Source organism: Microcystis viridis FACHB-1342, from assembly GCF_014698335.1.
Classification (GTDB): domain Bacteria; phylum Cyanobacteriota; class Cyanobacteriia; order Cyanobacteriales; family Microcystaceae; genus Microcystis; species Microcystis ichthyoblabe_A.
In genome coordinates this window covers 1-57,671 of sequence record NZ_JACJSV010000010.1, presented here as the reverse complement: position 1 = coordinate 57,671, position 57,671 = coordinate 1, and the positions used below count along the sequence as shown (strand labels likewise).

The following is a 57,671-nucleotide window of genomic DNA, read 5'->3' as shown; positions in this document are numbered from 1 at the left end:
GCCCATAAAAAATGGACTTTTAATCGAAAATAGTGGTCTTTATTGAATTTTTTTTGCAATCAAAATTCCCAGATAATTCATTACCATTTTTCCTGATCAACCTATCAACTAAGCAAATGTCAAGCATCAATAACAATCACTCTAGTCCTCAATCTTTTATCTAATAAAGTAACAGTTAATATGGTTCTAAAGCTTATAGATGGCAAGAAATAATACTTTCTCTTGACTTTACTATTTATAATTGCCATGAAATTTTTTATGATTAGAAATAGTGAAATTCTAGGGCATCTAAAAGATTATTTAGGCTAGATCCTAATGGCAAATTAAAAATAGCAAGAAATCGACAATCATCCTAGCTCTTCGGGTATCCATATTAAAGGTAAAATACTTGTATAAAACGTACAAGTATTTTACCTTTAATAAGGTATTTATGCAGACAAAGAACTCGTATTTTGGCTCTTCTCGACTTTGTGTGATAATTTTTGCTTATGGAATCGTGAAATGTTGACGGAGAAAGACTTTTACGACTATTTTGCCGAAGAAACTATCAGTATAGGCTTCGTTTCCACACAGAAACCGGAAGAGCCGTATTTTTTAGAACTCACTCCTCTAAGAGAATTGATGCTTTCCAGAACCTTCTGGTTCAGTCTCAGCATCGTATTCTCCATTTTGTACAGTATCTTATTCTTACAAATCGCTTTCGGTAGCGAGTACAGCATTCAGGATGACGCACGCTGTAGTGTCGTTGAATTCCAGGAAAGAATAGGGCTGACTGGCTAGGATAAAATTAGGGTTTCGGCTTATCCCGAACTTAGGTTAGTATGGAGAAGGATTAAATACATTATCAGGACATCAACTGCCTCAATATGGTTTTACAGGAGTAGATAAAAAATGAACAACTTATCAAAAAGAAACATCATAAAAATTAGTTTAATAACATTTTTATGGCTGGCGGTGATTAACACTGGTCTCATCATGCGTGCAGATACTTTAGTCCGCTTAAGTATAACCCATACTATCTGGACGGGAGAGCCTGAAGTTCAACTAGATACTAACCATAAGCCTCTCACTCGTATGGACAATAAAATTGGAATTATAGGTAGAGATGGTAAACGTTATTATACCTATGAAGTAGGTCAATCTTTATTAATGTTACCGGGGGATTGGCTAGGAACTACGATACATCAACTTATTCCCAGAATTCCCGAAGAGTTGAGCCGAAGATTTGTTGTTAACTGGTTAATTTTTCTCCCCATTAACATAGCAGTGGTGATTTCAGCTTACTATTTGTTGATTAAGCTAGAATTTAGCGAAAAAATAGCTACAATTTCTAGCCTGACTTGGTTGCTCACTACCACGGTTTTAAATTATGCTCAAAATAATCAACAAAATAATCAAGTTTTATTATTTGTTATTTTGGCTTATATTGCTATCTTTAATTATCTAAAAAATAACAAGATTATCAATATTTATTTAAGTGGAGTTGCTTTGGGCTGTGCTTTTTTAGTTAGAACCACCAGTATTATTCATATAGCAACTACTCTATTATTTTTGTTTGGTATTTTACTATATAAAAGAAAAAGTTGGCTGACTATATTACAGTCTCTTGCTATTTCGATATTAGGTGCTATTCCTGTTATGTTAATCAACCAATATTTTAACTTCCAAAGATTTGGAAAATTTTGGACGTTGAGGGTAATAGATATTGATACTATAAATACCGATCCTTTTTTGGAGGGTTTACCAAAACTGCCAGATAATTATCCAATGATTAATCACCCTTCGGTCGGAATATTAGGAGTATTATTTTCTCCAGCTAAAAGCATTTTCATATACGATCCACTGCTTCTACCTTGTTTAATGTTGACAGTTTATGTATGGAAAACATTATCTCCCTATCTTCGTGGCTATATATTGACAGCTTTATTGAATCTTATTCTCTTTACCTTAGCTACTAGCCGTTTTGATTTTTGGCATGGAGACTCTGCATGGGGAGCGCGCTACCAAGTCACTTCTATTCATCTATTATTGATTCCCCTAATCGCTCTCTTAATTCAGTATTTGTTATCCAATTTTCATTGGAGACGTTGGTTAATTATTACGGCCCTTATTATTGCTTTTATTATTCAAATAGCCTCCGTTAGTTTATCTTCTAATACAGAAGTCAGTAATCTAGGTATGATTTTCTTTGCTCCTCCCAAAACCCATCAAGAATTTCGACTAGGTAGTCGTTTTCGTAACATTACTTGTTTACTCACCTCCTCTTGGTGTATAGAGAGCTCAAATTCTCCTAAAGCTACACCATTAATTCAAAGAGTCGATTTATTTCCCTTTTTCTTTACTGATAAACGCAATTTAATTTTAGTTCCTTGGCTAGTTTTAGTAATTTTTACCCTAGTTATGACATGGCAATTCTACAAAACCGCCTAATTTGATAGCTTTTTACCATCCTCCGATGCTGCCGCTTCTAGGCTGGCAATTGCGGTTTCTGCCGTCAAAATGTCAGGAATATCAGTTAAACTGGCAGTTTGATAAACCTGTTCATTTCTAGTAAATAAATTGCTCATATCTTGAGAATAATTAGAAGCGATCGATAATAAAGCTCCAGCAAAAATATAGATAGGTAAAGGCAAAATAAACCCCTTGGCCCACTGATAAAATTCCACCAACAAAAATAACAAAACACAACCCACAACCCAAACTTTCATCGCACTTTTTTCCCCTATTTTTACGAGAAAAGGTGAGCAAGAAGCCCACCTTTTATTTAACTAATTCCAGTAAGAATTTATTCAATCACGGGAGCGATTAACTCACGTCTTTCACTGGAAATTACTTTCACCTTATACCAATTCTCCAAAGTCTGACTACAGAAGTTTAATCGGGAGCATCCCACTTTTGCAATAAGCAATTGTACTTAGATGCGAAATACTTATATGGCAAGCCTTTTCGGGAGTTCATAGATTTTCAACGGTTCTCTAAATTGTGTGATTGGAACCAGAATCGTTACTACAAAAGCCTTCTTACCCTTCTGAGCATTTATACTCATTACATAATTGGGATGCTCCCAGTTTAATCCCCCTAAATCCCCCTTAAAAAGGGGAACTTAAAGGGGGATTTAAATTCGATGTGTAGTTTTCATTTAGAGAAATGGTATTACCTTCCTCATCGATATCGACCATGGCCGTATCCCCATCAGAAACCCGTCCGGAGAGAATTTCCTCAGCCAGAACATCTTCCAACAGACGCATAATCGCACGACGTAAGGGACAAGCAAGGTATTAAGTTTCCATCACTACTACCCAATCACTAGGAAAAGTAGAGTGCTGATCAAGGTTGTGATCAAGAGGAGTCCCCAAATTTTCCAGAGCAATCCTTGCGCTTTGTTGGATTTAAGGGGCCAGAAATACACCCTACTGGCGAGAGCGGACTTACTGTACTTTTCCTCAGTTAAGCAACTTTGGGATCGAGAAAGACCAATGAAGCAACTAACACTGTCGATACGTTCAGCTAAACGAAACCTCAAAAAACTTTTTGGTTCTGCAAAGATGACCACACCACTATTTACACTAGGGTCAAAGACAAGAGAAGTAAATTGAACCAAAATGGAAAGAACAACCAAACCGCTAATTAACCATCGTTTGAGCCGATTAACTGATAACATCTCTAAGATTAGCAAAGCTATTAATGGGAGAAGCAGTAGTTGAACAGAGGTAACGTGATAACGAGCAGCCCAAGAACCATCTCCATGCCAGAAATCCATTGTACTGGTTAATATAATATGAAAGACAAGTGCGAAAATTGAGGAAATAAAATATATTCTTATATAAGGTGTTAATTTGTTAAATAAAATAATCCCCAATACTAAACATGGTAAAAGAAAGGGGTCGTAAATAAATATACTTTTAGCTGGTGAGAAGAGAACGCCGAGAATACCAACGTAGGGAGGGTGTATGAAAGGATAATTAGGGGGCAATTCTGGCAACCCTGAAAAGATTGCTCCATTGCGTATTTGCTCAATGCTCAAGGATGCTGCCGTTGTCCAAAAATCCCCAAAGCGTAAGTAATTAAATAATCTACTCACAAAAAAGAAGGGAAATAAGCCGACGTTCCAGAGTATGACTGTTTTAAAGATTTGATTCAGCTTGAAATTTTTATAAATTAGACAGCTAATTAGAAAACCAAAAACCGTGAGAGCATAAATGATAGTTGTCGAGCGAATTATAATAGCCGCTCCGATTGCCAATCCACTCAAAAAAACATAAGGTACTTTGTTAGTTTTAATATAAGCCAAAGCACAAGCATAACCTAAAATCACACAAAGTAGGACTGGATTATTTTGTTGAAAAGTTTGTGCATAGTGGAGAACGGTAGTACCTAGCAACCAAATCAAGCTGGCAGATGCCGCAATTTTCTCCTGAAAATCAAATAGTCTAAGTAACCAATAACAGGAGATAACAACTAATACATTTAGAGGGATAACTACAAGAAAACTAACCGCAAATTCTCTTAATAAATAAGGCTTAATACTAGGAAAAACTTTAGAAAGTTGGGTGCCAATCCAATCTGCGGGCAACATTAATAAGGATTGTCCTATATCATAAGCTTCATATCGTTTTCCATCTACTCCTAAAACACCAACATGGTCTAATCGAGAGGAAGGACGATAATTTGGGGGTAAAGAAACTTCTTCAGTTCCCGTCCACAGGGCATGGGCCATTCTTAGCCTAGCATCGGTATCTGGAGGTAAGTTGGCAGGATTGATTATTGTTATCCAGAGTAGGGCAATAAGAGCTAATTTTATGACTGTTTTCATGACCATCTATTTTTAGAAGCTGTTTGAAAAGTTATAGGGCGTTGCTGATTTTAAGTATCAATTTCCCTCTAGGCAATTTTTAAAACCTAGCACTAAGGTAACTTGTAGATAGGAGGAACAATTTAGTATTCATGTCTTGATTCAGCGATCCCGCTTTTTACTATCCTCTAATGCTGCCGCTTCTAGGCTGGTAATTGCGGTTTCTGCCGTCAAAATGTCAGGAATATCAGTTAAACTGGCAGTTTGATAAACCTGTTCATTTCTAGCAAATAAATTGCTCATATCTTGAGAATAATTAGAAGCGATCGATAATAAAGCTCCAGCAAAAATATAGAGAGGTAAAGGCAAAATAAACCCCTTGGCCCACTGATAAAATTCCACCAACAAAAATAAGAAAACACAACCCACAAACCAAACTTTCATCGCACTTTTTTCCCCTATTTTTACGAGAAAAGGTGAGCAAAAAGCCCACCTTTTATTTAACTAATTCCAGTAAGAATTTATTCAATCACGGGAGCGATTAACTCACGTCTTTCCCCCGAAATTACTTTCACCTTACCTTCCTCATCGATATCGACCATGGCCGTATCCCCACCAGAAACCCGTCCGGAGAGAATTTCCTCAGCCAGAACATCTTCCAACAGACGCATAATCGCACGACGTAAGGGACGAGCGCCGTAGGCTGGATTATAACCCTCCTCGATCAAGCGTTCTTTAAACTTATCGGTGACAGACAAAGTAATATTTTGTTCTGTCAGACGTTTAAACACATCCTTGAGCAGGATTTCGGCGATTTCCTTGACCTCTTCCTTATTCAGTTGACGGAAGACAATAATCTCATCGAGACGGTTGAGGAATTCCGGACGGAAATATTGTTTTAATTCCTCATTAACCAGCGATCGAATGCGATTATACTGGGCTTCGGCTTGATTATCGGCAAACTCGAAACCTAAACCACCGCCACCCTTCTCGATCACCTTAGAACCGATGTTCGAGGTCATAATCAACAGGGTATTTTTAAAGTCCACCGTGCGACCTTTGGCATCGGTCAAACGTCCATCTTCAAGGATTTGCAGAAGCATATTGAAGACATCGGGGTGAGCTTTTTCGATTTCGTCGAATAGCACCACCGTATAAGGACGACGACGCACCGCTTCCGTTAATTGTCCCCCTTCGTTGTAACCAACATAACCCGGAGGTGAACCGATTAACTTAGAAACCGTGTGCCGTTCCATGTATTCCGACATATCGAGACGGATCATCGCATCTTCGGAACCAAAGAAATAAGCGGCCAGAGCTTTAGTTAACTCGGTTTTACCTACCCCCGTTGGACCGGAGAAGATAAAGGAAGCAATGGGACGGTTGGGATTTTTCAGACCGACGCGAGCGCGACGAATGGCGCGGGACACCGCTTTAACCGCGTCCTCTTGACCGATGAGACGCTGATGTAGGGTATCTTCCATGTGCAGCAGTTTCTCGGATTCGGTTTCGGTCAGTTTATTGACGGGAACCCCAGTCCAAGAAGCGACGATGTGGGCGATTTCCTCGGCATCCACAAAGGGTTCATCGTTGCCATCTTCGCCTTTTTTGGTGGAAGCGAGATTCCGGATCTGGGTTTTGATTTCCATTTCCCGATCGCGCAATTCTCCCGCTTTCTCGAAGTCTTGACCGCGCACTGCGTCATCTTTTTGTTTGAGAATTTGCCGCAGTTCTTTATCTAATTCCTTGGCTGCTGGGGGCAATTGGGAATTAATCAAGCGCACTCTCGAACCAGCTTCATCGATTAAATCGATCGCCTTGTCCGGTAAAAAGCGATCGCTAATGTAGCGATCGGACAATTTCGCCGCCGCTTCCAGGGCCTCATCTAAGATTTTTAGTTTGTGGTGCTGTTCGTAGCGTTCCCGGAGACCGTAGAGAATTTCGATCGTTTCTTCTACGGAGGGTTCACCGACCATAACCGGTTGAAAACGTCTTTCTAGAGCCGCATCCCGTTCGATATGTTTGCGGTACTCATCCAAGGTCGTCGCCCCGATACATTGCAGTTCTCCCCGGGCCAAAGCTGGTTTGAGAATATTGGCCGCATCGATCGCCCCTTCGGCTGCCCCGGCACCGATGAGAGTATGAACTTCATCGATAACAAGGACGACGTTACCCGCTTGGCGAATTTCGTCCATGATTTTTTTGAGGCGTTCCTCAAATTCGCCGCGATACTTGGTTCCCGCCACTAACAAGCCGATATCGAGGGTGACAACCCGTTTTTCTTCGAGAATGTCGGGAATATCCTTGTTAGCAATGCGTTGGGCCAATCCTTCTGCGATCGCTGTTTTACCTACCCCCGGTTCCCCGATTAGGACTGGGTTATTTTTGGTACGACGACCGAGAATTTGGATGACGCGCTCGATTTCCTTTTGCCGGCCGACCACGGGATCGAGTTTACCCTCGCTGGCCATTTGGGTGAGATTGGAACCGAATTCGTCAAGAGTGGGGGTTTTAGTGCGACCTTGGGAAGATGAACCTGCGGCCACTTCGGCGGTTTCCCCTAACATTCTGATCACCTGGGTGCGAACTTTCGATAGATCCACGCCGAGATTTTCCAGAACCCTAGCGGCCACACCTTCCCCTTCGCGAATTAGTCCTAAAAGGAGGTGTTCTGTGCCAATATAGTTATGGCCCAGTTGACGGGCTTCTTCGAGGGAGAGTTCTAAAACTCGTTTGGCTCTGGGGGTGAAGGGAATTTCCACGGCTACGAATCCGGAACCGCGACCGATGATTTTCTCCACCTCCACGCGCGCATCTTTGAGATTGACACCCATGGACTTGAGGACTTTGGCGGCAACTCCCGTTCCCTCTCCAATTAGTCCTAGTAAAATCTGCTCTGTTCCCACGAAGTTATGGCCGAGGCGGCGGGCTTCTTCTTGGGCGAGCATGATTACTTTAATGGCTTTTTCCGTAAATCTTTCAAACATAGCCTATCCATCACCTACACAAGCGACCCTAGATATGCTGATTTTAGCACGGCTTTTTAGTTTAGCTGTCTCTCAGTGATCAGTTATTGGGGAGCGGCTATTAGTTATAGTGGTTGTAGCTCTGAAGATTTTTTCTGGGGTCAATGGCTCTTAGCTGACTTGCGGAGATGCCCGGAATCTCCCGGATTATGGTTTTAGCCCCCCGGAAACCTGCCGATAAGTTGTTCACCGTTGCATAATCCCCTAGGCTCGTGGTCGTCCCCATCCCTCGATCGCTTGACTATTGATCGCCCATTTTCAGACCAAAACTCGAAGTATAAGCAGATTAAATATTACTACCTATTGACAAATTAGTATATATGTTGTATGAGGACGGGTGATATACAGAAAGTTGACCCATATCTTTGCTCTGGAGAGTGTTATGCAGAAAGTTTTCGTATAATATGTAGTTAGACCTAATATCAACCAGCGAAATCTTAATGCTAGGCTTGGTAATACCATAGAGAAGCTATTCATGAAGTTTAGACTTTTAACGTTTGTTTCTTTAATTCTTTTGACTGGATGTGGTAACTCTACCCCTGACGTTGTAGAGCAGTCATCTCCTTCAGTTCCCATATCTTCTAGCCAAGCATTACCAGCTATTAAAATCAGCGACATTGCAGGAAATACACCTGATGTAGTTGCGAAAGTTCTTGGTTCACCGACCTCAACAGAAACAGTAAATCCAAGTCGTACCCCTTGCCCATGTGAAAAACGGATTTATAAAAATGGCGAAATTGAAATCGTATTTATGGAGGGGAAAGCCGATTGGATAACTGTCAATCTTCCTCCTTCCCAAGTTGATACTTCCGGTTCCTATTCGTCAGTTCAGCAGTTTGATAACCCTACTTATACCTATATCAAAGTCAAAACAAACTGATGAATTTAAATGTAGTGTTTTCTTTTTTATGAATAGTAAGGTAAGTTTATGCGAAGAAATATAGACTTGATTCGCTTAATACTCCTCGATCTTGAAAAAGAGATAGAGGTTGATTTGTCGTCTTATTCAGGTAATGAGGTCAATTATCACAAAGCCTTATTAATTGAAGCAGGTTTATTACACGGAAATGTCCATTATCCAAGCACTCATAAAACAGATATTCCAGATTTAGTGATTATTAATCGTATTACATGGGAAGGGCATGAATTCTTAGATAAAGCACGGAGTGATACTGTATGGAATAAAGCAAAATCATTGGTAAAAGAGAAAGGGCTATCATTATCTATGGATATCGTTAAGATTTCATTAGGAGAAGCCGTGAAAATTTTGTTTCATTCATTTGTCTAACAAGCGCTTGCACGCGGAACGGCGGCATACGCTACTATTTGTGTAGGAATCTTGTAGGGTGCGTTCCCTAATGCAAGTCCTACCGCTCCAGCGATCGATTTTGGGGAACGCACCATGCTCATTGATTGAAACTGTGAGTCTAAGTGCGATGCCGCTCTTGTGGACCCAGTTGGGGAATGTTAGCGAAGATTGCCAATGTTTAGGTTAAAATAGAAGGGCAAAAGTTGCAACGGGGTCAGGACAATGACAGTTAATCAACTCCGCTACAGCAAAGAAGAATTCGCCCGACGTGGTAATGAGATTTATCAATCTCAGGTGCGCCCCCAAGTCGAGGAAGGCAATCATGGGAAGATTGTAGCCATAGATATCGAAACAGGTGATTTTGAGCTTGCCAATGACACAATAACTGCTTCTAATCGATTGCTTGAACGAAACCCTGATGCTCAAATCTGGCGTGTCCGAATTGGACATAAAGGCGTTCACCGCTTTGGCGTAGGTCGTCTGCTTTAACTTTATGATGAACGGAATTGTTGATCAAAACTGCGAGGCAACGCTTCGGTTAGTCGTAAGCAATGAGAGTAAACAGAGGCAGGTAATTGATGCTGTTATTGATACAGGGTTCACAGGCTTTTTGACCTTACCTCTGACAGTAATCAGTTATCATTAAGAAAACGCCGGATCGTTAACCTAACAGAATTAACCCCACAATCCCACCCGAAAAGCTTGAAAAACAGGGAACCGGTTATGCCAACCACCTACAATTGCGATTTAATTCTCTGGGCCCGGGATACGGCTCAACTTTTGCGGGAACAACGCTGGGATGCCATTGACTGGGAGCATTTAATCGAGGAAATCGAGGATTTGGGGAAAAGTGAACGCAGTGCGATTGGTTCTCAAATGGAGCGAATTTTGCTTCATCTGCTCAAGTGGCAATATCAACCCCAACGGCACTCCGATAGTTGGCTGGATTCCATCAATGATGGGCGATCGCAAATTCGTCGCAAATTAGAGGATAGTCCCAGTTTACGCGGTTATCCCGCGCAAATTTTGGATAAGGAATACACCAGAGCGCGTCGAGAAGCCGCCAGACAAACAGGTTTAGTCCTCAGCATTTTTCCCGAGTTTTGTCCCTATACTATCGCGCAGGTGATCGAAGATTGGTGGCCCCAGTGATAGCCCGGATTGAAGGTTAAATAATCCTAAATCTGGTTATTAAAGACTGATTATTTATTCTCCCTTTTTGCCTTTTGCATGAGCAGAAAACGGGTTTCTCCGAGAAACCCGTTTTCTGTGCGTTACTCAACGGATTTAGTATTATGTGACAGTTGAGGGTGCGGAATGTGGGATTGATCGCCCATTTTCAGACCAAAACTCGAAGTATAAGCAGATTAAATATTACTACCTATTGACAAATGAGTATATATGTTGTAAGACCGGGTGACATACAGAAAGTTGACCCATATCTTTGCTCTGGAGAGTGTTATCCAAAAAGTTGACCTATAATGTGTAGTTAGGCAGAATTTTGGAGGTAATCCAACGATGATTATGTTCATCAAGGTTTCACAGTTAATGGCGATTAGTTTATTGTTGTTAGTAGGCTGTTCCGAGAAATCGAACAACACAAACGACTCTAACTTGCCTGGTAGTTCTTCTACTCCTGCTCAGATCCCATCTGATAAAAATAAATCAAAAAATTTGGCACCGATTCCAGAGATGGTGCAAAATGTTGTTAATGCAGTACACCAAAAAATTCAGAATGGAGAAATTGATCTTGCTAAAGAGAATAACCTAAATATACGGGAAATTAACATTAGAACAACAGGTGGTGGCTCTCCTTTTGGAGATATGATTTATGTAGAAAATGTTGACACTAAGGCTCTGATTACTATTCGATGGATACAATCAGCTAATGGATATGAGTTAGTCGGTTACGCTTTTCCTAGTCACGACATAAAATTTAATTGCCCAGGCCCCTGCCCCATGTATTATCCTCAATAAATGACCGAAGGATATTTTAAGGAGTGAATTTAAAAATGCGACCAGTGCGATCGCAATCTGGTAGGGTGAGTTCCCTAAGACAACTTCTGGCGCTCCAGCGATCGATTTTGGGGAACGCACCATGCACATTGATTGAAACTGTGAGTCTTAAATGCGATGCCGCTCTTGTGGGCTTAGTTGAGAAATGTTAGCGAAGATTGCCAATGTTTAGGTTAAAATAGAGGGGCAAAAGTTGCAACGGGGTCAGGACAATGACAGTTAATCAACTCCGCTACAGCAAAGAAGAATTCGCCCGACGTGGTAATGAGATTTATCAATCTCAGGTGCGCCCCCAAGTCGAGGAAGGCAATCATGGGAAGATTGTAGCCATAGATATTGAAACAGGGGCTTTTGAAGTAGCAAAAGACAGCCTCACAGCTTCCGGTCAACTTTTAGCCCGATTGACCGATGCTCAAATTTGGTTCGTAAGAATCGGACATCGAGCAGTTCATCGAGTCGGTTTGATTGGGGCAAATTTATTTCAATGATTAATCAACTCTACGCTTGTTTTTGCACAATCTTCTCACTCAATTCTAGGAAGGTGGGACAATATTGGATTAATTACTAATAACTTAATATCTTATAGAGTTTTTCAAAAAGCTTGAGTTGGGTCAATGATCAGGAAACATAACTATTTTCTAACCAAACGATTAGGAAACAGTTATGTTATGATTTTCAGAGTAAGCCGGAGATGATAAGACACCATGAAAAATCGCATCTTTACTGTTATTTTGTACAAAGAAGATAATATGTACATTGCTGAATGTCCAGAAGTTGGTACAGTAGATCAAGGAGAAACAATTGAGCAGGCGATTGCTGGATTGAAAGAAGCCACACGGCTTTACCTAGAGGAATTTACCTTACCAGAAACATCCCCTAGATTTGTGACCAGTATTGAAGTTAGTTATGCCTAAGCTGCCACGAATCTCTAGTGGGGAGGCAATTAGATGTCTTGAACGCTTAGGCTTCGAGCAAGTTCGTCAAACAGGTAGCCATGTTGTGATGAAGAAAGAAACCGAAGAGGGCAAAATTGGTTGTGTTGTCCCTGTACATCAGGAATTGAAGGTTGGTACATTAAGTGGAATTCTGAAACAAGCCCAAGTCACAGTTGAAGAGTTCATTGAACATCTGTAAAGTCTGACAAATCACTGCACTCGAAGTGATACCAAAAATATTTAGTCCCCCCAGAGAACCCCCTTAGTCCACATAGCACACTTTTCTTTTTTTGTCAAATTTTATGTTAAGAAATATGTAACTAATGGATAGGGGGACTGTCAAAGATTAACCGTCTTCGTATTCGGGGATTCTCTCTTTTTTCTTCTCGGTGATATTGATGCGGGGGGGATTGTAATCTGGTTCCACGTCATCATCCCACATATCATCCTCGGCCTTATCTTCGTAATCGTCGTACTGAGGACGAGAAAAGCTTTCTGCGCGTTCTGAGCGAGCTTCTCCCCAGTTATCTTCCTCTTCCTCGTATTCTTCCTCATAATAACGAGCCTCGGCCCGTTTTTGCGGTGGAGGAGTGGCACGCAGGGGTTCTTTTTCCCATTCATCCTCACTCCAGCGTTCTTCAACGGGTTTAGCGGCCTCCACGGGGGTGCGGAGGGGAATACCCGTACCTAACTGATTTTCTGGACGAGCAGCGGGGGTATAGTAAGCTTCTTCCTCTTCTCTTTCCCAGGGGGGACGACCAATACCCAAACGTTCCAAAACCCCCACACTAACTTGGGTAAGACGTTCCTCGGCCCCTTCAAAGACGATTAAGCGATTCGGACCGCTGCTAACCACTTCTTCGATAGAAATTTCGTAGGTACTGATCAATTGTTCGGGGATCAGAGGCAATCCCAGGGAAGCAATGATAATGGAATGTAATTGACCACTGAGGGGATCAAATTGATAATCGCGGACTTTGCCTAAAGGTTCGCCGGTTTCTGTGATCACTTCACTACCGATTAAGGGAGTATAAGCATCGATATCGACGGATTCCAAGACGTTATCATCTTCCACGAGAACCACGTCTCCTGTCTGACTGATGCTCGATAAATACATATATTGAGGCATTCCCGACAAGGAGAGGATATTGTCGCGGAGTCCCAGGGCAAATACTTCTCGTTGATCGATATCTACAAGGATATCTTTAACAACGCCGAGTTTTTTGCCTGTATTGCGAGTGATAACCTGTGTATTTAAAAATTCTGAACGTAAGCGACTATTCTCTGTGATCATTTTTTCCTATGGGTAGGCGTTAGGACGTGGGAATACGAATTATTGTAGGCTTAATATATAGGGCGAAATTGAGTGTTAATTTACCGATATTAGCTTAGATCTTAAAGTTCCCTGAGATTAACACTTTTTTTGGCCTTGTTTGGGCGATAGTTTCGGGTGATAGATAGGGTTAAACCCATTTTAGCTAATTCTTTACATTTTTTTAGTAACAACAAAACAGGAGCTAGAGAGAAACTCCCTTGGCTCCTGCTGTCTAGATTTTGATTACATAGTTAAGGACTGCACCTCAGTTTCGATCAGTTTAGCTAAGTCTTGCAGGAAGGAGGCCGCATCGGCCCCGTAGATGACTCGGTGGTCACTGGTGAGATTAACCGTCATCTGTTTTTGCACTCCGAATAAACCATCTTTATTGACGACGATTTGGGGATGGGAAGCACCCACGGCCAGGATTGCGCCTTGGTTGGGGGGTAAGATAGCGGTAAAGCGATCGACTCCGAACATTCCCAGATTAGAAATGGTAAAAGTACCACTATTATATTCTTCTGGTTGCAGTTGTTTACTGCGGGCGCGTTCGACTAAATCTTTCCAACTGCGGGAGAGGGAATAGATATCCATCTGGTTAGCAGAGCGCAAAACCGGCGTAATTAAGCCCCCATCGGGCATAGCTACGGCTACAGCCACGTTAATCGCCCCGTGGTATTGGATTCCTGCGTCGCTATAGCTGGCATTAACGATCGGATGTTTAGCGAGGGTGTTGGCTACCGCTTTTGCTAACAGGGCCGTCATGGTGACACCCTTGGATTTTAGCTGTTGATAGAGTTGATCCAGTGGGTCGGTGGTGATAGTGTAGCCCACTTGGAAGGTGGGAACCTGTAGGCTAACCGACATATTCTGAGCGACAGCTTTTTGCAGAGTGGTGAGGGGAACAGTCCGACCGACTGGGGAGCTGGTTGGAATCGGGGCTTTAGGAGCCGCTACAGGGACGCTGACGGGTTGCGGGGGAGTAATGACGGGAGCGGGGGCGGTGCTGACTTTTCCTGTCGCTTTTTCTACGTCTTCGGCGGTAATTCGTCCGTGGGGGCCGCTACCCACTAGGGTTTTCAGATCTACCTTTAATTCTTTAGCCAGTTTTTTGGCTCTGGGAGAGGCGACTAAACGGCCATTATCTTTAACGGCGGCGACGGGGATCGAAACGGGAGGCGGAGCGATTTCTGGGGTCTCTAGGGGCTTGCTAGGGGCGACTGCGGCGGTTTTTCCCTGAGCTTTGGCCAGTTCAATTTCCTCTTCAGTTTCAGCAATATAGGCGATCGCTTCCCCCACGGGCGCTTCTTGGCCAGCTTCGACTAAAATTACAGCGAGATAGCCATCATAAAACGATTCCACGTCCATGTCGGCTTTGTCGGATTCGACCACTAACACCGTTTCCCCTTTGCTGACTTTTTCCCCGGGGGACTTCACCCAAGAAACTATTTTTCCTTCGGTCATGGTGGAACTGAGCGCGGGCATGAAGATATCTCGAATCATGGTGGAGTGCTTCTATCTCTAATGTTTTGAGCCATAGCGCATTTTACCACAGTTGATGGGGTTGGGGGTGTGGGGAAGTGGGGAAGTGGGGAGTGGGAAGTGGGGAGTGGGGAGTGGGGAGTGGGGTGTGGGGAGAATAAATAAAATAATCTACTGAATCCTGACTCCTGACTTCTAACTTCTGACTTCTAACTTCTGACTCCTGCCTCCTGACTCCTGACTCCTGAATCCCGAATACTGATAACTGGTGACAGAGGGAAAAAGAGAAGGGAAAACAGCCCCTTCTCCGTCGTATCTAGACAAAAATTGTTCTAGTTGCCAATATGGACCGGTTGTGCTTGCAGAGATTCAACTAAACCGCGCACGGCTGCCACCATGGCCACTTCATTATCCAATTGATTGATCGCCGAACCAACACCGATACCGGCCGCTCCAGCAGCGATCGCCATGGGCGCAGTAACAATGGATAAACCGGAAGCGCAGAGGACGGGAACCTTAACCGCATGGGAAATAGCGTGGGCTGCCGCTAAAGTCGGGGCAGCTTTTTCAATCAGTCCCAAAATACCGGCGTGACGGGGTTGACTGCTAGTGCCGCCTTCGGTTTGAATGATATCGGCACCCTGACTAACTAGAGCTTCTGCTAGTCTCACCTGTTCATCGAGGGGCAGCAGATGGGGAACTGTCACAGACAGGGTAATTTCGGGCAGTAAGTCGCGAGTTTGACGGGTTAGGGCTAAAACTTCCGCCGCCTCAAAAATGCGTCCTTGGGCATAAAAACTATCGAAATTACCGATCTCAATTAAATCTGCTCCTGCATCCACTGCCATCATCAACAATTCTGGCTCGACGGCCGATACACACACGGGTAAATTTGTCAATGCTTTTACCGCCCGAATTAGGTCAGCATTAGCGGCAATATCGACAAAAGTTGCTCCTCCTGCTGTAGCGGCTTTAACTACTGAGAGAACCTGCGAGCGATCGAAATTATTTAACCCACTAATCACTTTCAGGGCATGACGACGGGCGAAGGCTTGCTGTAAGGCAAAATTGATCATTAATCTACACCTATCTGGAATTCTCAAAAAACATTTTCCCACCTTCTCGCCGATCAGAGGGTGGGATCTGAGAATTCTTAGGGAAATTTTCTTTAATTTAGGTGTTGATTCTCTTGGTTTTTGCGCTTGAGGTTTTGCAGTTGTTGTAGCAGTACCTCGATTTCCGCTTCTAAATGCAGGTATTTAACCTGTTGGTCAGCTTGGTAGGTGGTGCGAATCTGTTTCATGGCGGAGGCTTCCTTAGTTAGTACAGTTGTCATAGCGGTATCTATAGAGTGCTAATTATGTTCAATTGTTTCAATTTGTGTATTGTACCTTAACAATGTCTTAAAGAAAACCTTTTTATGGTAGTTTCTCAACTGGCACAGGATCAAAGAGGGGAAAAATTCTTGCAACCAAGGGGATCGGAGTGCGATATACTCAGTCGCGAACGATATTGGCAAGCATGACCATGGTAGCGGTAGCAATTTTAGCAGCGGGTAAGGGAACCCGAATGAAGTCCAGCCTTCCAAAAGTTTTACATCCCCTCGGCAGTCGCTCGCTAGTGGAACGGGTGCTTAATGTCAGCGAATCCTTACATCCCCGGCGAAAACTGGTAATTATCGGTTATCAAGGGCAACAGGTGCGAAATACTCTACAGCATCTTGCGGATATCGAATTTGTTGAACAAAAGGAACAGTTAGGCACTGGCCATGCTATTCAGCAGTTAATCCCCCATTTAGAGGACTTTCAGGAGGATTTGTTGGTCTTAAATGGCGATGTTCCCCTGTTGCGTCCCGAAACCTTGCAAAATCTTCTCCAGATTCATAAAAACCATGGTAACGCTGCCACCCTCTTAACTGCTAACCTTCCTAACCCGAAAGGTTACGGTCGAGTTTTTTGTGATGGCAATAATCTCGTTAAGCAGATTGTCGAAGAAAGAGACTGTACCGATGCCCAACGACAAAACCACCGGATTAATGGAGGTATATACTGCTTTAATTGGTCAAAATTAGCTGCTATACTCCCTAATTTAACGCCCAATAACGATCAAGGTGAGTATTATCTCACAGATGTGGTCAATTTTCTCGCTCCCGTCATGGCTGTGGATGTGGAGGACTGTTTAGAAATTAGTGGCATTAATGATCGCAAACAATTGGCCGCCGCCTATGATATCCTGCAAACTAGAGTCAAAGATGATTGGATGGCCGCTGGAGTCACCATAATTGACCCCGATAGTGTCACCATTGAGGATACTGTCACCCTCAGTCCCGATGTGATTATCGAACCCCAAACCCATCTGCGCGGTGAGACGATAATCGCTTCCGGTTGTCGTATAGGTCCGGGGAGTTTAATCGAAAATAGTCGGATAGGCAGCGATGTAACGGTCTTATTTTCGGTTATTTCTGATAGTCAGGTGGATTCTGGTTGTCGCATCGGTCCCTATGCTCATTTGCGCGGAGAAGCGAAAATTGGTGCTAATTGTCGAGTCGGTAATTTTGTTGAAATTAAAAAAAGTGACATCGGCAATAAAACCAATATTGCCCATTTATCCTATTTGGGAGATGCCACTTTAGGGGAAAAAGTGAACGTTGGTGCGGGAACAATTACTGCTAATTACGATGGGGTGAAAAAACACCAAACTATGATCGGCAGTGGCACAAAAACTGGAGCAAATAGTGTTCTAGTAGCTCCTCTAGAATTAGGAAAAAATGTCACCGTGGCCGCTGGTTCAACTATCACTAAAAATGTCCCCGATAACGCTTTAGTTATTGCTCGCGAAAGTCAGCGTGTGATCGAAAATTGGTCAGATCAGTTTCAGTAGGTTATGGCAGTTATCAGTTATCAGTTATCAGTTATCAGTTATCAGTTCACTGTTTACTGTTTACTGTTCACTGATGGTGTCTAAGGCGTTAAATTTGCGTGATGAAGCATGAAATGTTATAAAAATCTCAGTTCTCCCTATAGAAAAGAGTAAAAACTTTATGGCACGCACCGAGTCCACAATGTTAGATTTGGGGACAAAAGCTCCCAGTTTTGCCTTACCCGATGTGGTTTCGGGTGAAACTATTTCTCTGGACAGCTTTGCGGCTAAAACCGCTCTGTTAGTCATCTTCCTCTGTGAACATTGTCCCTTTGTTAAACACATTCAAGAAGAACTTACCCGTCTAGGTTGCGATTATGCTAACACCAATCTGGGCATCCTCGCCATTAGTTCTAATGACGTGGAGAAATATCCCGATGATTCGCCAGAAAATTTGAAAAAAATGGCGATAACCCTTGACTTTAAATTCAATTTATGCTATGACGAAAGCCAAGAAGTGGCGAAAGCTTACACGGCAGCCTGTACTCCCGATTTTTTCCTCTTTGATAGTCAGCGCATTCTAGTGTATCGCGGTCAATTGGATGATAGTCGTCCTAGTAATGGCGTACCGGTGACAGGCAAAGATCTCCGGGCCGCTATTGACAAGGTTTTAAGCGGTCAACCGGTGCCGACGGACCAAAAACCCAGTTTAGGCTGTAATATCAAATGGAAACCGGGTAATGAGCCACCCTATTACGGTTAATTAACGAAGGGTGTAGGGTGTAGGGTGTGGGGTGTGGGGTGTGGGGTGTGGGGTGTGGGGTGTGGGGTGTGGGGTGTGGGGAAATGGGGAGAATAAATAAAAATAATCTCCTGACTCCTGACTCCTGATTACTGTCTCCTGAATCCTGACTCCTGATTACCGTCTCCTGACTCCTGAATCCTGACTCCTCAATGGCTGATTTTTTTGTGCAGAAATAACTTTTGTGGTCGATTAAATAACCAATTGCTCAACCAACCGTCGGTTTTTTGCAGACGATAACCGCTACTTAAGTAGAGTGACTGGGCTGCTAGATTATTATCGAGAACATGGAGGGAAAGTTCCTCAAAACCCCATTCTCTAGCGATCTGTTCACACTTGAGCAGCAATCTCCGGGCCAGACCGGCACGCCGGTGATCGGGACTAACGGCTAAATTAGAGATATAAGGAATGGGAACAGCTAAAAAAGCACTGGATTTTAAGGCAATTTCCGCCGTAGCGACAATAATTTCCTCAGGACCCGTGGCGGTGACACTGGTTTGACTGACTACCAGACAGTGATAGTAAGGGGTATCACCGCGTAATCGTCCCCGTAAGTCCTCGTAAATGCCTAATTTAAAGATAGGACGCAGAAAAGACCAATAATTGGCCGTGGGGAAAAAACTATCGGCGATAATCTCCGCCAAGCTTTTGAGATCTTGGCTTTGGGCCAAACGCACCTCGACGGTAATGGCGGCAGTGTCACCGGTCGCTTCCGAGTCGGAGGGATGAGACAATAGGTATGAGATAAAACAGGAGTCCACTTTAATCACAGGAGTCGGGAGGGAAGATGGGGGTGGCGGTCCTTATCTAGGAAGGGTAAATAGGGATGGGAGCTAGTTGGGGGAATCAAGCATCTATCTTAAGGAGAAGACCGCAATTTTTCAAGACTACTGAATCAAAATCTCATCTATTCTACTGCCTATAGCCTCGGCTGGGGGAAAGACCGCTATTTTTCGGGAATTTTTTTTGATCGCCGGGCCATGGTTAAGATGGAATGATGCCGGTCAGAACTAATTTCTTTCTTTTTGGGTCAATTAACTATATTCTTTAATCTAATCTATCCTCCTACCCCCCTCTATGATCAAGGAAATTTCCGCTTATTTGCAAGTGTTCCGCAGTCAAAAAATGGCGGCTTTGTTATTCTTAGGTTTTGCTTCTGGATTACCCTTATTGCTCACCAGTCGCACCCTGCAAGCTTGGATGACCACCGAAGGAGTTGATCTGAAATCGATCGGTTTATTTAGTTTAGTCGCTCTCCCCTACTCTCTTAAATTTCTTTGGTCTCCCTTACTCGATCGCTATCTTCCCCCGCTGCTTGGTCGTCGTCGCGGTTGGATTTTAATCGCTCAAATTTGTCTAACTTTAGCGATTGCAGCCATGGCTTTTCAACAACCAAAACAATCTTTGGAATTATTGGCAATTAATGCTCTACTGATCGCCTTTTTTAGTGCCACTCAAGATATTGCCTACGATGCCTATCGCACAGATATTTTAGAAAAATGGGAGATGGGTGCTGGGGTGGCGATCGGGGTTTTAGGTTATCGTTTGGCTTTAATTTTAACTGGTTCGATCGCTTTAATTTTAGCCGATCACTTTCCCTGGCCCCTTGTCTATCTTTTCCTAGCTGGATTGATGGCTTTAACGATTATTTGGTCTTTTTTCGCCCCAGCTACTCCCCCTAGAGATGATACTCCCCAAACCCTTTTAGAGGCGGTTTGGTTGCCTTTCTGGGAGTTTTTTCAACGCTATCAAATAGGTCAAGGAATCGGTATTCTCGCCTTTATTGTTCTCTATCGTTTAGGGGATGCTTTAGTTAATAATATGGTGACTCCTTTTCTTTTAAAAACTGGTTTCAGTCAAACCGCTATCGGGGCGATACAAGGCGGTATGGGCATGATAGCAACTATGGTGGGAGTTTTATTAGGTGGTTCCCTGTTAAGTCGTTGGGGAATTAATCGATCGCTCTGGATTTTTGGCGGCTTGCAAGCTATTAGTAATTTAGCCTATTTTATTTTAGCAAATTTAGGGCAAAATTATCCTTTTATGGTCTTAGCTATTAATATTGAAAACTTCTGCAGCGGTCTAGGTACTGCCGCTTTTGTGGCTTTTTTAATGAGTCTTTGTAATGCTCGTTTTACTGCTACTCAGTACGCCCTCTTATCGAGTTTAATGGCTTTTAGTCGCGATATTTTAGTCGCTCCCGCCGGAGTTTTAGCAGCGGCGATCGGTTGGCAGTGGTTCTTTTTAATCACGGTAATTGCCGCTTTACCCGGGTTAGCGTTATTGCCTTTATTCGCTCCTTGGCAAGAGCAGGATTAAGCTAATTTACGAGCTAGGAAGTGATGATTTATTCCTCCGATTTCACTCGCATAACTACTAAAGTCATATCGTCACTACTGTCATTTCCTAACCCAGTAAAAGCGTCCACTTTTCCAAATAAATATTTTAGAATCTGTTCAGGATCGTTGTACTGTTGACAGGCTTCTTTAACTGCCGATAGCCAATTTTTCTGATCAAATCTTTCCCCTTTCGAGTTGACTGCATCGGTAAAGCCATCGGTATAATAGATCAGCGTATCTCCCGCTTCTAATTGCACTTGGGCATCATCATAGATAGAATCGGCCTCTAAACCAACTAATGTCCCTTCCGTGTCAAGAGACTCTAACTCTGCCGTTTTAGCCCGCCACCAGAGGGTGGGATAATGGGCAGCATTACTGTAGCCAAGACGCTGCGTCAGGGGATCATACTCGGAATAAAATAATGTCACGAAACGATGAGAATTATCGAGATCGGCATACATAACCCGATTGAGATGACGCAAAATCTGGGCCGGGGAGTGACGATTTAACACTTCCGCTCGCAACATTCCCCGGGTCATGGTCATCAATAATCCTGCTGGGACACCTTTTCCCATGACATCACCGATGACTATACTCCAAGGAGCGGTACTAGCTTCCCTTTCTGCCTCCGTTGCCGGTTTAAATTGATCGTAGTTGCAGGGGATAAAATCATAATAATCGCCACCAACGCGATTAGCCGTTTTGCAGTGGGCTGCCAATTCTACCCCCTGAATTTTCGGACATTGCCGGGGTAAAAGACGATTTTGGATTTCGGAAGCGATTTCTAACTCTCGATCCTGACGTTCCTTGGCCCGTAATTCGATCGTTAATTCATTATTAGCTATAGCTACCGCCGTTTGATCGGCCACTAGCTGCAACAGTTTACGACGGGTGGGTGTCCAACCATAATCGGGATCGCGACTGAAAACGTATAAACGTCCCCGCTCACTATTTTTTACCAAAACTGGTGTACTATAAATCTGCGTACCCTGTCCGAGAGTTTGCCGGATTTGATGGTCGAGACTATCGAGAAGCGATCGACTATTTTTATTCTCAAGTGGCGTTTCTTGGTTTAATTGTCGGATAATTGCCTCTAATTGTCGGCGTAGTTCCCCATTAATTTGATTATCTTGGCAATACAGTTGATCAAGCGCCACTTGACCGTTATTTTTACTCAAAATCAACGCCCCTCCCTCCGCGTCTGCCACTCGTGCGGCCATCAAGGGGGTAAGATCGAGGAATTGGTTTAAATTATTGAAACTCCGCAGGGCAAAACCGAGGGAACTTAAGAGATTTTGAACTTTGTTTTGTTCACGATATAAACTGGCGACCAACTCTTTTAAGGCTAAAATTGGCTTAATATCGGCACTTTGATCGCCCATATTGACGGTGGCAGTGGTGAGAGTGTCCCTCGGTTCCGGCTCAGAAAGCATAAAATGATTTTTGTGGCGGTGACATGATTATAGCTAGATGGTCATTGGGTTATGACCTGTTTAAGTTTAACAGTATAGTCGATCTTTTCCTGACTGCCACAATTTAACCCTGATGTTTTACTATTTCTGTTTTTTCACACCTAAGACTGAGGCTGATAGCTTGACCTTATAATAATTAGAAGTATTTAACTTGATCCATTGACTTTATGACCTTGCCTCTCGATGTTCCCACGGCGATTAATCAACGTCGTTCTATTAAAAATTTTACCACCGATCCGATCGCCCCAGAACTGCTGAAAACCCTGGTAGAATTAACCGTTGCTGCACCTAGTAGTTTCAACATCCAAGATTGGCGAATTATTTTAGTACAAGATGAGGCACAAAAGGCCGCTTTAGCCGAGGCCGCTTGGGGACAAAAGCAAATTATCCAAGCACCAGTTACTTTTGTTTTCGCTGCCGATGCTGCCGCAGGAGGAGGAGAGCTAACTCCTATCTATGAACAGGCTCTCAGTACAGGTGCCTGGAGCGAAGGCACGGTAAAATATTTTAAACAGGCAATCCCGGGATTTCAAAAGGATTTGGGCGAAAAAACCCGGGAATACGCGATTAAAGATGCCATGATCGCCGCTACTCATCTGGTTTTAGCTGCCGAAAGTCTCGGTTTATCTAGTTGTTTTCTCAACGGTTGGATCGAGGACAAGGTAAAAGCGGTGATCGGTGCTGCCGATCATCCCGATCTGGCGATCGCTGTTGTCGTTCCCATCGGTTACGCGGCGGAACCTCGGCTTAATCCGGGGCGTTTACCTTTAGATTACAATGTTTTTGTGGATCGCTTGGGTAATCCCTATCAAGTCTAAACTCTATTAACTGGATTTAATCTCGTTTCGATCGCTGTTTTGTCCGGTGGTTTGGGGGTGGGTGTCGGTGTCGGTTTGCAGGAGTTGGTGTTGCTGATTTGAGATAGGAAGCTTCTGGCAAACTAACTTTTAGATAGGATGGCACGGTTGGCATTCATAGCTTGATTCAGCAACGCCTTGTATTGTGGCAAAATTAACAATTTAATCTGCATCAAGCTGCGCTAATACAGCCGACATCGATCTTAATTTTTTCACAAGATATAAGGTTAATTATTTGTATAACAAGTCCCTAATACCATTTCTCTAAATGAAAACTACACATCGAATTTAAATCCCCCTTTAAGTTCCCCTTTTTAAGGGGGATTTAGGGGGATTAAACTTCTGTAGTCAGACTTTGGAGAATTGGTATAAGAACCTTATTCATACCAAAACTCGGAACTTCCCGCACATTTTTCGTCTCTAAATAACCATTGTTGAAACACTTGTTCTCTACCGTCATAAGGTGCAACAATCTGATAAACTTTTAGAGATTTTTTAGCAATTCTCTGGCTGCCCTTGTCAGTTAATTCATAACCTAACAAGTTTAAAAAATTACGAATAATCGTCAGAGGACGGGAAGTATTAGCGAGGTTAATCTTGGTGATAGTTTTAATCTCGTTACGGTTTTTAATGGCAATTTCCGCCATTTTTTGTAAATCGGCATCATGATTATTTAATTCTCTTTCAGGATTAGCTAATAATACGGGAATTCCCAACAATTCTAACGTCCCGATAATCACTCCTAATTGACTACTATTAAAATCGGGAATAAATAAACTTCCGTGACCTGATTCTATCAGTTTACGCGCAATTAAAGCATCTCGATCACACAAAAATTGTCGCCCAATTGTCAAAAAGTAATGTAAGCGTAGTTCTTGATACCATCCTTGATCATCTTTAATTACTAATTGTGGTGTGACGGGGATTCCATAGCGTTTGTATAGGTCATATTTCCTGATAATTCTCCTTTCTTTTACTGACTTAACTAACTGTTTTTTTAGCAGACGACACTCTGATTCCGTTATCTCGGCTGCGCTGGCAATTGCCTCGCATTCAGAACGATAATTATGTTCCATAATTTCTTCAATTGCTTCCGTTAACTGATTAGTTATGTCTAGTTCTTCTTCCTGATTTCGTTCTTTAATTCTATGACCTTCTGCTTGTAAAATCCCTAGAATTGACTGACGATAATTAAGCATATAAGCATTGACTCTTACGGCCATTTTTGCCCAACAGAGGAGAGATTCCGCTTGAAAAGTTGTATCTAAATCCTCCAGAGATTCTAAATCTGATTGGTGTAGTAAGCGAATATTAACCTCGGTTAATCGGTGTCCAGAGGTGAGAAGTTTGGGGATAGAAGTGGATCCATTGCCCACCTGATTAAATCCGTACACTGCTGACCAAATATAACGAGGAATATTCTCTCTAATTCTTCCTAAAAATTGAGCGATAGAAGTGGGATTCTGAATCCCCTGTGCTAAACACCAAACCGAGGAAAAGTGTTGCTGAATATCAATACTAATTCCCGTTTCGATCGCGGGACTAGCTAGAACTATATCATAGTTAAGTAACAACTGATTTAAATTGCCAATCGCTTGATAGGCAGCGTGACTAGAATCTTGCAATGACTCTGAGTCTATCCGCAGAACTTTCTTATAAGGAAATTGCTTTTTTAGATAAGATTCTAGGGTAATTGTTCCCCATTTGCTGGTTAATTTTTGTGCTGATAGACAAACAAAGGGTTTTCCTCCGTCTTTAATATGTTTGACCAAATCATTAACTAGCCGTTGGGGAGTATTATCGGAGTAGTTATAAACTCGCCAAGCTTCTTGATAACTAGGTTTCCACTCGTTACTAATCAAGAAAGTTTCTAGTTTAATTGCAGCTAAAGAAGTTAAATAATCTAGGGAAATATCACTTAAATCAGCATCAGCGACTAGGACTTTACCCCCACTGCTGACCACAGTTTGCAGCAAGGACTTTAGGGATTTTAAAATTGCCACACGATTAGTTTTACAAGTATCCCCATTTAACCCATGCCATAGAACCTGTTCGATCTCATCGATAATAATGATAGCTCCTTGGCAATCTTCTGCTTTAAATTTAGCTTGTGATTGGGGATGGAGAGAGTCAATACATAAACCATAACCGTAAATTTGTGCCGCAGGATTATCTCTAATTTTGCTGATATAGTTTAAACCAAAGCGTTGACACAACTCCTCTACCAGTTTCACCCGATGACCAATAACTAAAACTTTTTGTTGATTGGCAATAGCTTGTTTAACTATCTTGGCTAAAAACTCAGTTTTTCCCGTACCTTTAGCCGATTTAATCGCTATTAACTGCGCTGATGTAGGAACAGAAATATCTGGCAAGTAACGGCTATTTAACTCTAGATGAGGTGGGAGAGTTAAACTATTTAAACTTGCTACCTTCCAAATCTCCCAAGAGGTAGCTTTTTGATAGACTTGTTTAAAGTAATCTTCTCCTCGATTGATTAGTAAATCATCCACTCCTTTACCGTCAGCAGCATCCCAAGTAACCACCTTTACCTCACAGTTAGCCTGGGTGAATAGATAACCCATTCTGTGTAAAGCTAAATTAACCGCTTGCTGGGTTTTCGGTTTAGTTTCTTGGTCGAAAACTAGATAAATCTTTCGTCCAGAATTAGCTAATTTTTCTAGCTGCGGAATTAGATGAGATTTACCGATTCTCCTACCTAGTTCGTCCTTGGGAGTACGATAACCATTGTGAATCCCGGGTAAAGCAATTGTCACATAACCTGCTGTTAGTAATGCCCCCGCTTTTTTCGCTCCTTCCGTAAGACAAATAGGTATCTCTGGATGTTTGATTACCCAGGACCAAAAACCGAGATCCTCTTGCTTATTATCCACTTCTTCAGTTAAAATATTAATACTGATACGCTGGGCTACTTTTTGCCAAATTTTCAGGGGAACCCGCAAAGCAAAGACTCCCGTGGGGGTTTGGGGAGGATGTTCGTACTTAATCGGTTTAGCATTATCGAAGCTTAAACGGGGAAAATCGGGCTTAAAACAGCCCCAAGAGTCATAATTGCCCGTTAGTAGGTCAATTCCTGAACACCACCAACCGCCTTGACTGGTATGTTCATAACGCTTGAGAATACTATCCCTAACTCTGCCATCATTGCGTCGCGGTAATTCTTGGGAGTAGAGTAGGTATTCACTGGGAGATAACCCCGCTAAACCGGTGACATTGAGAGCGATTAACTCCGCATCCACCCCGCTACCACGCCATTCTTCTAAATATTTCATCCTTGTCCTCTACTGGCTAGACGCTATATATAGCGTTTTGTCCTATTATTCTAGCGGTAAGCCACTAAATAGCGAAAAGAGAAATTTTACTCTCTCAGAGGTTCTCAGAGGAAATTTGACTTTTAATCCACTCTTGTCTTAAATTATCGAAAAGTTAAGAACAAATAAAATCTCACCATAACCTCCTCAGCAGTCAGTCTGTTTTGCTATCAAAGAAAAAGCTTTTTGTCAAGCATACAAAAGAACCACTTTGAGAGAGAATCGAGAATTTTTTCCAGAAAATGTCATCCAAAACACGGTTTTTAGGGAACAAAATAATCCTGGTTATACCACATATAGAGTGATAAAATTATTTAACACGCTAGATGTTGTGTTTTCCCAGAAAATCTGATAGAATGCTCTAGTACAAATAGATTAATTTGTCAAGTTTTTTAACGCCGCAATTTCCCAATTATGCAATCGAAGCCCTTGACTACTGCCGTCTCCATTCACAAAAATAACGAAGTAATACCCTTTCGTTCTACCCCTTTAGCTAATATGGGCAGCCATGGAATTAGAGTGATTCGGCGCGATGGTTCCACCACCAGCTTAAATATCGGCAAAATTCGCGACGTGGTAGAGTGGGCTTGCGAAGGTAAAAAAGTCAATTCAATCGCCTTAGAAGCGGGTTTAACCACACGCCTGCGGGATGGGATTACCACTAGGGAAATACAGGATAATTTAATCAATTGCGCCCTAGAAATGTGTAGTCCCGAGGAACCGGATTGGCGCTATGTAGCGGGAAGATTGCATATTTGGAGTCTGTGGAAAGATACCTTAGTAGTCCGAGGTTATCAGTACGGAAATTACGAGAAAACCGTCAAAACTCAAGTTAAAAATCGGCTGTACGACGAAAGGATTCTCATCTATTCCGAAGCAGAATTAAAAGAAGCCGGTTCTTGGATTAATCCCGATTGGGATATCGATTATGATTACGCTGGGGCATTGTTAATCACTAGCCGTTATTTACTCAAAAATGAGTTACCCCAAGAGGCATTATTAACCTGTTCCTTACTTCTTGCCACTGTGGAAGAGCCAGCTAATAGACTCCCCTGGGCTAAGAAATTTTATCAAGCAATTGCTCAAAGAAAAATCTCTCTTGCTACCCCAATTTTAGCCAATTTACGCACACCCAAAGGTTCCCTAACCAGTTGTTTTATACTTTCCATTGATGACAGTTTAGAAAGCATTTTCAGCGAGATTACTAATGCTGCCCGCATCTCCAAAAATGGTGGCGGTGTCGGGGTGAATGTGAGTAGAATTCGCTCCACTGGTAGCTGGGTAATGGGGAAAGCTAATGCTTCTGGGGGGATTATTCCTTGGATTAAATTACTCAACGATACAGCTATTGCAGTAAATCAGGGGGGAAGACGCGCCGGGGCAGTAACTATCGGTGTTGACATCTGGCATTTAGATGTGCCAGAATTTCTGGAAATGCAGACAGAAAACGGTGATCAAAGACGCAAAGCTTATGATGTTTTTCCCCAATTAGTTATCACCGATGAATTTATGCGTCGGGTGATAACTAAAGCCGAGTGGACATTAGTAGATCCCTACGAAGTTCGCACAAAATTAGGTATAGAATTAGCGGAACTATGGGGGGAAGAATTTGAAGAGGCTTATCGTTTAGTAGAGGCTAATTTAGATAAAGAGGTTCTCCTCTATAAAAAAATCAATGCCCGGGACTTATTTAAAAGTATCATGCGTTCCCAAGTAGAAACAGGAATGCCCTACATTGCCTTCAAAGATACCATCAATCGCGCTAATCCTAATAAACACGATGGCTATATCCCCGGTGTAAATTTATGCACGGAGAGTTTCTCGAATGTCACCCCGGATAAAACTGCCCATTGCTGTAATTTAGTTAGCCTTAATTTAGCCAACATCGACAAGGAAGAAATCGAGTCTAATTGTCAAATCGCTGTCAGAATTCTCGACAATACTATCGATATCACTAACCCTCCCTTTGATAATGCTAAAAACCACAACGATAAATATCGCACTATTGGGGTAGGGGCGATGGGATTGGCTGACTGGTTAGCTAAACGGAAATTATCCTACAATAACCTGTCAGAAATTAGTAATTTATTTGAAGAAATTGGCTATTGGTGTACCTATTCCTCGATGGAATTAGCCAAAGAACGCGGCGCTTATCAAGCTTTCTTGGGTAGCGAATGGAGCCAAGGTAAATTAATCGGTGCTAAACCAGTGGAATGGTTTTTAAATAACGCAGTGCAACCGCAAAGATGGCAACAATTAGCAACAGATATTCAACGATTTGGCATCCGTAATTCCCATATTACCGCCATTGCTCCTAATACTTCCTCCAGTTTGGTACAGGGATGTACCGCTAGTGTTTTGCCGGTTTATAGTCGCTTTTTCTACGATAAATGGGCAAAGGGAACCGTTCCCATCGCACCACCTTTTATTGAAGAAGCTTTCTGGTTTTATCCAGAGAATAAAAATCTCGAACAGCAGCAGGTGGTAAAAGCGATCGCTACTATGCAAGAATGGATCGATACGGGGATTTCTATGGAGTTATTATTCAACCTCAATGAAGGGGTTTACTTTCCCGCAGAACCTAACCGTTGTCTCACTGCTAAAGATATCTTTGATACTCTAATCATGGCGTGGGAATTGGGGTGTAAAGCGATTTATTATGTCCGTACCGTACAAAAGGACAATTTTCGAGAGTCTGACGATAGTTGTTCTAGTTGCGCTAATTAAAGTTAACTTGGGTGGGCAATGCCCACCTTAATTTTTTTATATAATTTAAAGGTGAGTTTTATTGATCACCTAATCACAGCTATGGATAAGACTTTATACGAACAGGATTACTATCTCTGGTTAGAGAAAACCATATCTTTACTAGAAAATCGCCAGTTTTCTGAGTTGGATTTAGAAAATTTAATTGAAGAAATAAAAGATATGTCCAGAAGAGAACGTCAGAAGTTAGAGAGTTTACTAACTAAACTCTTGGAACATTTACTTAAATTAACTTATTGGCAATCTAAGCGCGATTACAATAAAAACAAGTGGCGACGAGAGATTTTAAATTTTCGCATTCAAATAAAAAGAATTATTAGCAACAAAAAGGATGGAAACTATAATACAAACTTAGTATCTTATCTCACCGAGATTCTCGATCAATGTTATGAGGATGCTTGCCATCTATTTGTCGAAGGTTCTGGCATCGATAAAAGACTTTTAAGTGCTACACCTATTGGATCAATCAACCAAATTTTAGATGAAAATTGGTTTCCTGAGTTTCTCGGAGAGGATTAAGCAATGAAGAGTGATTTATACGAACAGGATTACTATCTCTGGATAGAGAAAACCATATCTTTACTAGAAAATCGCCAGTTTTCTGATTTGGATTTAGATAATCTCATCGAGGAGATTAGCGACATGGGCAAAAGTCAACGACAAAGCTTAAAGAGTTATTTAACTCGCTTATTAGAACATTTGCTAAAACTGGTTTACTGGCAGTCGGAATTAGAATATAATCAAAGAGGATGGAAAAATGAAATTAGGAATTTTCGTCGTGCCATAAAAAGAATTATTGCCGATAGTCCTAGTTTACAGCCTTATCTGATTGAAATTTTTAACAACTCTTTTCAAGAAGCTCGTATTTCTTTTATCGAATTATCGGGAATGGCTGAAAATTTGGTCAGGTTAGCTCCAATTTGTACTATAGAACAGGCGTTAAATGAGGATTGGTTTCCTGAAATATCAAAATAATGGGAATAATTATGGAAACGAACTTATACGAACATGATTACTATCTCTGGATAGAGAAAACCATATCTTTACTAGAAAATCACCAGTTTTCTGAGGAGGTTCAAAGACTGATCGGGTTCCAATTATTTTTATTAATAAATACTTTACACACTTCCTACCAGGTAAGCAAGAGGGCTACGCCACTACTACCAAATCATTACCCTGGAAGCTTTTCAGTGAGCAGAAAATCTCCAGACGGCCAATGTTTGCACAAACGAACCTCCTTGAAGTGTGGCAAGAGGCAGTAGAAGCTGATAGGCAAATCGCCATTCCGGGCGATTACCGAACTCAACAAGAAAATTACAGATTTTTTCAAGCTAGGATCAAAGATTTTGTATCGAAAAATACAAAACTGGACAAAGTGACTGTTTAGGATGGGTTTTTTGAGAAGCTTAAGAACCGATCCATACGTCAAAGGAGTTTTCCATGCCCGAAACGCCACAAGAAGTCTTGAAAATGATTCAGGACAACAATATTAAGATTATTGACCTAAAATTTATTGATATGCCCGGTATCTGGCAACACTGCTCGTTCTACTACGACCAAATCGATGAAAGCTCTTTCAGCGATGGTGTTGCCTTCGATGGTTCCAGTATTCGCGGTTGGAAAGCAATTAACGAATCCGACATGGCCATGGTTCCCGATCCTACCACCGCTTGGATCGATCCCTTCTACAAGGAACCGACCCTAAGCATGATCTGTAGCATCAAAGAACCGAGAACCGGTGAATGGTATAGCCGCGATCCTCGCTCTATTGCCCAGAAAGCGATCAATTATCTTAGCACTACCGGTTTAGGTGATACCGTATATTTTGGACCAGAAGCAGAATTTTTCCTCTTTGATAGCGCTCGTTTCGACCAAACCGCCAACTCCGGCTATTACTACATGGATAGTGTCGAAGGTCGTTGGAATAGCGGTAAAGACGAAAAAGACGGAAATCTTGCCTATAAACCCGCCTACAAACAGGGTTATTTCCCCGTTAGTCCCACCGATACCTCTCAAGACATTCGCACGGAAATGCTCTTAACCATGGCCGACTGCGGAGTTCCCATCGAAAAACATCACCACGAAGTCGCTACCGGTGGTCAAAACGAGTTAGGGATTAAATTCTCTACCCTAGTACGGGCCGCCGACTACTTGATGACCTACAAATACTGCATTAAGAACGTGGCTAAGAAATACGGTAAAACCGTCACCTTTATGCCTAAACCCATCTTTGGCGATAATGGTTCCGGGATGCACGTTCACCAGTCTATCTGGAAAGATGGTCAACCCCTGTTCGCCGGGGATAAATACGCCGGACTCAGCCAAATGGCACTGTACTACATCGGTGGTTTGCTTAAACACGCTCCCGCTCTCTTAGCTTTAACTAACCCCACCACCAACTCCTACAAGCGTCTCGTCCCCGGTTTTGAGGCCCCAGTAAACCTGGCCTACTCCCAAGGTAATCGCTCCGCTTCGATTCGGATTCCTTTATCGGGAAGCAACCCGAAAGCTAAACGTTTAGAATTCCGTTGTCCTGATGCGACTTCTAATCCCTACCTCGCTTTTGCAGCTATGCTCTGTGCTGGTATCGATGGGATTAAAAATCAAATTGAACCGGGAGAACCTCTCGATGTGGATATCTATGAACTCAGTCCCGAAGAATTGTCAAAAATACCCTCTACCCCCGGTTCTCTAGAAGCAGCACTAGAAAGTCTCGAAAAAGATCACGCTTTTTTGACCGATTCTGGTGTTTTTACCGAAGACTTTATCCACAACTGGATCACCTACAAACTCGATAACGAAGTTAACCCGATGCGCTTACGTCCCCACCCCTACGAGTTCTCTCTCTACTACGATGTCTAAGGTTTGATTGACTAATCATTAATCCTAGGGTAGGCTTTTTGCCTGCCCCTTTTTTTCGGAATCAGCAAGGGAGTGGGGAAGTGGGAAGTTTTTTGCCGTGAACAGTAAACAGTAAACAGTAATCAGTGAACTGAAAACTCGGCTCTTCTCGACTTTGTGTGATAATTTTTGCTTATGAAATCGTGAAATGTTTACTGGGAAAGACTTTTAGGACTATTTTGTTAAATAAACTATCAGTATAGACCTCGTTTCCACACAGAAACCAGAAGAGCCAAAACTCACATCTGATAACTGATAACTGATAACCGCCTAATCAAACAACAATCTTAAGCTTGATCTCCTCAGTCGTCAACAGTGATACAATTGCCGTCATAGCTAGGGGTGTCTGAGACAATCAGGCTGAGAAAGACCCTTAGAACCTGAGACTGGGTAATTCCAGCGTAGGGAAGCTGTTTACAGAGGAAATAAAATTATGAGACAAGAATGGGTTGCCCCCCGGCGCGGACAAGCAAATGTATCGCAAATGCACTACGCCCGTCAGGGGATAATTACCGAAGAGATGACGTATGTGGCAAAACGGGAAAATCTCTCTCCCGAATTGATTCGCAGCGAAATCGCCCGAGGAAGACTGATTATTCCCGCTAATATCAATCACCTCAACCTCGAACCGATGGCGATCGGTATTGCTTCTAAGTGTAAAGTTAATGCTAATATCGGGGCTTCCCCTAACTCCTCGAATATTAACGAAGAACTGGAAAAATTACACCTAGCGGTCAAATACGGCGCCGATACGGTAATGGATCTTTCCACCGGTGGCGGTAATTTGGACGAAATTCGCACCGCGATTATCAATGCTTCTCCCGTCCCCATCGGTACTGTACCCATCTATCAAGCGGTGGAAAGTGTTCACGGCAATATTGAAAAACTCACCCCCGAAGATTTCCTCCATATTATCGAAAAACACGCCCAGCAAGGGGTAGATTACATGACGATTCATGCGGGAATCCTCATCGAACACCTGCCTTTAGTCAAAACTCGTCTGACCGGGATTGTCTCCCGGGGCGGTGGTATTATTGCTAAGTGGATGCTGCACCACCACAAGCAAAATCCTCTCTATACCCATTTCGACGAAATTATCGAGATTTTCAAGCGTTATGACGTTTCTTTTAGTCTCGGTGACTCCCTACGTCCCGGTTGTACCCACGATGCTTCCGATGCAGCCCAATTAGCGGAATTGAAAACCCTCGGCCAACTAACGCGTCGCGCTTGGGAACACGATGTACAGGTGATGGTGGAAGGACCGGGCCATGTTCCCATGGACCAAATTGAGTTTAATGTGAAAAAACAAATGGAGGAGTGTAGCGAAGCACCTTTCTATGTTCTCGGTCCCCTTGTCACCGATATTGCCCCCGGATACGATCATATCACTTCGGCGATCGGGGCGGCTCTGGCGGGTTGGTACGGGACGGCGATGTTATGTTATGTCACCCCGAAAGAACATCTCGGTTTACCCAACGCTGAAGATGTGCGAAATGGCTTAATTGCCTACAAAATAGCAGCTCATGCGGCAGATATCGCCCGTCATCGTCCCGGAGCGCGGGATCGTGACGATGAACTCTCCATTGCTCGTTATAATTTCGATTGGAATCGTCAATTTCAGTTATCCTTGGATCCCGATCGCGCTAAGGAATACCACGATGAGACTTTACCCGCAGATATCTATAAGACTGCGGAGTTTTGTTCGATGTGTGGACCGAAATTCTGTCCCATGCAAACTAAAGTCGATGCCGATGCAATTACGGAATTAGAGAAGTTTCTCGCTAGTCAGAATCAAGACAATTTAACCCCGGTTTAAAGGGGAGTTATGGGAAGGGCTGATTTGATTTCAGCCCTATTCCTAGGATAGAAGTCAAAATTATGGGAATAGCCGCCATTTTTTTGACTAATTGACCCGTTTTTCTAGATATTGACCGATCATCAATTCTTGACCGGCGCGAGAGATAATAGTTTGTCGGGTGCGATATTGTTGACCGATGAGTTTAATTTCCTCTTCAAAGACAGAACCGGCGTATTCTGTTCTCAGACAGAGAGTAGAGGGGTTAGGAAAGGTATAAATGGCACTAACGGGTTTATCCGTCGCAAATCCCCGATCGCGATAGAGAATATTATCTAAAATACCGAATATAGTGGAACCGTTGGAGGGTTTTTTACTCTGGGGACGGAGATAATTACTTTGCCAAGTCACTTCCGTACCACCTAATAAAGTTGTATCTTCCAGATTATGTAAACGGGCCAGTTGAATTAATGGTTCGCTGCCCTGGGGTAAATATTTAATCTCGATGGCGCTGATAACTTCTTGGGGTTCCGTTTCTTGGGTGAGGGTGTAATAACGTCTCTGGGATTGCCAGCGTCCTTCTGTCTGCTTAAAAAAGGCTAAAGCCAAAGTTTCTAGCGATAATTGGGCGGTTTGAATTAATGTCATAGAAATAAAACCTTTCCTGTTTTTTGGTAGAGCAGATTTGTTATCCTTTGTCAAGAGTTTGCCAGAGAATTGTTACACATCTTAATACAATTATAACCCTGCATGGAAATTAAGTGGTAGGAGTGTTGAGGGAGATAATTGGGAAAAGCCGCACAGATACAGCATTTACAGGGAAAAAACGGGATAAGATTGCTAAAAACTGCGAACTTATCCTAGTTACTTCCATTCACTCTTATCTATCGATTAATTCTGTCAAATTGGCTACAGTCAGGCCGAGGTTCTTCCCCCAACCCCTTTTTTACTTTTTAAGTATCTCAGCAAATTTAATGGCTCTTCTAGGTTCTGTGTGATAAGTTTAACTTACATAGGATTGATCGATCTTTGTGTCTTTTGTGTCTGGAGTGGTTCGTTCCACCCCCTCGCTAGGAGGAATGTATCTTAGAATACATTTTACCCACCAAACCTGGAAGAGCCGATATTCCTGAACCGAGAGTGTCCCCAACCCAAAAACATTTATTAACCGATATTTTAGTCATTGCTATTTTAGCAGTTATACGATAAATTTCCCTCTTGACTAAGTTGGTAGAGCAAGTTTCTTTGTTCTATGTTAAGATGTTGGGGGCTTCGTTTTTGGGTCTGATTTGTTTTTGTTAATGATCAGACAGTACCTGATGAGCATTTCTTTGTCAACTCTTGAGGTTGATGCGTTTCATTTTTGAATTGGCGAATTATGGAAAAGAACTTATACGAAAAAGACTACTATCTCTGGATAGATAAAACCATATTTTTGCTAGAAAATCATCAATTTTCTGAATTAGATTTAGAGAATTTAATTGAAGAAATAAAATCTATATCTATCAGTCAACAAAAAGCAATCTGAGCGTGATTTTATGGCATTTACTAAAATACTTACAAGAGCCAGAAAAACAAACCAGAAGCTGGGCATTAAACCTTTTTGAGCATCGCGAAAGAATCGAAGAAGATTTAGAAAATAGCCCTATTCTTAAGAGTTTTTTAACAGAAGAAAATTTTAAAAAATGCTATAATAAGGCTAGAAAAAAAGCCGCTATTGAAACAGGGATAAACCTAGAGAAATTCCCGAACGATTGCCCATTTACTTTGGCAGAAGCCCTAGATTTTGAATTTATCCCTAATCAAACCATTTGACTTTTTACCGAAAACCCATTATAACCTAAAAGTGCCTTAATGTCCAAGTAGTCATGTCCTTACATTTAGTTAATTCTTGCCATTCGATGCCCATTTCCCCGATCTTCAATCCGTCGGGAGATGATGCGATCGAAAACCGTTCGATCTGGTTTGGTAACACCACCAACCTGATGCAGTTAAACGATGTCCGCTACACCTGGTCGGTGGGTTTATATCAACAAATGCGGGAAAATTTCTGGATCCCGCAACGCTTAGATATCACTCAAGACGTGACTGAATACGGGCATCTTACCGACGAAGAAAGATATGCTTATGATGGTATTTTGTCCTATCTAACTTTTCTTGATTCCGTGCAAACCTGTAATATTCCCCACCTAAAAGGTAGCGTCACTGCGCCAGAAATTAGTCTTTGTATGGCGGAACAAATTTCTCAAGAGGCCATGCACAATCAAAGTTATCAATACTTAATTGAAACGATTATTCCCTCGGATCGCAGAGGCGAAGTTTATGACTTTTGGCGCACCGATAAAGTTCTCAAGGATCGCTGTGAATTTATTGCTAGTCTCTACCAGCAATACATCGATAAACAAACTACTGAAAGCTATTTTATCGCTCTTCTTGCCGACTATTTACTGGAGAGTTTGTATTTTTATAACGGCTTTATCTTTTTCTATAATCTCGCTTCTCGACAGCTAATGTCCGGTAGTGCTGACGTTTTCAAAATGATCAACCGGGACGAATTAAGTCACGTCCGTTTGTATCAAAAACTTATTCCCGAAGCCATGGCAATTTTTCCCCATTCCGTTGAACAGATTTATGAGATGTTCGATAGTGCCGTTAAACACGAATGTCGCTGGACAAATCACATCGTTGGCAACAACATTTTAGGTATTACCGAATACAGTACCGAACAGTACACTAAATACCTCGCTAATATTCGGCTAAAAGCGATCGGACTTGAGCCTTTATACAGGGAAGAAAAGTATAACAAAAGTCCCTATAATCATCTGGAACGCTTCTCCGATACCAAAAAAGAAGGCCACACCAAAGCTAACTTTTTTGAAGCAACTGTTACCAGTTATGTTATGTCTTCTGGCTTAACTGGATGGGATGAAATTTAAAATTTAAGGGATAATAATAACCCAATTTCTTACCATAAAGTGGCAACTTTGTCAAATATTTTGACAACTTTTGACCCTCTCTTGCAGAAATACCGACAATCAGCAAATGCGCTTCTGGGTTTGGGGGGTTCTACCCCCAAAAGCCTAGATTTACTGATAAAATCGGAAGTAATGACCAATTTTAGAAGATATACTTAGGGCTTGCTCAATAAATCTAAAAACCTTGTTGGATAAGGTTTTTAGACTTTTTTTCCCTCAAAAAGTGTCGACCTTTGGAGTGATTGGGGGGAAAATTCAGGGACTTTTTCCCTGAAAATTAGGTAATTGACCCCCTCAAAATCGGTAAAACCCTACACCCTACACCCTAAACCCTGTCCCCACGAAAAACTTTTTGCCGCAAACCCTAATTATGACGATTGCCATCATAATGAATTCTCGCCCCGGCCCATTGCAGTTTTTCCTGTAGAGTCTGATAAAAAGAATAACTTTCCCGCAGGATAATAAATTGGGCGAATTTTTCGGCTTTAGTAACTCCCACCCATTGCCCGGGCCAAATGGAAGTGGCTAAAGCACCATCCATCCAGAGTTTAGTATTTAACTCGTAGTCTCCTAGAGGCCAAATACTGACCAGAGATGCTGGGGGAATGACAATCGGCCGACTGGAGAGACTCAAGGGACAAATCGGGGTGACAGCGATCGCTTCCATGCCGGGGTGTATAATCGGACCATTAGCGGAAGCGGTGTAACAGGTGGATCCCGTAGGAGTAGCCACTAATAGTCCGTCGCCTTGGTACTGATCTACTATTTCCCCGTCCACTTCGATTTCGAGGATTGAGGTGGGCATCCTATCGATACTAGCGGGTTTCACACACATCTCATTCAGGGCATAAAATGCCTCGCTCACTGGCTGCGGATTTCTTTTATCCCCTTCATAGATTCTGGCCGTTAACATCATCCGTTGTTGTACCGCATAGTGATCGGATTGTAAACGCTCCCAGACCGTCTCCGTATCCTGGAAAATATCAAAGGGTTCCGTTAAAAATCCCAGATGGCCGCCGACATTCACCGCTAAAATCGGAATGTCTTCGTGAGCTAAATAGCGAGCGGCAGCTAAAATGGTTCCATCTCCCCCCAAAACGATGGCAAGGTCGATTTTTTCCGATGCTGAGGCTAAAAATACCGGATAGGGATTATCTTTAAAGCCACTGGGTCCCATTAAAACTTTACACTGACGGGCTTCTAACTGTTTAGCGCATTTTTCCGCCCATGCTTTACTTTGGGGATGGTTGGCCTTATGAGCGATGATGACTTGTTTTAACTGCACAGAGTTGAGACCTTTTTCGGAGGTTCTATACTTTTAACAATAGCAAGACCGGGCAGATCGGGTGAAAAGTGAGTAGGGTTTTCTGAAAAAGTTTGTTAGTGGGGTCAGGAGTCAGGAGACAGCTATCAGGGATCGGATTTGAGTTTTCAGTTTACTGTTTACTGATCACAGCAAAAAGCTGACGGCTTATCGCTCTTCGGCTCTTCTAGGTTCTGTGTGATAAGTTTAACTTACATAGGATCGATCAATCTTTGTGTCCTCTGTGTCTTTGTGGTTCGTTCCACCCCCTCGCTAGGAGGAATGTATCTTAGAATACATTTTACCCACCAAATCCAAGAGAGCCAAATTTGAGTTTTTATTAGAAAAAAAGTTAGCGATCACTTGTCAAGCAAGGGTTTCAGAATCTGGATTCGGTCGGGGATTTCCGAAAGTTCCAGAAGAGCGATTATTCTCCCTTTTGCCTCTTGCATGAGTGCCTCTCCTGATATGTGGCCTATACTCAACGGATTTAGTATAATAAATTGTTCGGTATTTAAAGTCTGCCAAGAGGTTCTGCACCCGAAATAGACGGATCAGATGACGAACCCGCTAACTCAAGGAGAGGGTAGAGGGGAGTGGAGCATTTGGCTGAAATTTCCCTAAACCCCTAAACCCCTATCTCCCGACTCCTGAATTCTGTCTCCGCGAGAGATTAACTTGCTTGGGAGGAGACAAAACCCGATAACTCGCGGAAGCGGATCTCATCGCGGTGGGGATCAGAGCGACTAACTTGTACTTGAAAGCGATCGCCTAAAGATACCGATCGCTCAAAACGATGGGGTAATTCTAACCCCAATTCCTCCAATAAAATCAAGCCTAAATTTTCCTCTTCCCGCAGCCAGCGCAATACCAAAGCTTGCCAGACTTGATCTCCCTGTCGTCGCAAAAATTCCAAACTCCAATAACGATTAGTTTGTCGTTCCACCGAGGTGGCTTCCAGGGCCGAACTAGCGACACTATAGAGAATTTCCTGCATTCTATCCCGGGTAAAAGGCAGTTTATCGCCCCGGAGATGGGCTTTTAGTTGAAAATGGGTCAAAAGGTCAGTATAACGGCGAATTGGCGAAGTTACTTGGGAATAGGTATTCAATCCCAGACTAGCATGACGGTTAGGAATCGTCGTCATCTCACTGCGCGGCATACAGCGACGCAAGGCACAGGAACGCACTGGGCCCGCAGGTAGTAAAATTAACTCCTCATCGGGGGGTAATTCCGGTTGTGGTTGTCCCCGGAAAGGTACGGGTATCTCGTGTTCCTGACAGTAGCGACCGGCGATTTCTCCAGCTAAAATCATCATTTCCGCCACTAATTGCCGAGATGGGGAAACTTCCTGCAATTCTATGATAATTTCGTCGTTAGCCTTCACCTTAATAGATGATTCTGGCATTTGGATGTTAATCGATCCCTGAGATTTGCGCCATGCGTGGCGTTGTTTGGCCCAACGGTTGAGAATCTTCACTTCCGGTTCATGCTGCAGATCCAGATGTAACATTTCGTCCACATCTTCGTAGGTGAGGCGATAGGTGGGTTTAATTGTACTAGGATGGATACGATAATCGGCGATCGCTCCCGTTTCATCGAGGATTACCCCAAAACTCAATGCGGGACAAAGTTTACCCTGTACCAAACTCATTGGACCGGCGGCCAACTCTAGGGGAAACATGGGAACCATTCCCGTGGGAAGATAGAGACTGGTACTGCGACGACGCGCTTCTAGGTCCAATTCATCATCGGGAAGCACTAAACGGCTAGGATCGGCAATATGAATCCAGAGACGATGACCACCATCCGCGAGCATTTCCACCGATAATCCGTCATCGATTTCCTCGGTACTTTCATCGTCGATGGTATAAATTTTTTGGTGGGTTAAATCGAGACGATTGTTGACATCCGCATCCGCAGGGGGATTGAGTAAATTAAGACGCGTCACATCAAGTACCTTTTTCGAGAATTGAACAGGGTAGGAACTGCGTCGCAGGAAAAGGTTTTCGTGACTACTCCACCATTTCAAATCGACTAACAATTCAAAAGCAGCCTCGGGGGTTTGGGAACGGCCCAGCAGCGAGAGTATGTCCATGGCTGCTGGATATTTTTGTTCGGGTTGGAGGATAAATTTTTCTAGAGATTCCAGACGAATTCGATCGCTTTCTGACCATTCTACCGTTTCACCGGCCAGGGTCTGTTGGAGACGTTGGAGAAATTGGCCTTTTTCCCGTTGACGCTGTTGTTCTACCTCTAGCTGGTGTTTGATTTCCTCTACCTGATTTTCCGAGCGGGCCTCGTAACCATCCCCTTTATTTTTAAAATAAACTTTATCATCACTCAAGAGACAATGGGCTGCATAGCAAGACTGGGGACTGCGATCGGAAAAGAGAATCTCGGCCATGGTTTCGGGAGTGACTAACTGATTTTCCCCGGCTAATAATTCCCAGGCCACTTCTAAACCACTGGGATCTAGATAGGGTTGGACTTCCCGCAGAAAATTGCCAATCTCCTTATGGTTGGACGGACCTGCTTTGATAATGTAATCGAAGCGTTGGGGACGCAGTTTATGCGGGTTTCCCCCTTGATCGATGACGATCCAATCTTTTTTACCTTCTGGGCGATCGATCACCCCTAAGCGCCTTTCTCCTTGCACTCGAAATTCTACCAGCGTTCCCTTTTCCACTGTTTTCCTTTACTGCCTATCTATTTTGTCTATTTTCTATCATCCTCGATCGATTACTCGATCGGCAAGAGCAATCATCAATCCCCACCCACTAGATAGGGTTTGTGGCAAAAAGTTTTTCGTGGGGGTAGAGTGTGGGGTTTTACCCATTTTGAGGGGGTCAATTACCTAATTTTCAGGGAAAAAGTCCTGGAATTTTCCCCCTGATCACTCCCATGTCCACCACTTTTGGATTTCAAAAAAGTCTAAAAGTCTTATCAAACAAGGTTTTTAGATTTATTCAGCAAACCCCATTTAGTCAAAGATTCGCCGCTCTCAGGACAACCAGTGTACCCACAAGTTAATCGTCGTCAATTTAAGTGCGATAATTGTCGGAAACCCTTGAGCGAAGAGTTAGATTTTGTCGCCAGTAAACGAACTTATACGAAAAGACTAGCCGAGAATATACTCGAACAATTAAAAGAAGGTGATATTTTAAATGTTAGCCGAAGAAATGACGTAACGGAAGAAGAGATTCCAAGAATGCTAGAGAACATCGCCGAAGAAATTACAGAGCCAGACCTATCGTAATTAAAAAGACTAGGAATTCGCCAATTCAAATACTGGCGAAATGCAGACGTAATCAAGCAAGATAGTAAATTATTTTCTTCTATCTCACTCTCAAGAAATGTTATTTCTTGAGCGTTTTGGGACAATAATTGCTAAAAATAAGCTTTTTCCGTGTTAATTAACTGAATATTGACAATTTGACCGTTAGTCACTTGTACGGTTCCATAGCTGCCGTCCCCTAAAAAATTATTGAGGTACAAATTGTCATCATATTGAGCGAGGAGAGTATATTCCCCTGAGGGCAATTCCACAAAAAAATTACCTTGAGAATCACTACTTATTTGCTTGATTAGGTGAGGATGTTTTTGGGCTTGGGCTACTGACCAGTTGGTTCCTTGAGCGGGAATTCTACCTGAAAAAATCCAAACAGTTGTTTTAATAGGTTCAGGTTTTGTTCTTAAGGATGTTGTGTCTATAGTGGGCATTTGGTCGCCGCTAAGACGAAGAATAGTGCCAGAAATACCCTGTTTTGATTGAGAGAAATTCGGGTCAGTAAAGCTCATCATTGTAACTAGAATAATGGTCAAACTTAGGAACCAGCGAAAGTTAGGATAAATCATAGTTTTGGCGATTTGGCTGTTATTTTGGCTGAAGAAAAGCCTCGTGCAGAATCCAACAGAGACTTTCTTCAGCATTGGTTAACTAGGAATGCTCTGGGTTGTGAGCATTAATAGCGTTTTAAGTAAGACGGACAGCACTGCTAGTGAGAATACTGCGGACTTGAGCATGGGTTAAGTTGGGATTAGCCCCGAGCATTAAAGCCACTACTCCTGCCACATGGGGAGCCGCCATCGAGGTTCCGCTGTAACTCGCGTATCCGTTGCCCGGTACAGTCGAATAAACATTCACCCCCGGAGCCATAACGTGCTGCATACTGCTGTTAGTTCCGGCACGATTGGAGAAACTAGCAATTGTCCGGTTGCTATTGACGGCACCGACGGAAAGACCGTATTGGGTAGCGTAGTATGCAGGTGTTCCGGGAGAAGACAAGCTAGAGTTGCCAGCTGCACTAACCGTAATCACATTGCGACTAGCGGCATAGGCAAGGGCATCGCGTAAAGCAGTTGAATCAGACCATCCCAAACTCATATTAATGACGCGAGCGCCATTATCCACTGCATAGCGGATGGCTTGAGCAAGGTTGCCCCCATTAGTAAACCGACCTTGTGAATCTACATCTCCCATACGAATCGCCATAATTCGGGAATTATAGGCAACGCCCGTCATACCAATGCCGTTATTAGCGGCGGCAATTGTCCCAGCGACGTGAGTTCCGTGTCCTTGTCCAGAAGAACTGGTTCCGGGTAGAACGTTATTGTTATTTTGACCGACACCAAAGTTCCAGCCATAAACGTCATCGGTATAGCCATTTCCGTCGTCATCAATGCCATTACCGGCAATTTCCCCTGTATTGCGCCAAATATTATTGCTCAGGTCTTGGTGGGAAATGTCCACACCAGAATCAATTACAGCCACTGTAACACCTTGTCCTGTATAACCTCTTGCCCAAGCTTCAGGGGCGTTAACCATATCATTACCCCAGTTATTACCTCCCAAGTTAGGAACATCGGCAAAAGTGGGTTGACTAATTGCTTGAGCAACGGCAGCGGCAGCGTTAACTAAACCGTAACCATAGGTGGAGTTAAATCCAGTTCCACCACCGTCACTGGTAGCCGAAACAGCGAGATTATAGTTGGTATTAGCACTTTGATAGGGATAGACATGAATGTAGTAGGTACCTGCACTCAACTGACCGGTAATGCTCTCAGAAGCCGTACCACCGTTAGTAGAGGAGGCAATGACAGAACCGCCACTATTTAACAGTTGCACGTCCCCGTCGGCGGTCATTCCGGTGAGACTGAGATTAAAGTTACTAGAATTAGCGAGGGAAAAACTATAGTAATCGTTGGTGTCGGTGCTTCCTACCCAATCGGTGTAACTGGTGGTGCTGGAACCGACGGTAATCGCTCTGGCAGTGGCGAGGGTATTGCCGGCTAGGTCAATACTGGTAGCCGAAACAGCAAGATTATAGTTGGTATTAGCACTTTGATAGGGATAGACACGAATGTAGTAGGTGCCTGCACTCAACTGACGGGTAATACTCTCAGAAGCCGTACCACCGTTAGTAGAGGAGGCAATGAAAGAACCGCTACTATTTAACAGTCGCACGTCCGCATCGGCGGTCATTCCGGTGAGACTGAGATTAAAGTTACTAGAATTAGCGAGGGTGAAACGATAGTAATCGTTGGTATCGGTGCTTCCTACCCAATCGGTGTAACTGGTGGTGCTGGAACCGACGGTAATCGCTCTGGCAGTAGCGAGGGTATTGCCGGCTAGGTCAACAGAACTGGAAAGACCCACAAAACTACTTTGACCCGTTAAAAAATCACCGTCTTGAGGCCAAGAGGAAAGGGATTCGGATGATTGCCAGCGATTTTTCAGTTCTAGCTGGTATTCTTCCAGAGAATTGCTTAAAAAGTCAGAATCCAGTCCCTGGAGACTTTTGCGGACAAAAGGGGTAATCAAGTCGGAGCGTCCTAAACCTGATCCCACGCCAAGGGTTGGTAACTGGAAGATATCATCTAAAACATTGCTGTCTGATAGGTTGAAACTTTGGTCAAGCATCTTTTTTATCCTTGAGTAAAGACTCTTAAGTAGGGAGGCAAAATTATTGGTAGGATGGGTTGGCGGTAGCGTAACATGAGCAGGAGTTGGGTTTCATTCTTCAACCGTTCGGCAAAAGCTCACGGCCGAAGTCCAACCTACGTTCATCTTATACTTAATTCCACCCACCCACTTACTCTATTCCATCATTAGTTGTAACCGAAATTCCGCACATTTTTATATATTTTTATATATTTTTATATATTTTTACATCACCTTGATGAAAATCAATAATTGTAGCTATAATCCTTCCTGCCAATGGGTTGTAAGCAATGTATTAGTAATAATTATCAAATTATCAATTGAATGATAAGAAATGCGGAATGTGGGTTGTAACCTATTTCCTGTAGCAAAAGTAGCAGGTAGCAAGTTATTGACACAAATCGCAAAGTATTTGTAACTAAATTTTTACGAAATAGATGTTGATGTCGCTTCCCTCCTGCGGGACGGCAAGAAAGGAGTGAGAAAATACATATAAATGTACTACCAGAGGTAGCATTAGCCCAAAATTCTGCGATCAATGCTTTAAAAAGGGAAAATGAGCTAAATTTCCCCCACAAGTAACCTCTATTAATCCCCACCCACTAGATAGGTATAACGTCGCAAACTGCGTTCATAATCCTGTAGTAGTAACTGGGATTCTTCCACAGTCATGCGATTTTCCTGCAAAGCTTGTTCACAACGAAGACGAATTCTTTCTAACAGGTCTTCCGCAGAATACTGCACATAACTTAATACTTCCGTGATCGTATCTCCTTTGACTAGATACTCGATATCGTACCCCTTGGGACTCATCTGAATATGTACCACGTTAGTATCGCCAAAAAGATTATGTAAATTGCCCATAATCTCTTGATAAGCACCCACCAAAAACATTCCTAGATAATAGGGTTCTGGAGAATGTTTACCGTTTTTGTACTCCAACGGATGCAATTCTAAAACTGATTTTATGTCCCCGCGCAAATCGATAAACTGGGCAATTTTCCCATCACTATCACAGGTTAAATCGGCGAGAATTCCTCTTTGAGTAGGTTCTCGATCAAGACGATGGATCGGCATAATTGGAAATAGTTGATCGATCGCCCAACTATCGGGAACTGATTGAAAAACCGAGAGATTGGCATAATAAATTGAGGCCATAATTTGCTCTAAGTCTTCCAAGTCATCGGGAACATAATCCTCTTGTCGGGCCACTTGCAGAATTTTGTGACAACAAGCCCAGTACAATTGTTCGGCTCTAGCTCGTTCTTTGAGACTGAGATAACCGAAATTAAACAGACTAATCGCCTCCTCTTTGAACTGTCCCGCATCGTGATAAGCTTCCTGATAATTGCGCTCATCGATACCCGTGTAGGTTTCCCAGAGATTACGGAGGATCAGATGTTCTTTCCCATTGCAGGGATCGGGGGGATTTTGGGGAACCTCACTACTTCCCAAGATATCAAAGACTAACACCGATTGATGAGAAGCGATCGCCCGGCCACTTTCACTGATGAGAATTGGGGGTGAAATCTGGGCATCTTCACAAGCTTCCTTGACCTCAGCCACGATATCATTGGCATAATTCTGCATATTGTAGTTTTTTGAGGCGTAGAAGTTAGTTTTTGAGCCATCGTAATCCACCCCTAAACCACCCCCCACATCGAGATAGGTCATATTTGCCCCTAATTTCGCTAATTCCACATAAATCTGACTAGCTTCGCGAATAGCATCCTTAATGACGCTAATAGCGGAGATTTGCGACCCGATATGATAGTGCAGCAGTTGCAGACAATCTAACATCCCCGCTTGTTCTAATTCCGTCACCACCGTTAAGATTTCCGGGACGGTTAAACCGAATTTGGCCCGGTCTCCCGTGGAACATCCCCAACGGCCCACCCCTTTTGTCCCCAGTTTCGCACGCACTCCCAAATGTGGGGCAATTCCTAACTGACGACTGACGCGCAGGGTTAAATATAATTCCTCCAATTGTTCGATGACAATCAAAGGCCGATGACCGAGACGAGTGGTCAATAGGGCAGTTTCCAGGTATTCTTTGTCCTTATAGCCGTTACAAATTAGCAAGGGTTGTGTTTTGTCATTTTTGCCGTTTAAGGCAGGTTCTAGGGTCGCTAAAGCAATCATTAGCTCAGGTTTTGAACCAGCCTCCAGCCCAAATTGATAGGGTTTGCCAAAACGCACTAAAGACTCGACGATGTGACGGTGTTGATTGCACTTGATCGGATAGACACCGCGATAGACGTTGGCATAATTATAACGGGCGATCGCTCGGTTAAAACAGGCATTTAGGCGCTCGATCCGGTCTTCCAAAATATCACTAAACCGAATTAGTAAGGGTAAACCGATATTTCGCCGCTTAATCGCTGAAACTAACTCGTATAAGTCCAAAGAACCGCCCCTTTCTCCCTGGGGCGAAACGGTAATATTTCCTGCGGCATTGATCGAGAAATAGGGTTCTCCCCAGCCTTGGATGCGATAGAGATTTTCGCTATCTTCGATCGACCAATGTTTAACGGGGGCAACTTTTTCGAGGTTGTTACCGTCAGAAGGGGTCAGATCGAGTGGAGATAATTGCTTTTCTTGTTTCTTAAGTTGAGTTTTACCCGCCATTGTCTATCGATCGCTCCGTGTGAGACTCCGATCTTCTATCTTAAGTCAGACTTCCTGTCTGCGACCAAGATTCCGATCGTGATAGAATTTACTCTCTAGGCTCGATCTCTAGGAATAGTCATCTATATAAATTCAAGGCTATGCAGTTATTAGACTCAAAAGGACGTTTATTCGGTAAATTTAGCTTGCTTGATATCGGAGCGGCCTTAGTAATTTTATTGACAATTATCGGTATTTTTGTTGTACCGGGGACAAGTGGTAAAAGTACGATCGCTCAAGTTACCAAAGAACCCATAGAAGTGGATGTTATTGTCCGGGGTTTAAGTGTTCTCAATCCCAATGCTTTGATTAATCAATTCAATACCGAGAAGAAAACTAATATTGTTATTCGTAATCAACCGGCTGGTCAAGTGGATATAAAAAATGTTAAACCTTTATCCAGAAATGTCTTAGTTCCGCAGCCGGATGGTAGTGTGAAAGTCCTACCGGATCCCCGCACGGAAAACTATTCTCAAGATATGATTATGACTCTCAGTGGTCAAGCGGAAGTTACCGACACTGGTGCGGTTGTTGGCGGTCAAAAGGTGAAAATTGGCACTTTAATCGAGTTGGAAGGAGATAATTATAATTTCAACACCAGTGTTATCGATGTCCGTTTACCAAAAAGGTCTTAGTTAGTAAACAGTGAGCAGTAAACAGTGAAAAGACAGCAGGAAACTTCCATGTAACACTGCTCACTTGAAAACTCAAATCTGATAACTGATAACTTACCCACTGATAACTGATAACTGATAACTGATAAGAGGATTAACTGCTATTTATACACCGCCTTTAGCTCGTTTGATCGAGCAGTTACAAAAATTACCTGGAGTCGGACCCAAAAGCGCCCAACGTTTGGCCCTGTATATTCTCAAACGACCAGAACAAGATGCGATCGAATTGGCCCAGGCGATCGTAGCGGCTAAAAAACAAGTAGGATTATGTCAGGTTTGTTTTCATCTTTCGGCCGAACCGATCTGCGAAATTTGCCGCAATCCTAACCGAGAAACGGGGACTATCTGTGTGGTAGCTGACTCCAGAGATGTGATTGCTTTGGAGAAAACTAGGGAATATTCGGGCAAATATCACGTTTTAGGGGGTGTTATCTCACCTATGGATGGGATTGGACCGGATCAATTAAATATACAGTCTTTAGTCACCAGAGTCAGCCAGAAAAAAATTCAGGAAGTTATCTTAGCTATCAGTCCCAGTGTCGAGGGGGAAACCACGACTTTGTATATCGGGGGTTTACTGAAACCCTTCACTAAAGTTACCCGTATCGCTTTCGGGTTGCCCATGGGCGGCGATCTGGAATACGCTGATGAAGTAACTTTAGCGAGAGCTTTAGAAGGTCGTCGGGAATTATAGAGCAGGGTGTGAGGTTTTGATCAGGTTACTTTTTGGCGAATAATCGAGCATTTGTAGCCAGCGATACAGTTTTATAATGCGTATTATGCTTAGTTGCAGAATTTGTAGCTGCAGAAATCTTTGGGGGGGGAATCACCAGCAACTGCACGGGAGCGAGAGAGAGCGCTGTTAAAGACTTTAAAGGCTGTTCTAGAATCGCCATTTCGCCGAAACAGTAGCCGTTTCCCCAGATTTTCTAGGACGATTATTCGGCCCGACTACTCAAAGGGTTATTGAGATTGCCAGTGCCGGGACGTTTAACACTATGGGATTGTAGGAGTGAGATCGCCTGTTGATACTGGGGATCATCCTTCGTTCCCAGCAAAGAAGGATCATCCCGGAAGCGCAGCTGTTGTTCTTGGGTTAACTCGATCTGCACATCGGGTTTAATGCCTTTTTTGTAGATATTTTCGCCGTTGGGGGGATAATAACGGGCAATTGTCACCGCTAATCCAGAACCATCGGAAAGGGTGTGTACCGATTGGACGGTACTCTTGCCATAAGTCGATGTACCTACTAAAGTCGCCCGGCCATTTTCTTTTAGCGCTCCGGCGAGGATTTCGCTGGCGCTGGCGGAACCTTTATTAACCAAGACTACTAGGGGTAAATCGGTAATAGCGGTGTTATTGGCGATAAATTGACGATCTCCACCACGTCGATCGATGGTGCTAACGATTTTGCCCTGTTTCATCCACATACGAGCGATATCGACACTAGCAAATAGTAACCCCCCGGGGTTGCCCCGCAGATCGAGAACATAGCCGGATACCTGTTGTTGACTTAATTCCTCGATCGCCTCTTTCATTTGTTCGGCTGCGTGGGAACTAAATTCATCTAGTTTAATATAACCAACTTTCACCCCACCTTCCTGTTTCAGGGTATAGCTAACGGAGGGGATTTCGATATCTACCCGGGTCAAAGTCACTTCAAATACCCCTTTATCGGGACGGGCAAGCTGTAAACTAACGCTAGTACCCACTTCTCCCTGTAGTGCCTCCATTGCCTGTTCTAGGGTCATTAAAGCGGTGGGTTTGCCATTAATTCTGATCAGGCGATCGCCGCTTTTCACTCCCGCTTCCTTGGCGGGGGATTTTTTCACCGTATCGACAACAACCAGATCGTTACTGCGTTTATCGAGAGCTAAACGTACCCCAATTCCCGATAATTCTCCGGAAGTTTGACTGGTGAGGACAGAAAATTCCCTAGGAGTTAAAAAACGGGTATAAGTATCATCCAATTCCTTTAAAGCTTCGCGAATTGCTGTGTAAGCTTGTTGGGGATTAGTATAATTTCTGCTTAACAATTCTTGACGTTTTTTTTGCCAATCGATTTGATGAAAACTACGATCTACAAATTCATTATTAACAATTTGCCAAACCTGGTCGATGACTGCTTTCGGGTTATCTTCTAAGGGTTTTTCCCCTTTGGCTGCGGGGGTGAGGACTATCAGGGAACTAACTGCTAGGGTAGCGATCGCACCTCCAGATAGGAGTTTCTGCACGGAAACGAACGAGGGACGCGACTGGTTCATAAAGACAAAGCCAAAATAAGATTGACGTTTCAATAAAGCCATTCAAAAAGCGGGAGCATTTTGCCTTCGAGGGAGGTGAGGAGCAGTGTTAACTACGACTTTCGTATAGATAAGGGAGTTCCTTGTCTGGCTCTAGTATCCACTATAATTCTAGTTCTATAAAATCGAGCAATATCTGGCGATGAATTTTTCCTAAAGGACGAGTCTGATTAATCTTCTGGGAATAGTATTCCCCTTGACGGATGGCAGCCGGAGGTAATAATGCTAAATCTTGCCCTTCCGTTTGCACTAATTTTTCTAATTCCACGGTCAGGGGTACATGATAAAGATAACGGGAGAGATTATCATCGTTATAAGAGCGAAAATAGCGTAAACTAGGGGCTTCGTAGTTAATTTCTTCTTGTAACTCTCGTTTTAACCCTATTTCTGGACTTTCACCCGCTTCCAAGTGACCACCAAATAAACCCCACACCCCCGGATAGAGAATCGTCGGGATGTCGTCGCGCAACTGCATTAAAAAGCGACCGTCCTGTTCTAAAATCGCCAAAGCAACAAATATCATCAGTTATCAGTTATCAGTTATCGGGAGACAGGAGACAGGAGACAGGAGACGGGAGACTATTTTATTTATTCTCCCCACACCCCACACCCCACACCCCACACCCTAGCTATTTCTCGCTTTGTTTATGGGGTAAAAAGAAAGCATCGAGGGGATCTGGGATGGGTTTAACCACTGCGGGGGGTTTGGGGGGAATCGCTTCCGCGACGGGTTGCGCGGGGGGATTGGGTTTAACGGGGGTAACGACGGGAGTTTCTGGGGGTTTTGTTTCAGCTGCGCTGGGAATTGTCACCTGTCGGGGATTTTCCAGGGGTTTAGTGGAGACTGGGGGAGAATTGTTTTCTGGGGGTTTAACTTCTGAGGTGGGGGAAGGTTTAATTTCTGGGGACGGGGAAGGAGTAGGAAGAGAATTAACCGCTACTGCATCCATCTGTTCTAATTCCACTACATACACTTCGTTAACGGTTTGAGAACCCTGGGGAATAGCCTCAAAGTCAATTTTGCCCTTAATGACGATTTCTTCGCCTTGACGGGGTAATTTATTGCTATTGGTGCGAATCCAAATCTTACCAGACCCATCCTGCAAAAGATAGGCTCCTCCCGCTAAAAAAGGGGCATAATTGCTGACAGTTCCCCTAAGATAAACTAAAGCGCCTTTTGGTTTTTCCTGTAATTGCTCGATCGCTGTTAGGGGAGGATCACCGATGTAGGGAACGGCAATACCGAGGTCAGCAAGGGTACTACAACCGAATAACCCTAGCAATAATAATAAACTGCCGATGCGCCCTAGACGAGTCTGAATAGACATTCTTGCTTTAACCTTAACGAGTGCGATTAGCCAATCTTTTTGACCATAGAATGGATCCGAAAGATTTTTGTTCTCGGTATTATCATAGAATGTCCGTAACTACTTGCCAAATTCTCGACGGGAAAGCCTTAGCTCAAAAAATCCAGCTTGGTCTAGGAGAGCGCATCCAGACGCTAAAATCTCCAATGGGAAGACCTCCGGGGTTAGCGGTGTTGATGGTGGGGGATAATCCTGCTAGTGCCGTTTATGTACGCAATAAGGAGAAAGCTTGTACTAAAATCGGCATGGCCTCTTTTGGTCGTCATTTTCCTACCGATACAAGTGAACTAGAAATTTTAGCGGAAATTGTCCGTCTCAATCAAGATGAGCGGGTGGACGGGATTTTAATTCAATTACCCTTACCCAAGCATTTAGACGCGGTTTCCCTTCTCTACCAAATTGACCCGAAAAAAGATGCTGATGGTTTACATCCTCTCAATTTAGGCGGTTTAGTGCGGGGTGAGGACTGTATCCGCAGTTGTACTCCTGCGGGGGTCATGGCACTGCTGAAAGAATATAATATTCCCATAGCCGGTAAGCACGCGGTGGTACTGGGTCGCAGTATTCTAGTGGGGAAACCTTTAGCTTTAATGTTATTGGAGGAAAACGCTACGGTAACTATTGCTCACTCGCGCACGGAAAATCTGGCAGAAATAACCAGAAGTGCTGATATTTTAGTACCTGCGGTCGGTAAAGCGAATTTAATCACCCCGGATATGGTAAAACCTGGTGCGGTAGTGGTGGATGTGGGTATTAATCGCGTCGCTGACCGTTTGGTGGGGGATGTGGACTATGCTGGAGTTTTAGAAGTAGCTAGTTATCTTACTCCTGTACCGGGTGGTGTCGGTCCGATGACAGTGGCAATGTTATTAAAAAATACGTTGTTAAGTTACGAACGCAAGTAATAAATCCTCAGCTACCAGCTATCAGCTATTCAGTGATTCGGCTCTCTTGGATTCGGTAGGTAAAATCTATTCTAAAATACAGTCCTGCTGGTGAGTGCCTGGAACGAACCACAAAGACACAAAGGACACAAAGATTGATCACTTCTATATAAGTTAAACTTATCACACAAAGAACAAGAGAGCCGTAATTCTACCGATACAATCCTTGATTTTTTTTTAACTATGTTGGTAGAATTTTACAAAACTGGATAGACTAGGAGATTTTTGGTCATGATCTTTATTATCCCGATTATTCTTGGTGCGGCTGCCTTAGTTACTGCTGGTGTGGGTGTTAGTGCTGGTGCTGATGGTGTCTCTAAGCTACAAAAGGCGGAAAAAATTGGCAAAAGTGCCGAACAAAGATACAAAAAAGCAAATAAATCCCTAGAAAAAAAGTTTCAAGCTACCCAAAAATTCGCAGAAGAATACGGTCAACTGCAAATTAATGTCAAAATCAACACCATCGGCAGATTTATTAAGTTTATTAGCAGAATTGATCAAAGAATAGGTCAAAGACTTGGTCAAAATTCTTCCCCATCCCATCAACGCTTCTTAGAAGGGTTTGAGGGATTTTCTGCCGAACAATTCAAGGAATTTAAAGCAGAAGTGTTAGACGCGCAAAGTTTGGCTGTGGGGGGTTTAAAAGTAGTGGGAGTCGCTTCGGCAGCCAGTCAGGGAACCCTAGGATTAATTGGTCTTTTCGGTACTGCTAGTACAGGAACAGCAATTAGTGGACTTAGTGGGGTAGCCGCTTGGAATGCTACCTTAGCATGGTTAGGAGGTGGTTCTTTAGCTGCTGGTGGTGGTGGTATGGCTTTGGGAACAGTGGTTTTAGGAGGTATTACCGTCGGACCTGCTTTAATGATTGGTGGTTTTGTCTTAGGAGGAGAAGGGAAAAAGGCCCTAACTAAAGCTATCGAATACGCCAAGGAAGTGGATAATAAAATAGCTCAGTTAGATAAAAGTAAGAGTTTTTTAGGACAAGTTCAGCGCAGAATTAAGGAGTTACAATACCTGGTTAATAGTCTGAATAGTAGAGCTATTAAGAGTTTAAATGAACTGGAGTCACGAGCTAATTTTAATCCTCATCTAGAGGAAGATGCAGCCAAGTTTCGGGAGGTACTGCTTTTAATTAAAGCCTCATCGGAAATCATGAAACTACCCATCCTAGACGAAAAGGGAAAATTAACCAAAGCAACGGAAAATCTCCAAGAAAAGTACCGCCATCTCTTAAAAAACTAATAATTATTCTTGAAAATCTATGAATGTTATCAATTGGTGAATAGCTCTTTATCCTCTGGTGATAATCAAAAACTTGCCTTAACTTTAGAAGAAATTATCATCTTATTTTGCTCTATTTCTTTGATAATTTTAGTCAATTATCGATGGTAAAAGCCGCGTTAAAGGATGCTAATCACTGTTGGTAATTTTAATTAATTATTTGTCAATATCTAAGGAGAAATATGACTCTAGAACTGCATAATTTTATCTGGGAAGAAGAACGTTTAGTGCAGGTGGAAACCCAACCCCATCACATCGCAGGGGTACTAACGGTAATTCAGGAAACCATGAATGATTCCGATTGCGAATGGGAGGATGTTTATTCCGCTTATTACGAGTGCGAAGATGACGGTACAATCACTTTTTATGAGGGAGAAAGTGCCGAGGAAGATAATCCGGGTATCTGGACTTATGTGGTTTATGAATGTGCCGCAGGAGAAGAAACAGTGATGACTAATGTTAATATCAATACCTTTGCTCCTCTCTTGCAATTACAACAATTAGCGGGGGTTTAAAGACTGCAAGAAAATCTTGAGTTTTGGGTGTGTTAGCATAGAGTAATACACCCTAAATTTTTATATTATTTAGGGCTTGCTGAATAATGCTAAAACCCTTTTAAAATAAGGCTTTTGACCTGTCGGCGGCTACTAACCCCACCAACAAACTTTTTCAGCAAACCCTACTTATATCAAGACAAAAAAAGGTGGGACTTGCCCACCTTTGTCACTAAACTATTGTCCTTGCTCCACTGCTGCCACCATCAATAAAGTTTTGAGGACAGAATCAGGATTAAGACTGATGGAATCGATGCCTAATTCCACTAAAAATTGAGCGAATTCGGGGTAATCACTGGGAGCTTGACCACAGATACCGATTTTGCGATTATGGGCTTTAGCGGTTTCAATAGCCATTTTCACCATGCGTTTAACTCCCTCATTCCGTTCATCAAAAAGATGGGCAACTAGGGCAGAATCCCGATCTAATCCTAAGGTTAATTGGGTCAAATCATTAGAACCGATCGAAAATCCGTCAAACACCTGAGCAAATTGGTCGGCAAGAATTACATTACTTGGTAACTCACACATCACATAAACTTGCAAACCATCAACCCCGCGTTCGAGACCATTTTTCGCCATTTCTTCAAGGACTCTCATCCCTTCTTCGGGAGTACGACAGAAAGGAATCATCGGAATCACATTAGTTAATCCCATTTCTTCCCGGACCATTTTCAGCGCCCGACATTCCAAAGCGAAAGCCTCGCGATAATTAGGATCAGTATAACGGGAAGCGCCGCGCCAACCGATCATCGGGTTTTCTTCCTTGGGTTCAAAGGGTTTGCCACCCAATAAATTAGCGTATTCATTGGATTTAAAATCGGACATCCGCACAATTACATCTTTGGGGTAAAATGCGGCTGCAATCATGGCAATCCCCCGGGCCAATTTATCGACGAAAAATTGGGGTTTATCCTCGTAGTGCTTGGTTAATTCGGCGATTTGGTCTTTTACGTCTCCTTCTTCCAATTCGTGGAATTTCAGCAAGGCGCTGGGGTGGGCCTGAATGTGGTTAGCGATAATAAACTCTAGACGCGCTAAACCGACCCCTTGGGCAGGAATATCGGCAAAAGCGAAGGCTTTTTCGGGATTACCGATATTCATGAGGATTTTTGTCCGAGTTTGGGGCAAATTGTCCAGGGGAGTTTCAAGAATTTCAAAGGGTAGCAATCCGAGGTAAACTTTCCCTTCATCCCCTTCCGCACAGCAAACGGTGACTTCCTGACCGGTTTTAATCGTTTCCGTGGCATTATTGCAACCCACGATCGCCGGAATACCCATTTCTCGTGCGATAATAGCGGCATGGCAAGTACGACCACCTTGATTAGTCACGATCGCGCTTGCTTGTTTCATAATCGGTTCCCAGTCGGGATCCGTGCGATTGGTGACGAGAACTTCTCCCGGTTTAAAGTTGTTGATTTTATCTACACTGAGGATGACTCTGGCTTTTCCTTGACCGATTGCCGCACCTACACTCCGTCCCACCGCTAAAACTTGACTTCTTTCTTTAATTTCGTAGGATTTAAGGATATTAGCGGCTTTTTGCGATTGTACGGTTTCTGGACGGGCCTGAACGATAAAGAGTTCTCCCGTGATCCCATCTTTTGCCCATTCGATGTCCATGGGGGTGTAGGTTCCGCGCACTTGCGAGTAATGTTCCTCGATTTGGGTCGTCCAACGGGCTAAAGTGAGGATTTCTTGGTCACTAATGCAGAATTGATCCTGTTCTAGCTTGTTAACTCGGATATTCTTGGTTAGACGCGATCCTCCATCATCGTAGATCATCTTGATGGCTTTACTGCCGAGGCGTTTGTCGAGGATGGGTTTGTAACCGTTTTTAAGAGTGGGTTTAAAAACCAGATATTCGTCGGGGTTAACAGCACCTTGCACGACATTTTCCCCTAAACCGTAGGCTGCGGTGATTAAAGTGGCATTTTTGAACCCTGTTTCCGTATCGATGGAAAACATCACCCCGGAGGTGGCTAGATCTGAACGCACCATTTTTTGGACACCGACGGAAAGGGCGACGGCAAAGTGATCGAAACCGTTATGATGACGGTAGGAAATAGCGCGATCGGTGAATAAAGAGGCAAAACATTTATGACAAGCTTCTAAAACTCCCCTCACCCCTTGCACGTTGAGATAGGTTTCCTGTTGTCCGGCAAAACTCGCTTCTGGTAAGTCTTCGGCAGTGGCGCTCGATCGAACTGCCACATCGATGGAATGATAGAGATCATCGCCATAACGTTCACAGAGTCGGCGATAGGCAATAGCGATCGCATGACTTAAATCATCGGGGAACGGTGTATTTAGGATTAATGTGCGTGCTTGTTTACCTTTTTCTTGCAGGTTCTGCACATCGTTTTCGTCTAAATCTTGGAAAATTTGTCTTAATTGTGCGTCTAGTCCGGCTTTTTCGACAAAGTGACGGTAAGCGTAAGCGGTGGTGGCGAATCCTGTGGGGACATTAATCCCTTTCGGGGTTAATTGTTGGATCATTTCGCCTAAGGAGGAGTTTTTGCCACCGACTAATCCCACATCTTTGCTGTCTACTTCTTCAAACCACAGAATTAATGCTTGTTCTCTAGAGGTTCTCGCAACATCTTGTAGTAGCATCATAAGTATTTTTACCTCTGTACTTTATACTTTCAGTTTAGCGACATACCATCTTCAAAAACCCTTGAGTTTGATATTTATTTACAAAACTCTACAATAGCCAACTCAGCCACGCTCACCCTATCTCTAAAGGGTTTAATTGTCTAGGTACTTGACACAAAAATTAACAAACTAATCAGGAGTCTCAACAGTAACTTTCCTGAATGATAGCCTTAATTATCTCAAAATAGTTAAGTTTAAGATCGACTATTTTTATTGAGTTCCCTCACTAATTAATGTACGGTAGTGGAAGGATGGGGATCAAAAGGATGTTGTTTTAATTCATCTCGCCGTTTAATAAGTTTTTCGGCGTTGATAATCGCTGTAGGCTGATAAGGCTTTAATTTTTCATAGATATTCTCTCGGCTTTTTTCATATTTTTCTTTCTCGCCAACTAATCCAAGTTTTCTCATTTGATTAGTTAAAATACTCCCGTATCTATCTCTAGGTGTAGCAGTATCAAGATATTGAAAGTGCAAAATATACCAAATTTCAAAGGCTTCATTAGAATAGGCAATCTTGATATTTTCTTTTTGGGCAAGTCCCTCAGCTTGATTAAATTGCTCTTTGGTATAATTATCTTTATCAAAAACACACCAAACTTGATCGTAAGATGCTGATTTTTCATTGTTTTTAATATTAATTGCTTTCTTGACTAAACTCAAGGTATTTTGACCTTCTCCCTTAACTTTTATTTTAATGTTATTAGATTTTAAATCTTCCCTCAAACAAGTAAAGTAATAGTATTCAGTGGCCAATTCAAGTCTGAATTGCATCACTGTCTGATCTACCTTTATAGAATACCTCATTCGGGGTACGATAGTCAAGACATTTTCGAGGACGATTGTTAATCAAGTTTACGGCTCTTTCCACCTCCTCTGGCTTAACGATTTTAAAATTCGTTCCCTTGGGGAAAAATTGTCTTAACAGTCCATTGGTATGCTCGTTTAATCCCCTCTCCCACGAATGATAAGGAGTAGCAAAATAAAAATCTGCTCCTAGTTTC

49 protein-coding genes, 5 pseudogenes and 1 riboswitch (1 of these 55 running past the window's edge) are annotated in these 57,671 nt (G+C 42.9%); of the genes and pseudogenes, 30 read left to right on the top strand and 24 right to left on the bottom strand.

Annotated features, from left to right (window positions below; genetic code table 11):
* A protein-coding gene (locus H6G40_RS05650; protein ID WP_002735014.1) for a GtrA family protein crosses the window boundary here: on the top strand, positions 1-33 show its 3' end. It extends 378 nt beyond the left edge of the window; 33 of the gene's 411 nt are visible here — the last part of the coding sequence; its start codon lies off the left edge, out of view; its stop codon occupies positions 31-33.
* A gap of 858 nt (positions 34-891) precedes the next feature.
* Entirely contained in the window at positions 892-2,430 is a 1,539-nt protein-coding gene (locus H6G40_RS05645; RefSeq protein ID WP_002731671.1) for a glycosyltransferase family 39 protein, read from the top strand.
* On the opposite strand, the gene H6G40_RS05640 is transcribed toward H6G40_RS05645, so the two are convergent.
* The 5 genes and pseudogenes from H6G40_RS05640 to H6G40_RS05620 form a co-directional block, all read right to left on the bottom strand.
* A complete protein-coding gene (locus H6G40_RS05640) occupies positions 2,427-2,708 on the bottom strand; it encodes a hypothetical protein (protein ID WP_002733870.1) in 282 nt (93 codons plus the stop codon). The two genes, H6G40_RS05645 and H6G40_RS05640, sit on opposite strands and share 4 nt — an antisense overlap.
* Before the next feature lie 381 nt (positions 2,709-3,089).
* Positions 3,090-3,278: pseudogene (locus H6G40_RS05635) on the bottom strand (hypothetical protein); the annotation flags it as partial.
* A gap of 17 nt (positions 3,279-3,295) precedes the next feature.
* On the bottom strand, positions 3,296-4,813 hold the full coding sequence (locus tag H6G40_RS05630) for a glycosyltransferase family 39 protein (RefSeq protein ID WP_069475003.1): 1,518 nt from the start codon (positions 4,811-4,813) through the stop codon (positions 3,296-3,298).
* Positions 4,814-4,954: 141 nt separating this feature from the next.
* A complete protein-coding gene (locus H6G40_RS05625) occupies positions 4,955-5,236 on the bottom strand; it encodes a hypothetical protein (protein WP_069475004.1) in 282 nt (93 codons plus the stop codon).
* Between the two features lie 77 nt (positions 5,237-5,313).
* A complete protein-coding gene (locus H6G40_RS05620; RefSeq protein ID WP_002777520.1) occupies positions 5,314-7,779 on the bottom strand; it encodes an ATP-dependent Clp protease ATP-binding subunit in 2,466 nt (821 codons plus the stop codon).
* A gap of 514 nt (positions 7,780-8,293) precedes the next feature.
* Here H6G40_RS05620 and H6G40_RS05615 point away from each other — a divergent pair.
* The 9 genes and pseudogenes from H6G40_RS05615 (at position 8,294) to H6G40_RS05580 (ending at position 12,277) form a co-directional block, all read left to right on the top strand.
* On the top strand, positions 8,294-8,698 hold the full coding sequence (locus H6G40_RS05615; protein ID WP_043995791.1) for a hypothetical protein: 405 nt from the start codon (positions 8,294-8,296) through the stop codon (positions 8,696-8,698).
* Between the two features lie 48 nt (positions 8,699-8,746).
* On the top strand, positions 8,747-9,106 hold the full coding sequence (locus H6G40_RS05610) for a DUF2513 domain-containing protein (protein ID WP_002794465.1): 360 nt from the start codon (positions 8,747-8,749) through the stop codon (positions 9,104-9,106).
* A gap of 243 nt (positions 9,107-9,349) precedes the next feature.
* Positions 9,350-9,616, top strand: coding sequence for a hypothetical protein (locus H6G40_RS05605; protein ID WP_069475005.1), 267 nt, complete (start codon positions 9,350-9,352; stop codon positions 9,614-9,616).
* A 4-nt stretch (positions 9,617-9,620) separates the two neighbouring features.
* A pseudogene (locus tag H6G40_RS23890) lies at positions 9,621-9,764 on the top strand (clan AA aspartic protease); the annotation flags it as partial.
* 86 nt (positions 9,765-9,850) lie between these two features.
* Positions 9,851-10,279 (top strand): DUF29 domain-containing protein, encoded by a 429-nt coding sequence (locus H6G40_RS05600; protein ID WP_004160620.1) that lies wholly within the window; start codon positions 9,851-9,853, stop codon positions 10,277-10,279.
* A 366-nt stretch (positions 10,280-10,645) separates the two neighbouring features.
* Positions 10,646-11,104, top strand: coding sequence for a hypothetical protein (locus tag H6G40_RS05595; RefSeq protein ID WP_069475006.1), 459 nt, complete (start codon positions 10,646-10,648; stop codon positions 11,102-11,104).
* A gap of 251 nt (positions 11,105-11,355) precedes the next feature.
* Entirely contained in the window at positions 11,356-11,631 is a 276-nt protein-coding gene (locus H6G40_RS05590) for a hypothetical protein (protein WP_069475007.1), read from the top strand.
* A gap of 216 nt (positions 11,632-11,847) precedes the next feature.
* Positions 11,848-12,057: a type II toxin-antitoxin system HicB family antitoxin gene (locus H6G40_RS05585; protein ID WP_002734849.1), complete on the top strand. Its 210-nt coding sequence runs from the start codon at positions 11,848-11,850 to the stop codon at positions 12,055-12,057.
* On the top strand, positions 12,050-12,277 hold the full coding sequence (locus H6G40_RS05580; RefSeq protein WP_069475008.1) for a type II toxin-antitoxin system HicA family toxin: 228 nt from the start codon (positions 12,050-12,052) through the stop codon (positions 12,275-12,277). The genes H6G40_RS05585 and H6G40_RS05580 overlap by 8 nt, the downstream gene beginning before the upstream one ends.
* Before the next feature lie 147 nt (positions 12,278-12,424).
* Here the strand turns inward: H6G40_RS05580 and H6G40_RS05575 are convergent, their stop codons facing one another.
* From H6G40_RS05575 to H6G40_RS05560, 4 genes are all read right to left on the bottom strand, one after another.
* Complete coding sequence (locus H6G40_RS05575) at positions 12,425-13,372, bottom strand: PRC-barrel domain-containing protein (RefSeq protein WP_002777510.1); 948 nt, start codon at positions 13,370-13,372, stop codon at positions 12,425-12,427.
* A 264-nt stretch (positions 13,373-13,636) separates the two neighbouring features.
* Positions 13,637-14,896, bottom strand: coding sequence for a dihydrolipoamide acetyltransferase family protein (locus H6G40_RS05570; protein ID WP_190537381.1), 1,260 nt, complete (start codon positions 14,894-14,896; stop codon positions 13,637-13,639).
* Positions 14,897-15,207: 311 nt separating this feature from the next.
* On the bottom strand, positions 15,208-15,951 hold the full coding sequence (locus tag H6G40_RS05565; RefSeq protein ID WP_190537379.1) for a DUF561 domain-containing protein: 744 nt from the start codon (positions 15,949-15,951) through the stop codon (positions 15,208-15,210).
* A gap of 92 nt (positions 15,952-16,043) precedes the next feature.
* Entirely contained in the window at positions 16,044-16,211 is a 168-nt protein-coding gene (locus tag H6G40_RS05560; RefSeq protein WP_190537378.1) for a hypothetical protein, read from the bottom strand.
* Positions 16,212-16,402: 191 nt separating this feature from the next.
* Between H6G40_RS05560 and glmU the strand changes: the two genes are divergently transcribed.
* Positions 16,403-17,755: a bifunctional UDP-N-acetylglucosamine diphosphorylase/glucosamine-1-phosphate N-acetyltransferase GlmU gene (glmU, locus tag H6G40_RS05555; protein WP_190537394.1), complete on the top strand. Its 1,353-nt coding sequence runs from the start codon at positions 16,403-16,405 to the stop codon at positions 17,753-17,755.
* 160 nt (positions 17,756-17,915) lie between these two features.
* Entirely contained in the window at positions 17,916-18,497 is a 582-nt protein-coding gene (locus H6G40_RS05550; RefSeq protein ID WP_069475011.1) for a thioredoxin family protein, read from the top strand.
* A gap of 188 nt (positions 18,498-18,685) precedes the next feature.
* Here H6G40_RS05550 and H6G40_RS05545 read toward each other — a convergent pair whose 3' ends face one another.
* Positions 18,686-19,306 (bottom strand): GNAT family N-acetyltransferase, encoded by a 621-nt coding sequence (locus tag H6G40_RS05545; RefSeq protein ID WP_069474897.1) that lies wholly within the window; start codon positions 19,304-19,306, stop codon positions 18,686-18,688.
* A gap of 307 nt (positions 19,307-19,613) precedes the next feature.
* Here H6G40_RS05545 and H6G40_RS05540 point away from each other — a divergent pair, with 307 nt between their 5' ends.
* Positions 19,614-20,855, top strand: coding sequence for an AmpG family muropeptide MFS transporter (locus H6G40_RS05540; RefSeq protein WP_130757216.1), 1,242 nt, complete (start codon positions 19,614-19,616; stop codon positions 20,853-20,855).
* Between the two features lie 28 nt (positions 20,856-20,883).
* Here the strand turns inward: H6G40_RS05540 and H6G40_RS05535 are convergent, their stop codons facing one another.
* Positions 20,884-22,308 carry a PP2C family protein-serine/threonine phosphatase gene (locus H6G40_RS05535; protein WP_069474895.1) on the bottom strand — a complete coding sequence of 475 codons (1,425 nt, stop codon included), beginning with the start codon at positions 22,306-22,308 and terminating at the stop codon, positions 20,884-20,886.
* Positions 22,309-22,514: 206 nt separating this feature from the next.
* On the opposite strand from H6G40_RS05535, the gene H6G40_RS05530 reads away from it, so the two are divergent.
* Positions 22,515-23,165 carry a nitroreductase family protein gene (locus H6G40_RS05530; protein WP_069474894.1) on the top strand — a complete coding sequence of 217 codons (651 nt, stop codon included), beginning with the start codon at positions 22,515-22,517 and terminating at the stop codon, positions 23,163-23,165.
* A 416-nt stretch (positions 23,166-23,581) separates the two neighbouring features.
* Here H6G40_RS05530 and H6G40_RS05525 read toward each other — a convergent pair whose 3' ends face one another.
* Complete coding sequence (locus H6G40_RS05525; RefSeq protein ID WP_190537375.1) at positions 23,582-26,497, bottom strand: plasmid replication protein, CyRepA1 family; 2,916 nt, start codon at positions 26,495-26,497, stop codon at positions 23,582-23,584.
* A 453-nt stretch (positions 26,498-26,950) separates the two neighbouring features.
* Between H6G40_RS05525 and H6G40_RS05520 the strand changes: the two genes are divergently transcribed.
* The 7 genes and pseudogenes from H6G40_RS05520 to thiC all read left to right on the top strand — a co-directional run bounded on the left by H6G40_RS05520 (position 26,951) and on the right by thiC (position 34,019).
* A complete protein-coding gene (locus H6G40_RS05520) occupies positions 26,951-29,263 on the top strand; it encodes a ribonucleoside-diphosphate reductase subunit alpha (protein ID WP_069474892.1) in 2,313 nt (770 codons plus the stop codon).
* Between the two features lie 81 nt (positions 29,264-29,344).
* A complete protein-coding gene (locus H6G40_RS05515) occupies positions 29,345-29,821 on the top strand; it encodes a DUF29 domain-containing protein (RefSeq protein ID WP_002777793.1) in 477 nt (158 codons plus the stop codon).
* Between the two features lie 3 nt (positions 29,822-29,824).
* Positions 29,825-30,277: a DUF29 domain-containing protein gene (locus H6G40_RS05510; protein WP_002737195.1), complete on the top strand. Its 453-nt coding sequence runs from the start codon at positions 29,825-29,827 to the stop codon at positions 30,275-30,277.
* Positions 30,278-30,288: 11 nt separating this feature from the next.
* Positions 30,289-30,390 (top strand): annotated as a pseudogene (locus tag H6G40_RS23155) (DUF29 family protein); the annotation flags it as partial.
* Between the two features lie 128 nt (positions 30,391-30,518).
* Positions 30,519-30,689, top strand: coding sequence for a hypothetical protein (locus tag H6G40_RS05500; protein ID WP_016515827.1), 171 nt, complete (start codon positions 30,519-30,521; stop codon positions 30,687-30,689).
* A gap of 53 nt (positions 30,690-30,742) precedes the next feature.
* Complete coding sequence (gene glnA, locus H6G40_RS05495; RefSeq protein ID WP_002737277.1) at positions 30,743-32,164, top strand: type I glutamate--ammonia ligase; 1,422 nt, start codon at positions 30,743-30,745, stop codon at positions 32,162-32,164.
* A gap of 367 nt (positions 32,165-32,531) precedes the next feature.
* A riboswitch (TPP riboswitch) is annotated at positions 32,532-32,628 on the top strand.
* Between the two features lie 8 nt (positions 32,629-32,636).
* Positions 32,637-34,019 carry a phosphomethylpyrimidine synthase gene (gene thiC / locus H6G40_RS05490; RefSeq protein WP_002736411.1) on the top strand — a complete coding sequence of 461 codons (1,383 nt, stop codon included), beginning with the start codon at positions 32,637-32,639 and terminating at the stop codon, positions 34,017-34,019.
* 87 nt (positions 34,020-34,106) lie between these two features.
* On the opposite strand, the gene H6G40_RS05485 is transcribed toward thiC, so the two are convergent.
* Positions 34,107-34,646, bottom strand: coding sequence for a phycobiliprotein lyase (locus H6G40_RS05485; RefSeq protein ID WP_002738011.1), 540 nt, complete (start codon positions 34,644-34,646; stop codon positions 34,107-34,109).
* Between the two features lie 730 nt (positions 34,647-35,376).
* Here H6G40_RS05485 and H6G40_RS05480 point away from each other — a divergent pair.
* Together H6G40_RS05480 and H6G40_RS05475 are read left to right on the top strand one after the other, a co-directional pair.
* Positions 35,377-35,813 (top strand): annotated as a pseudogene (locus tag H6G40_RS05480) (DUF29 domain-containing protein).
* A gap of 53 nt (positions 35,814-35,866) precedes the next feature.
* Positions 35,867-36,934, top strand: a complete 1,068-nt coding sequence (locus H6G40_RS05475; RefSeq protein WP_069474890.1) for a ribonucleotide-diphosphate reductase subunit beta — start codon at positions 35,867-35,869, stop codon at positions 36,932-36,934.
* A 403-nt stretch (positions 36,935-37,337) separates the two neighbouring features.
* Here the strand turns inward: H6G40_RS05475 and H6G40_RS05470 are convergent, their stop codons facing one another.
* Positions 37,338-38,258, bottom strand: a complete 921-nt coding sequence (locus H6G40_RS05470) for an NAD(+) kinase (protein WP_002751885.1) — start codon at positions 38,256-38,258, stop codon at positions 37,338-37,340.
* Positions 38,259-38,949: 691 nt separating this feature from the next.
* Positions 38,950-40,965 (bottom strand): ribonuclease catalytic domain-containing protein, encoded by a 2,016-nt coding sequence (locus H6G40_RS05465; RefSeq protein WP_069474889.1) that lies wholly within the window; start codon positions 40,963-40,965, stop codon positions 38,950-38,952.
* Between the two features lie 291 nt (positions 40,966-41,256).
* Between H6G40_RS05465 and H6G40_RS05460 the strand changes: the two are divergent.
* A pseudogene (locus H6G40_RS05460) lies at positions 41,257-41,532 on the top strand (ISL3 family transposase); the annotation flags it as partial.
* 134 nt (positions 41,533-41,666) lie between these two features.
* On the opposite strand, the gene H6G40_RS05455 reads toward H6G40_RS05460, so the two are convergent.
* The 3 genes from H6G40_RS05455 to speA all read right to left on the bottom strand — a co-directional run bounded on the left by H6G40_RS05455 (position 41,667) and on the right by speA (position 46,848).
* Positions 41,667-42,077: a hypothetical protein gene (locus H6G40_RS05455; protein WP_228051261.1), complete on the bottom strand. Its 411-nt coding sequence runs from the start codon at positions 42,075-42,077 to the stop codon at positions 41,667-41,669.
* 175 nt (positions 42,078-42,252) lie between these two features.
* Positions 42,253-44,199, bottom strand: coding sequence for a S8 family serine peptidase (locus H6G40_RS05450; protein WP_123230231.1), 1,947 nt, complete (start codon positions 44,197-44,199; stop codon positions 42,253-42,255).
* Between the two features lie 609 nt (positions 44,200-44,808).
* Positions 44,809-46,848, bottom strand: a complete 2,040-nt coding sequence (gene speA / locus H6G40_RS05445; RefSeq protein WP_123230232.1) for a biosynthetic arginine decarboxylase — start codon at positions 46,846-46,848, stop codon at positions 44,809-44,811.
* Between the two features lie 140 nt (positions 46,849-46,988).
* Between speA and H6G40_RS05440 the strand changes: the two genes are divergently transcribed.
* Both H6G40_RS05440 and recR read left to right on the top strand, forming a co-directional pair.
* Complete coding sequence (locus tag H6G40_RS05440; RefSeq protein ID WP_002737551.1) at positions 46,989-47,522, top strand: DUF4330 domain-containing protein; 534 nt, start codon at positions 46,989-46,991, stop codon at positions 47,520-47,522.
* A 142-nt stretch (positions 47,523-47,664) separates the two neighbouring features.
* Positions 47,665-48,255, top strand: a complete 591-nt coding sequence (gene recR / locus H6G40_RS05435; RefSeq protein WP_043999193.1) for a recombination mediator RecR — start codon at positions 47,665-47,667, stop codon at positions 48,253-48,255.
* A 244-nt stretch (positions 48,256-48,499) separates the two neighbouring features.
* Here recR and ctpB read toward each other — a convergent pair whose 3' ends face one another.
* The 3 genes from ctpB to H6G40_RS05420 all read right to left on the bottom strand — a co-directional run bounded on the left by ctpB (position 48,500) and on the right by H6G40_RS05420 (position 51,192).
* Entirely contained in the window at positions 48,500-49,825 is a 1,326-nt protein-coding gene (gene ctpB, locus H6G40_RS05430) for a carboxyl-terminal processing protease CtpB (protein WP_002735200.1), read from the bottom strand.
* Between the two features lie 142 nt (positions 49,826-49,967).
* Positions 49,968-50,387, bottom strand: coding sequence for an NUDIX hydrolase (locus tag H6G40_RS05425; protein WP_042790584.1), 420 nt, complete (start codon positions 50,385-50,387; stop codon positions 49,968-49,970).
* Positions 50,388-50,493: 106 nt separating this feature from the next.
* On the bottom strand, positions 50,494-51,192 hold the full coding sequence (locus H6G40_RS05420) for a single stranded DNA-binding domain-containing protein (RefSeq protein ID WP_123230233.1): 699 nt from the start codon (positions 51,190-51,192) through the stop codon (positions 50,494-50,496).
* 89 nt (positions 51,193-51,281) lie between these two features.
* On the opposite strand from H6G40_RS05420, the gene folD reads away from it, so the two are divergent.
* From folD to H6G40_RS05405, 3 genes are all read left to right on the top strand, one after another.
* Complete coding sequence (gene folD / locus H6G40_RS05415; protein WP_123230234.1) at positions 51,282-52,136, top strand: bifunctional methylenetetrahydrofolate dehydrogenase/methenyltetrahydrofolate cyclohydrolase FolD; 855 nt, start codon at positions 51,282-51,284, stop codon at positions 52,134-52,136.
* A gap of 270 nt (positions 52,137-52,406) precedes the next feature.
* Complete coding sequence (locus H6G40_RS05410) at positions 52,407-53,417, top strand: hypothetical protein (protein WP_190537373.1); 1,011 nt, start codon at positions 52,407-52,409, stop codon at positions 53,415-53,417.
* Between the two features lie 221 nt (positions 53,418-53,638).
* A complete protein-coding gene (locus H6G40_RS05405) occupies positions 53,639-53,971 on the top strand; it encodes a hypothetical protein (protein ID WP_002738007.1) in 333 nt (110 codons plus the stop codon).
* A 216-nt stretch (positions 53,972-54,187) separates the two neighbouring features.
* On the opposite strand, the gene ppsA is transcribed toward H6G40_RS05405, so the two are convergent.
* From ppsA to H6G40_RS05390, 3 genes are all read right to left on the bottom strand, one after another.
* Entirely contained in the window at positions 54,188-56,629 is a 2,442-nt protein-coding gene (gene ppsA / locus H6G40_RS05400; RefSeq protein WP_002751914.1) for a phosphoenolpyruvate synthase, read from the bottom strand.
* 269 nt (positions 56,630-56,898) lie between these two features.
* Positions 56,899-57,441, bottom strand: a complete 543-nt coding sequence (locus H6G40_RS05395) for an RloB family protein (protein ID WP_242028716.1) — start codon at positions 57,439-57,441, stop codon at positions 56,899-56,901.
* Positions 57,425-57,671: IS30 family transposase (locus tag H6G40_RS05390; RefSeq protein WP_190537171.1), on the bottom strand; the 247-nt coding region annotated here is incomplete at its 5' end. The genes H6G40_RS05390 and H6G40_RS05395, both read right to left, overlap by 17 nt.

Excerpts from the sequence above, each read along its gene's own strand:
- H6G40_RS05440 (WP_002737551.1), top strand. The coding sequence starts at position 46,989 with ATGCAGTTATTAGACTCAAAAGGACGTTTATTCGGTAAATTTAGCTTG.
- H6G40_RS05530 (WP_069474894.1), top strand. The coding sequence starts at position 22,515 with ATGACCTTGCCTCTCGATGTTCCCACGGCGATTAATCAACGTCGTTCT.
- thiC (WP_002736411.1), top strand. The coding sequence starts at position 32,637 with ATGAGACAAGAATGGGTTGCCCCCCGGCGCGGACAAGCAAATGTATCG.
- H6G40_RS05535 (WP_069474895.1), bottom strand. The coding sequence starts at position 22,308 with ATGCTTTCTGAGCCGGAACCGAGGGACACTCTCACCACTGCCACCGTC.
- H6G40_RS05575 (WP_002777510.1), bottom strand. The coding sequence starts at position 13,372 with ATGATCACAGAGAATAGTCGCTTACGTTCAGAATTTTTAAATACACAG.
- H6G40_RS05540 (WP_130757216.1), top strand. The coding sequence starts at position 19,614 with ATGATCAAGGAAATTTCCGCTTATTTGCAAGTGTTCCGCAGTCAAAAA.
- H6G40_RS05565 (WP_190537379.1), bottom strand. The coding sequence starts at position 15,951 with ATGATCAATTTTGCCTTACAGCAAGCCTTCGCCCGTCGTCATGCCCTG.
- folD (WP_123230234.1), top strand. The coding sequence starts at position 51,282 with ATGTCCGTAACTACTTGCCAAATTCTCGACGGGAAAGCCTTAGCTCAA.
- H6G40_RS05630 (WP_069475003.1), bottom strand. The coding sequence starts at position 4,813 with ATGAAAACAGTCATAAAATTAGCTCTTATTGCCCTACTCTGGATAACA.
- H6G40_RS05510 (WP_002737195.1), top strand. The coding sequence starts at position 29,825 with ATGAAGAGTGATTTATACGAACAGGATTACTATCTCTGGATAGAGAAA.
- H6G40_RS05420 (WP_123230233.1), bottom strand. The coding sequence starts at position 51,192 with ATGTCTATTCAGACTCGTCTAGGGCGCATCGGCAGTTTATTATTATTG.
- H6G40_RS05410 (WP_190537373.1), top strand. The coding sequence starts at position 52,407 with ATGATCTTTATTATCCCGATTATTCTTGGTGCGGCTGCCTTAGTTACT.
- ctpB (WP_002735200.1), bottom strand. The coding sequence starts at position 49,825 with ATGAACCAGTCGCGTCCCTCGTTCGTTTCCGTGCAGAAACTCCTATCT.
- H6G40_RS05595 (WP_069475006.1), top strand. The coding sequence starts at position 10,646 with ATGATTATGTTCATCAAGGTTTCACAGTTAATGGCGATTAGTTTATTG.
- H6G40_RS05405 (WP_002738007.1), top strand. The coding sequence starts at position 53,639 with ATGACTCTAGAACTGCATAATTTTATCTGGGAAGAAGAACGTTTAGTG.
- glmU (WP_190537394.1), top strand. The coding sequence starts at position 16,403 with ATGGTAGCGGTAGCAATTTTAGCAGCGGGTAAGGGAACCCGAATGAAG.
- ppsA (WP_002751914.1), bottom strand. The coding sequence starts at position 56,629 with ATGATGCTACTACAAGATGTTGCGAGAACCTCTAGAGAACAAGCATTA.
- H6G40_RS05620 (WP_002777520.1), bottom strand. The coding sequence starts at position 7,779 with ATGTTTGAAAGATTTACGGAAAAAGCCATTAAAGTAATCATGCTCGCC.
- H6G40_RS05395 (WP_242028716.1), bottom strand. The coding sequence starts at position 57,441 with ATGCAATTCAGACTTGAATTGGCCACTGAATACTATTACTTTACTTGT.
- H6G40_RS05570 (WP_190537381.1), bottom strand. The coding sequence starts at position 14,896 with ATGATTCGAGATATCTTCATGCCCGCGCTCAGTTCCACCATGACCGAA.
- H6G40_RS05550 (WP_069475011.1), top strand. The coding sequence starts at position 17,916 with ATGGCACGCACCGAGTCCACAATGTTAGATTTGGGGACAAAAGCTCCC.
- H6G40_RS05525 (WP_190537375.1), bottom strand. The coding sequence starts at position 26,497 with ATGAAATATTTAGAAGAATGGCGTGGTAGCGGGGTGGATGCGGAGTTA.
- H6G40_RS05590 (WP_069475007.1), top strand. The coding sequence starts at position 11,356 with ATGACAGTTAATCAACTCCGCTACAGCAAAGAAGAATTCGCCCGACGT.
- H6G40_RS05605 (WP_069475005.1), top strand. The coding sequence starts at position 9,350 with ATGACAGTTAATCAACTCCGCTACAGCAAAGAAGAATTCGCCCGACGT.
- H6G40_RS05560 (WP_190537378.1), bottom strand. The coding sequence starts at position 16,211 with ATGACAACTGTACTAACTAAGGAAGCCTCCGCCATGAAACAGATTCGC.
- H6G40_RS05475 (WP_069474890.1), top strand. The coding sequence starts at position 35,867 with ATGTCCTTACATTTAGTTAATTCTTGCCATTCGATGCCCATTTCCCCG.
- H6G40_RS05450 (WP_123230231.1), bottom strand. The coding sequence starts at position 44,199 with ATGCTTGACCAAAGTTTCAACCTATCAGACAGCAATGTTTTAGATGAT.
- H6G40_RS05610 (WP_002794465.1), top strand. The coding sequence starts at position 8,747 with ATGCGAAGAAATATAGACTTGATTCGCTTAATACTCCTCGATCTTGAA.
- H6G40_RS05625 (WP_069475004.1), bottom strand. The coding sequence starts at position 5,236 with ATGAAAGTTTGGTTTGTGGGTTGTGTTTTCTTATTTTTGTTGGTGGAA.
- H6G40_RS05640 (WP_002733870.1), bottom strand. The coding sequence starts at position 2,708 with ATGAAAGTTTGGGTTGTGGGTTGTGTTTTGTTATTTTTGTTGGTGGAA.
- H6G40_RS05600 (WP_004160620.1), top strand. The coding sequence starts at position 9,851 with ATGCCAACCACCTACAATTGCGATTTAATTCTCTGGGCCCGGGATACG.
- H6G40_RS05515 (WP_002777793.1), top strand. The coding sequence starts at position 29,345 with ATGGATAAGACTTTATACGAACAGGATTACTATCTCTGGTTAGAGAAA.
- H6G40_RS05580 (WP_069475008.1), top strand. The coding sequence starts at position 12,050 with ATGCCTAAGCTGCCACGAATCTCTAGTGGGGAGGCAATTAGATGTCTT.
- H6G40_RS05500 (WP_016515827.1), top strand. The coding sequence starts at position 30,519 with ATGTTTGCACAAACGAACCTCCTTGAAGTGTGGCAAGAGGCAGTAGAA.
- H6G40_RS05485 (WP_002738011.1), bottom strand. The coding sequence starts at position 34,646 with ATGACATTAATTCAAACCGCCCAATTATCGCTAGAAACTTTGGCTTTA.
- H6G40_RS05645 (WP_002731671.1), top strand. The coding sequence starts at position 892 with ATGAACAACTTATCAAAAAGAAACATCATAAAAATTAGTTTAATAACA.
- H6G40_RS05455 (WP_228051261.1), bottom strand. The coding sequence starts at position 42,077 with ATGAGCTTTACTGACCCGAATTTCTCTCAATCAAAACAGGGTATTTCT.
- H6G40_RS05425 (WP_042790584.1), bottom strand. The coding sequence starts at position 50,387 with ATGATATTTGTTGCTTTGGCGATTTTAGAACAGGACGGTCGCTTTTTA.
- speA (WP_123230232.1), bottom strand. The coding sequence starts at position 46,848 with ATGGCGGGTAAAACTCAACTTAAGAAACAAGAAAAGCAATTATCTCCA.
- H6G40_RS05520 (WP_069474892.1), top strand. The coding sequence starts at position 26,951 with ATGCAATCGAAGCCCTTGACTACTGCCGTCTCCATTCACAAAAATAAC.
- H6G40_RS05585 (WP_002734849.1), top strand. The coding sequence starts at position 11,848 with ATGAAAAATCGCATCTTTACTGTTATTTTGTACAAAGAAGATAATATG.
- H6G40_RS05615 (WP_043995791.1), top strand. The coding sequence starts at position 8,294 with ATGAAGTTTAGACTTTTAACGTTTGTTTCTTTAATTCTTTTGACTGGA.
- glnA (WP_002737277.1), top strand. The coding sequence starts at position 30,743 with ATGCCCGAAACGCCACAAGAAGTCTTGAAAATGATTCAGGACAACAAT.